Source organism: Micromonospora sp. WMMA1949 (genome assembly GCF_027460145.1).
Taxonomy (GTDB): domain Bacteria; phylum Actinomycetota; class Actinomycetes; order Mycobacteriales; family Micromonosporaceae; genus Micromonospora.
Map to the genome: position 1 here is coordinate 4,564,781 of NZ_JAPZBG010000001.1, position 57,671 is coordinate 4,622,451.

Here is a 57,671-nt window from a genome sequence, read left to right on the forward strand (position 1 = left end):
GGCGGCGGCCGCCCCGGCGCCCAGTTCGAGGATCCGCCGGCCGGCCACATCGCCGAGCAGCCGCGCGTCGGCCTCGCGCAGGCCCTCCGGGCACCAGACGAAGTCGGCGTCGCCGAGGAACGCGCCGTGCTCGGCCTGGTACGCGTCGGCGTCGGTGTCCCACCAGCCGCGGTTGGCCCGGCGGATCTCACCGGCGTCGACCCGTCGGCGGGTCACCCTGTCGTCGTCCACCCGTCCAAGCTAGGTCCGGCGGCCTCCGGCCGGACGGGTGGGGTGGCGGTTGGGACGGGTGTGACGGACGAGACAGCTGTGGCCCCTTACCGCGCAAAATCTCCGCTTTCGCAGCGGATGAGTTCGCACGGACCCGGGAGGGCTTGCACGCTGTGGTAATGCAGCGGGTAGGCTAGACGATGCGCTCGCGGATCGTGTGCCTCGGCAGGGAGCAGGTGCGCGGTCACCGGAGCCACTAATGATCTTCTCGCGTCGATCGTTCGGTGTGCCCGGCGACGAATCCGTTGGCGCGGAAGAGTCACTGCGACACCCATGCCCGCTGTGACAACCCATCCGACCGGAGCAACCGCCCACATGACGAGCAGCATCGAGGCCACCTCGAGCGCCAACAAGGTCACCCACGACGACCTCGGCTCTGAGGAAGCTTTCCTCGCCGCGATCGACGAGACCATCAAGTACTTCAACGACGGCGACATTGTCGAAGGCACCGTCGTCAAGGTCGATCGGGACGAGGTCCTGCTCGACATCGGCTACAAGACCGAGGGTGTCATCCCCTCTCGGGAGCTGTCGATCAAGCACGACGTGGACCCGGCCGAGGTCGTTTCGGTGGGCGACCACATCGAGGCCCTCGTCCTCCAGAAGGAGGACAAGGAGGGTCGGCTGATCCTCTCCAAGAAGCGGGCGCAGTACGAGCGGGCCTGGGGCACGATCGAGAAGATCAAGGACGAGGACGGCGTCGTCCGCGGCTCGGTCATCGAGGTCGTCAAGGGTGGTCTCATCCTCGACATCGGCCTGCGTGGCTTCCTGCCCGCGTCGCTCGTCGAGATGCGGCGCGTGCGTGACCTGCAGCCGTACGTCGGCCGCGAGCTCGAGGCCAAGATCATCGAGCTGGACAAGAACCGCAACAACGTGGTCCTGTCCCGCCGTGCCTGGCTGGAGCAGACGCAGTCCGAGGTGCGCACCGAGTTCCTCAACAAGCTCCAGAAGGGGCAGGTCCGCAAGGGCGTCGTCTCCTCGATCGTCAACTTCGGCGCGTTCGTCGACCTGGGCGGCGTGGACGGCCTCGTGCACGTCTCCGAGCTGTCCTGGAAGCACATCGACCACCCGTCCGAGGTCGTCGAGGTGGGCCAGGAGGTCGAGGTCGAGGTCCTGGACGTCGACCTGGACCGCGAGCGGGTCTCGCTGTCGCTGAAGGCGACGCAGGAGGACCCGTGGCGTCAGTTCGCCCGCACCCACGCGATCCAGCAGATCGTGCCGGGTAAGGTCACCAAGCTGGTTCCGTTCGGCGCGTTCGTCCGGGTGGACGACGGCATCGAGGGCCTGGTCCACATCTCCGAGCTGGCCGAGCGCCACGTGGAGATCCCGGAGCAGGTCGTGCAGGTCGGCTCCGAGGTCATGGTCAAGGTCATCGACATCGACCTGGAGCGCCGCCGGATCTCGCTGTCGCTCAAGCAGGCCAACGAGGGCTTCGTCGAGGGCGAGGAGCACTTCGACCCGACCCTCTACGGCATGGCCGCGACCTACGACGAGCAGGGCAACTACATCTACCCGGAGGGCTTCGACCCGGAGACGGGCGAGTGGCTCGAGGGCTACGACAAGCAGCGCGAGACCTGGGAGCAGCAGTACGCCGAGGCGCGTCAGCGCTGGGAGGCCCACACCAAGCAGGTGCAGACCTCCCGCGCCGCCGACGCCGAGGCCGCTGCCAACCCGGCTCCGCCCGCCACCAGCGGCACCACCACCTCGACCTCGGCCCCGAGCCGTCAGGCCGAGGAGCCGGCCGGCACGCTCGCGACCGACGAGGCGCTCGCCGCGCTGCGGGAGAAGCTCGCCGGCGGCAAGTGACCGGACGCTGACGCCCGTTCGTCCCACCGGACGAACCGGCGACTGCCTCTGACGACGGGCCCCGTCCCCGCGTTCCGCACCAGCGGAGCGCCGGGGGCGGGGCCCGCGTCGTGTGCCGGGGCGGTTTGGCATGCCGACACCGCATCCGGTTGACTGTCCGGGTGCTGAAGGTGGGGCTGACCGGCGGAATCGGATCGGGCAAGAGCGCGGTGGCGAGCCGGCTCGCCACGCTGGGCGCGGTGATCGTCGACTCGGACCGCATCGCCCGCGAGATCGTCGCGCCCGGCACCGACGGGCTGGCCGAGGTGGTCGCCGCCTTCTCCGACAGGGTCCTGGACGCCGACGGGGCGCTGGACCGGGCCGCCCTCGGCGCGCTGGTATTCGGCGACGAGGCCGCCCGCCGCACGCTCGAAGGGATCACCCATCCCCGGGTACGGGCGCGCAGCGCCGAACTGGTGGCCGCCGCTCCCGCCGACGCGATCGTCGTGAACGACGTACCGCTGCTGGTGGAGGTGGGACTCGCGCCGACGTACCACCTGGTGGTCGTGGTGCAGACGGCCGTGCCGATCCGGACGGCCCGGCTGACCCGCGACCGGGGGATGGCCCCGGCGGAGGCGCAGCGGCGCATCGCCGCGCAGGCCGACGACGCCACCCGCGGCGCGGCCGCCGACGTGCTGCTGAGCAACGACGGCACGCTGACCGAGTTGCACGCCGCGGTGGACGCCCTGTGGCGGGACCGCCTGCTGCCCTACGAGCGCAACGTCCGCGAGCACCGCGCCGTCCCGCCCGACCCGGTGGCGCTCGCCGGGCCGGACCCGACGTGGCCCGAGCAGTACGCCCGGCTCGCCGCCCGGATCCGCCACGCCGCCGGCGGTGACATCCGGGTCGACCACGTCGGCTCCACCGCCGTGCCCGGGCTCGCCGCGCCGGACGTGATCGACATCCAGGTGACGGTGTCCTCCCTGGACGAGGCGGACGGGCCGCTCGCGCAGCGGCTGGCCGAGGCGGGGTTCCCGCGTCTGCCGGGTGACTGGTGGGACGCGCCGCGACAGCCGGAACCGGTGCGCTGGGCCAAGCGGCTGCACGGCGGTGCGGACCCGGGGCGTCCGGTGCGCCTGCACCTGCGGGAGGCCGGTTCACCCGGCTGGCGGTACGCGCTGCTGATGCGCGACCACCTGCGTGCCGACCCGGCACGGCGGGCCGACTACCTCCAGGTGAAGCGGGAGTTGGCGGCCGCGGCGCCGGAGCACGCCGCGTGGGGCACGGTGACCGATCCGTGGTTCGACGAGGAGCACCTGCGCGCCGAGGAGTGGGCCGCGCAGACCGGCTGGCGCCCCTGAACGGGCCGTCCCGCCCGCGCCGGGTCCGGTTCAGCGGGCCGTCGACGCCGACGAGCCGCCGCCGCCCGCCGCGCCCGGGGTGAGGTCGAGCCGAATCCACACACCCGGCCCGGTCCGCAGTTCCAGCCGGTGCGGCAGGCCGCCCCGGTCCAGCCACCAGCGCCTGCCGCCCGGCACCTCGAACACGTCGACCGCCCGGTCGCCCAGCCGGTCCTCCCGGACCCGGACGGTGTCGCCGGCCGGTGCGCGCCGGGTTGTCCGCAGCGCCGCGTCGAGCAGCCGGTCCAGGTCGTCGCCGGGCGGGCGCGCGGGGGCCGCGAGCAGCGCTGCCGGCATCGGCGCCGGGGGTGTCGCGGGTCCGTCGGGGGAGCGCTGCACCTCGGCCACCCGTCCCGGCCGGGCCCACCGCAGGGTACGCCGGCCGCTGCCCTGCTCGATCACCGTGACGTACGCCGACGGCGTCGTCCCGTTCACCGTGCCGGTGGCCCGCAGGTTTGCCGACGGGGCGAGCGGAGCGTCCACCGCCACCGTCGCGCCGCGCAGTGCCCGGAGCCGGGCGGGCAGCGCGGCCAGCCGGGCGGTCTCGTCGTCGGTGAGCGCCCGGGGCTGCCCGGGCCGGCCGCCGAGGGCGTCCACCGGATGCACGGTGGGCCGGTCGGCGCGGGTCAGGTCGACGGTGACGGGGGTGCCGTCGGCCAGCCGACCGGTGAGCCGGTGCAGCCGGGCGTCCGCGTCCACCCACAGCGTCGGCGGCGGGTCACCGGGCGGTCCGAGGGGCGCCTGGAGCACGTCCACCGGGATGCCGCCGACCCGGTCGCCGCGCAGCCACCGCCCGTCGGTGGCGGGCCTGTCGACCCGGTCGGCGCCGAGCCCGATCAGCAGGTCGCGTACCGCGCCCAGGCCGTGCCCGCCGACCGGCTCCCGCATCCGCCAGCGGTCCGCCGGCGGCACCAGCGGGGGACGGGCGGGGGTGGGGAGCGCGCCGGGGTCGGGCCGCACCAGCAGCGCGGACGCGGTGGCCTGGACCAGGCCCCGGTCGGCGCTCGCGCCCGGGCCGCCGACGTCCAGGTAGACCAGGGGGCGCGCCCAGTCGACCCAGCCGACAAGTTCGGTACGGGCACCGCCGGCCCCGACGGTGACCCGGACGCCGGCGCGTACGTCGCGCAGGTTGGTGACCCGCAGCGCTGCCACCCGGTCGGCCTCGGCGGTGGTGAGCGGACGTGCGGTCCCGGTGTCGTCGGCCCGGTCGGGTACCCAGGCGAGAAGGGCGGCGACGAGCATGGCGGCGGAGAGCGCGGCCGCCGCCACGAGCGTGACGAGCGCGATGCGGCGCCGGTCCGGCCCGTCCGGCGGGTCGTCGGCGCCGTCCAGTTCCGGGTCGACTCCCGGCCGGGTGGTGAGTGTGGGGTGGCGGCCGCCGAGCGGGTCGGCCCGGCGGCGCCGGCCGGCCACCGCGGCGGGCCGGGTCGGTGTGCTGGTGCGGCCGCGGCGGTGGCCGCGTCCCGGCTCCCGGGGTACGGCCTGGTCGCCGTCGCCCCGGGCGGAGAGCCGGTGGGGGCGGCTCGCGCCGCGGCGGCGGCCCGGCTCGTCGGCGGGCGGGGGCGCGGCGGGGTCGGGCTCACGTCGCGGCCGGCGCTCGGGAGAGGTCCCCACGAGTGGAGAACGCGAGAGCGGGGTTTCGGTGACGAGCGGGCTCGGTGACGAGCAGGGGCGCTCGCGGCGGCCGGTCAGCGCTGCGCGCGACCACCGTCGGCGCGCACGCCGGTCGTCCCGGGTGCTGCGGCCCTGGCGCCGGGGGCGACCGGCCCCGCGAGGGGGCGATCACCGGCCCGGTCGGCCGCCGCGAGCGGCCTACGGTACGAGGGTAGACCGGTGAGATGAGCCACACAATGGGAATATCGAAGCCGATCAGGGACGGTCCGTGGTCGTGGCCGGAAGTGTCGGACCGCGGGCGTACGGTTGGTGTCATGGCGCTCGACATTCCCCGGCTCGACGGCCGCTTCCAGGTCGTCAGTGAGTTCCAGCCGGCCGGTGACCAGCCGGCTGCCATCGACGAGCTTGAGCGTCGCGTGCGGCGCGGCGACCGCAACACGGTGCTGCTCGGCGCGACCGGCACGGGCAAGAGCGCCACCACGGCGTGGCTGGTCGAGCGGCTCCAGCGGCCGACCCTGGTGCTCGCCCCCAACAAGACCCTCGCGGCCCAGCTGGCGAAGGAGTTCGGCGAGCTGCTGCCGCACAACGCGGTGGAATACTTCGTCTCCTACTACGACTACTACCAGCCCGAGGCGTACATCCCGCAGACCGACACCTACATCGAGAAGGACTCCTCGGTCAACGAGGAGGTCGAGCGGCTGCGCCACTCGGCCACCATGTCGCTGCTCACCCGGCGCGACGTCATCGTGGTCGCCACCGTCTCGGCGATCTACGGCCTGGGCACGCCGGAGGAATACCTCGACCGGGCCGTGCGGGTGAAGGTGGGGCAGGAGCTCGACCGCGACCAGCTGCTGCGGCGGCTGGTCGACATCCAGTACACCCGCAACGACATGGCCTTCCAGCGCGGCACCTTCCGGGTCCGCGGCGACACGCTGGAGATCATCCCGGCCTACGAGGAGCTGGCGGTCCGCATCGAGCTGTTCGGTGACGAGATCGAGAAGCTCTACTACCTCAACCCGCTGACCGGTGACGTGGTCCGCGAGGTCGACAGCCTGATGATCTTCCCGGCCACGCACTACGCCGCCGGCCCCGAGCGGATGGAGCGGGCGATCCGCGACATCGAGGCCGAGCTGGGCGAGCGACTGGCCGAGCTGGAACGGCAGGGCAAGCTGCTGGAGGCCCAGCGCCTGCGCATGCGCACCACCTACGACATCGAGATGATGCGCCAGGTGGGCTTCTGCTCCGGCATCGAGAACTACTCCATGCACATCGACGGCCGGCTGCCGGGCAGCCCGCCGCACTGCCTGCTCGACTACTTCCCCGACGACTTCCTCACCGTGGTCGACGAGTCGCACGTGACGATCCCGCAGATCGGCGGCATGTACGAGGGCGACGCCTCCCGCAAGCGGATGCTGGTCGACCACGGCTTCCGGCTGCCGAGTGCCGCCGACAACCGGCCGCTGCGCTTCGACGAGTTCCTGGAGCGGGTGGGCCAGATGGTCTACCTCTCCGCCACCCCCGGCCCGTGGGAGCTGGAGCAGGCCCAGGGCGAGTTCGTCGAGCAGGTGATCCGGCCCACCGGCCTGATCGACCCCGAGGTGGTTCTCAAGCCGACGAAGGGCCAGATCGACGATCTCATGCACGAGATCAAGCTGCGCACCGAGCGGGACGAGCGGGTGCTCGTCACCACGCTGACCAAGAAGATGGCCGAGGACCTCTCCGACTACCTGCTGGAGAACGGCATCCGGGTGCGCTACCTGCACTCCGAGGTCGACACGCTGCGCCGGGTCGAGCTGCTGCGCGAGCTGCGCAAGGGCGACTACGACGTGCTCGTCGGCATCAACCTGCTCCGGGAGGGTCTCGACCTGCCCGAGGTCTCCCTGGTGGCGATCCTCGACGCCGACAAGGAGGGCTTCCTGCGCAGCGGCCGGTCGCTGATCCAGACCATCGGCCGCGCGGCCCGGAACGTCTCCGGCCAGGTCCACATGTACGCCGACAAGATCACCCCGTCGATGGCGAGCGCCATCGACGAGACCAACAGGCGCCGGGCCAAGCAGATCGCGCACAACGAGGCCAACGGCATCAAGCCGGAGCCGCTGCGCAAGAAGATCCACGACATTCTCGACGACATCTACCGCGAGGCGGAGGACACCGAGAACAGCAACGTCGGCGGTGCCGTGCGGCAGTTGTCCCGGGGCAAGGCGCCGGTCAAGGAGACGCGGAGCCGCCGGGGTGCCGCCGCGACCCCGTCGCGCGAGGGGATGGCCCGGGCCGACCTGGCCAACCTCATCCAGGAGCTCAACGACCAGATGCTCGCCGCCGCGCGCGAGCTGCAGTTCGAGTTGGCCGCGCGGATCCGCGACGAGGTCGCCGACCTCAAGAAGGAGCTCCGCGGGATGGACGCTGCAGGGGTCCGGTGACCGGCGTGACGGCCGGGGTGGCGCGATGCTGACCGAGGCCGTCATCGCACGCCCCGACCCGCGGCTGCGTCAGTGGGTGGACCGCTACCTCGGATACCGCGAGGACGCGCCCGTCCCGCTGGTGCGCCGGGAGGTGGCGGGCGCGTTCGTGGTGCTGATCCTCGGCTGGGGCGACCCCATGGAGGTGACCGACCCACGCGCCCCCGGCCGGGGCGGGTGCGCCGGAAACGCCTTCCTGGCCGGTCCGTTCGACGGCTGGTGCGCCACCCGGACGGCCGGGACGGGCACCGGGGTGCAGGTGCTGCTGACCGCACCGGCGGCCCGCCGCCTGCTCGGGCTGCCGCTGGCCGAGCTGGCCAACCAGGCGGTGCCGCTCGACGCGGTGGCGGGCTGGCTGGCCCGGCTGCGCGACGAACTGGCCGGTGCGCCGGGCTGGCCGGAACGCTTCGCCCGGCTCGACGCCGCAGTGGCCGCACGGCTGGCGGCCACTGCGCCGGTGGACCCGCACCTGCTGGCCGCCTGGCGGCGCCTGGGCGGCAGCGGCGCGGCGGTCGGCGTGGCCGCGCTCGCCGGGGAACTGGGCTGGTCCCGCCGCCATCTGTCGGTCCGGTTCCGGCGGGAGTTCGGCCTGCCGCCCAAGACGGTCGCCCGGCTGCTGCGCTTCGAGCGGGCGTACGCGAGCCTGGGCCGGACGCTCCTCACCGCGGACGCCGCCGTGCCGGACGACGCCGGGTGGGCGGAGCGGGCCGCCCGGTGGGGCTACTACGACCAGTCGCACCTGATCCGGGAGTTCCGCGAGTTCGCCGGCGCCACCCCGGCAGCGCTGACCGCGCCCGGATCGCATTCGTCCAATCCGGCCTGACCGGCCCGGCGGCAGACTGGCTGTCATGCGAAGCATCTATCCGGTCCTGCGGTACCCCGACGTGCGAGCCGCCGCCGGTTTCCTCTGTTCCGCGTTCGGCTTCACCGTGCGCGAGGCCCACGAACTCCCGGACGGCACGATCGGCCACGCCGAGCTGGCGTACGGCGACGACCTGGTGATGCTCGGCCCGGGGCCGGCGCCCCGGTCCCGGCCCGCCGACGACGACTACCGCGTCTACGTGGCGATCGACGACGTCGACGCGCACCACGAGCGTGCCCGGGCAGCCGGCGCGGAGATCGTCCGGGCGCCGTTCGACACCGACTACGGCTCCCGTGACTACGCCGCCCGCGACCTCGCCGGGCTGGTCTGGTCGTTCGGTACCTACCGGCCCTGAGCGCGCCACCCGCCCGGTTGCGCTGTGTGGGCGAGGTATTGCCGAGCGTGACGGTGATGCGTACGCTCCCTCCCGGGAGGCGTGCATGCCGTTGTCAGCAAGTCCTGTGGTCCGGAGGGCGCGGCTCGGTGTGGAGCTGCGCCGGCTGCGTCGTCGCGAGTCGCTCACGTTGGAACAGGTCTGCGCCCGGCTCGGCTGGGCGTCCACGTCGAAGCTGTCCCGCATCGAGCTGGGGCAGAGCCGGCCCGACCTGGCCGACGTGCTCGACCTGCTCGACGTGTACGAGGTGCCGCCGCCGCAGCGCGACGAGCTGATCGTCATCGCCCGCGACGCCGCCACCGGCCGGGGCTGGTCGAAGGCGCTCGGCGAGATGGGGGAACGCCAGCGGGCGTACGCCGAGCTGGAGGCGGGCGCGGAGCGCATCGTGGAATACCAGTGCGTACTCGTGCCCGGCCTGCTCCAGACCCCGGCGTACGCCCGGTTGCGCGTGTCGGCCGGTGCGGCGCTGACGGGGGAGGTGAACGTGGACGCCGACGTACGCGCCCGGGTGGCGCGTCAGGAGCTGCTGATCCGGCCGGACCCGCCGCACTACACCGCACTTGTCGACGAGCGCGTCTGCGACCCGGACGGCCTGCCGGGGGACGTGTGGCGCGACCAGATGCGGCATCTGCTCGCCCTCGCCGAGCGGCCGCGCGTCAGCGTCCGGGTGCTGCCGTCAGCGGTGTCGAGCGGTGACGGACCGCACCCGCTGGCGCCGTTCTCCTACTACGCCTATCCCGACCCCGAGGACCCGCGCACCGTCCTGGTGGAGACACTCACCACCGACCTGCGGCTGGTCGCCGAGGCGGATGTGACCCACTACGAGCGGATCATCGAGCGGCTGCTGGCGGCGGCGCTGCCGCCGGACGCGTCCGCCGAACTGGTGGCCCGGCGGCTCGGCGCGGCGCCGGTGCCCCGGCCGCGCGGTCCGCACGAGTCGGAGTGAGGCACGGAGGCCGCCGTCGGTCGGGCGCGGCCACCGGGCCCGGCGCCCCCGACGCCCGACGGGACCGGTGGCCGCGCAGCGCGCAGGCTACGACGGGGGTACGACAGTTCAGGCCGGAACGTCGATGAAGTGCTCGACCAGCGGCGGGCCGGCGAAGTGCGGGCCGATCAGCCCGCGCCACTGCGCGAAGCGCTCGGTCTGGCGGAAGTTCACGTCGTGTGCCTCGACCGAGTCCCACTCGACGAGCAGCACGAAGCGGCTGGGCGACTCCACGCCCCGGGTCATCCGCACGGAGCGGCAGCCTTCGGCCCCGGCGAGGATCGGCCGCGCCTGTGCGTAGGCGGCGGTGAACTCGTCCTCGTGTCCGGGCGTCACATCGATGAGCGCAACCTCAAGAACCATGCTGGCAGCCTGCCATGCCGACCCACCGCCGGTACGTCCCGGGGCAGGCGCTCGACCCGATAGAGCTAGCCTCCTAGGACGCACTGCGGGACGTGAGCCGCGGCACGTCGGGAGATCAACCGAGAGCCCGGAGATGCGCCTCCTGGGTGTGATGGTGAACAATGGCGCCCGAGGAGGGGAGTATTCCCCCGCGACGGAGTCGTCAGCACGGAAGAGCGCCGGCACCCCCGGTGGCTCGACCCGGCTCCGCCGGTCGGAACCCGGCACCCGGTTTCCGGCGGAAGAGACCTCCGACAGTCACCCCTGTCAGCGTCGACGCACCCCGGCACCCTGTCCGGCGTACGGTGTGCACCGACGCAGCGTGTCTGCCGGAGGATGGATTTGAACGTGTCCGCATGGGTGTGGGCGGTAACGCTGATCGCGATGACCGCGATCCTGCTCGCCGACCTGTTCATCATCGGCCGGCGGCCGCACGAGCCGAGCGTCCGCGAGTCCAGCCTGTGGGTGGGCTTCTACGTCGGCCTGGCGCTGATCTTCGGCGTGGTGCTCTGGCTGACCGCCGGTGGCCGCGTCGCAGGCGAGTTCTACACCGGCTGGCTCACCGAGTACAGCCTCTCGGTGGACAACCTCTTCGTCTTTGTGATCATCATGGCCCGGTTCGGGGTGCCCCGGCAGTACCAGCAGAAGGTGCTGCTCGTCGGCATCATCCTGGCGCTGGTCATGCGGGGTGGCTTCATCGCGGCCGGCGCGGCGCTGATCTCCCAGTTCTCCTGGGTGTTCTACATCTTCGGCGCGTTCCTCATCTACACCGCGGTGAACCTGGCCCGGCAGGGCGAGCCGGACGAGGACGAGTTCAGCGAGAACCTGCTGATCCGGTGGAGCCGCAAGGCGCTGCCGCTGTCCCGGGACTACGACGGCGCGCGGATGACCACCCACGAGCACGGGCGGCGCCTGTTCACCCCGATGCTGGTCGTGATGATCGCGATCGGCACCACCGACCTGATCTTCGCGCTGGACTCCATCCCGGCGATCTTCGGCATCACCCAGGAGCCGTACCTGGTCTTCACCGCCAACGTGTTCGCGCTGATGGGCCTGCGGCAGCTCTACTTCCTGCTCGGCGGCCTGCTGGACCGGCTCATCTACCTCAGCTACGGCCTCGCCGTGGTGCTCGGCTTCATCGGCGTGAAGCTGGTGCTGGAGGCGCTGGCCGAGAACAACCTGCCGTTCATCAACGGCGGCGAGCACGTGGGCTGGGCCCCGCACATCCCGATCTGGCTCTCGCTCACCGTCATCCTCGGCACCCTGGCCGTGGCGACGGCGGCGAGCCTGGCGAAGTCCTCGCGGGACCGGCGCCGGGAACTGGCCCAGGCCCGCCGCTGACCCACCCGTACCGTCGTGGCGCCTCCGTGCCGGGGGCGCCCCGACGCGTGTCAGGGGGTCAGACGCGGTGAGCGCCGACGAGGGTGGCGGTCCGGTCGGCCGGCAGCTCCTCCTCGACCACGCGGCGGGTCAGGTAGCAGGCGTGCAGCATCCGGCGCCGGCCGCCGCGCGGCTCGGCCGACACGATCCCGACGTGGTGGATGCGCCGGCCGGGCCGGGCGAAGAAGTAGAGGTCGCCGGGGCGTTCGGCGTCCAACGGCACCCGCGAGGTCGCCGCCGCCTGGTCGTCGGCGTCGCGGGGGAGCGTGATCCCGTACCGCCGCCAGGCCAGGTGCACCAGCCCGGAGCAGTCGATGCCGTCGGTGGACATGCCGCCCCAGACGTAGACCAGGTCGCGCAGCCGCTCGGCGACCGCGAGCACCTTCTCGGCCTCCGGGCGTTCGGCGGGCAGCGGCACCAGGTCGCTCTCCGGGGCCCAGAGCGGGTCGGCCCGTCCGGGTACGCGCACCGGTCGCGTGCCGTCCACCGGCGGCCCGGCCGGGGTGAGGCGGGTGCCGAGGACCACGCCGGTGAGGGCCGCGTCGCCGTCCGGCTCGGTGCGCAACGCGGTGTGCGCGACGTCGACGGTCAGCGGACCGTCGGCCGCCGTCCCGGAAGCGGTCGGCGCGGAGGCGGTCGGCCCGGAGGCGGCCCGCCCGGAAGCAGCCGGCCCGGGGACAGCCGGCCCGGAAGCGGCCGGTCCGAAGGCTGCCCGATCGCTTCCGGTCGCACCGGCACCGGAGTGACCGGCACCGGCCGGAGCGATGCCGGCCGGAGTGGTGCCGGCCGGAGTGGTGCCGGCCGACGTGGTGCCGGCGGGGACGATGCGAGCCGGATCGGCGTCGGAGGTGTCGGCCAGGTGGGCGGCTCGCAGCCAGCCCGGGTAGCCGTCGGCACCCAGCTTCGCCGCCGGCTGGCCCAGGGCCACCACGCGCACCCAGCCGTCGGGCCGGGTCTCGGTGACACGCACCGGCTCGCCGAGCAGCAGCTGGGTCAGGACGCAGTCACCGACGAGCTGGTCGCGGTCCATGCCGGCGACCCAGGCGGCGACGTTGGGGGAGCCGGCGAGGGCGGGGCAGTCGACCGGGCGTACCGCCTCGGGCGCGGTCCAGAGGGTCGCCACCGGTACCCGTACGACGGCCCGGCGGCCGGGCTGAGGCGCCACGCGTACCCCTCTCTGCGGTGGTCGTCGGGGCGACCATATGAAAGATTCTGACGTTGCTCAAGCAGTTGTCTGAATTTTAGCTTCACTCAGCCCGGTGACGCCCAGGCCCGGCGCGTCCGGCAGCAGCACGCTCGCGTCCTCGTACCGGATGCCGCCGGCGACCGGCGACCAGGCCAGCCACCAGGCGGCGTCGAGGTCCGACACGGCAGTGGTGCCGCAGGCGGCGACCAGGCTGGCCGCGGCGCCGACGCCCACCGGTCCCTCCATCATCGAGCCGACGATGGTGCCCATGCCGTGCGCGGCGGCCAGGTCCAGCAGCGTGCGGGCCGGCTGCAGGCCGCCGCACTTGGCCAGCTTCACGTTGACCATGTCGGCGGCCCGCCGCCGGATCACCTCGACCAGGTCGCGTACGTCGAAGACGGACTCGTCGGCCAGGATCGGCACGTCCACCCGGTCACTGACCCAGGCCAGCCCGTCCAGGTCGCGACGGTGCACCGGCTGCTCGACCAGCTCCACGTCGAGCCCCGCGTCCTCGATCGCGCGGATCACCCGGACCGCCTCCCGGGGCGTCCAGCCCTGGTTGGCGTCCAGCCGGATCCGCACGTTCGGGCCGACCGCGGCCCGCACCGCGCGGACCCGGTCCAGGTCGCCGCGGGCGTCGGTGCCGACCTTGAGCTTGAGCACGGTGAACCCCTCGGCGCCGCGTCGCGCCGCCGTCGCGGCCAGGTCGACCGCGTCGCCGGCGGCCAGCGTGACGTCCGTCGGCACGCGCAGCGCCGTGCCACCGAGCAGACGCACCAGGGGTACGCCGAGCCGCCGCGCGGCCAGGTCGTGCAGCGCCACGTCGACCGCCGCCTTCGCCGACTCGTTGCCCATGACGGCCCGGCGCACCAGCGCGCCGGCCGCCTGGAGGTCGTCGGCGTCGCGGCCGATCAGCAGGGGCGCGAGCAGTTCGCGTACGCACGCCTCGGCGCCCGCCACCGACGCGCCGGTCACCTGCCAGACCTGCGGCGCCTCCCCGAAGCCGGACCGGCCGTCGCCGTCGATCACCTCCACGAGCAGGGTGTCCACGGTGGTGGTACGGCGCAGCGCGGTGACGAACGGGGTGTGTAAGGGGGCCGAGAGCCGGTGGGTGCGTACCGCGGCGATCGTCATGTGGGGCACCCTATAGCCAACTGGCGGCGAGCAGGGGAGGGCCGATGGCCGGACGGGACTGGGAGCTGGTGGGCGCGCCGAACGCGCGCGACCTGGGTGGATTGCCGACGACCGATGGGCGGCGGGTACGCGCGGGGCGGCTCATCCGCACGCCCGCGCTGGGCCGCCTCACCGACGAGGACCTGCCGGTGCTGGGCAAGCTCGGCCCGGCGTGCGTGGTGGACCTGCGCGACGTCCACGAGCAGGCGGTGGCCCCGCCGGACCGGCTGGTGGGCGAGCCCCGCACCGTGCACCTGCCGGTCTACGACGCGGCACACCCGGTGTTCACGTACGTCTCGGCGGTGCTGCAGGGCCACGACCTGAACGCGTACGCGGCGCTGGCCCGCGAGGGCATGCCGGGGGCGATGACGGCGATCTACCGCTGGTTCGTCACCGGTGAGTCGGCGCGGGCCGGGTTCGGCGCGGCGGTGCGGCTCGCCGCCGAGGGCGCGAACCTGCCGCTGCTGTTCCACTGCTCGGCCGGCAAGGACCGCACCGGCTGGCTGTCGGTGGTGCTGCTGACCGCGCTGGGGGTGGAGGAGGAGGCGATCCGCGCCGACTACCTGGTGCACAACGAGCTGACCGAGAGCCTGCGCGAGGTGCTGCTGTCGGCGATGATCGAGCGTCGGCCGGACCTGGATCCGGCGGTGGCCCGGCCGTTGCTGGAGGTGCGCCCGGAATACCTGGACGCCGCCTACGACGAGGTGCGCCGCGCGCACGGCTCGTTCGACGCGTACCTGCGCGACGGTCTGGGGGTAACCGACGCGGACCGCGCGGCGCTGCGCGAGCGGCTGCTGGAGTAGCCGGCCGCGGCCGTGCGCGGGCGGCTGCTGGAGTAGCCGGGTCAGCCGGCCAGGTCGTGCCGCGCAGCCCAGACCCGCTCGGAGACGTGCGCGATCAGCCGGCAGGCGTCGTCGGAGACCTCGTCGCCGTCCGCGCCGCCGTCGGCCAGGTCGGTGGTGGTGCAGACGACGATCGTGTACGGCGGCGCGTCGTCCGGGAACACCACGCCCGCGCCGTGGCGCACGCCTCGCACCCAGCCGTTCTTGTGCGCGATGCGGGTGCCGTCTGGCAGCCCGGCGGCCAGGTCCTCGCGGTGTTCCTGGGCGACGAGCACGTCGAGCATGGCGGCGCAGCCGGACGGCGAGGCGAGCGGGCCGGGCCGGGTCGCGCCGAGCGCCAGCTCACCGAGCAGGGCGGCCAGGTCGGCGGCGGTGACCAGGTTGTCGACGCCGGAGTCGCGGGCGGCGAAGTCCTCGATGCCGCGGCCGGTGACGCTGTGCCGGGCACCGGCGAGCGCCCACGCCTGCGCCACGGCGGGCAGCCCCACCTTGCTGATGCAGATGTTCGTGGCCAGGTTGCTGGACCGGATGATCATCCGCTCGGCGAGCCAGCGCAGCGGCGCCTCACCGCCGACGCGGTCCCAGACCGCCTCGTCGTTGTCGTAGTTCCGGGCGTTGGCGAACCGGGGTGCACCGGGCAGCGCGGAGTCGAACGAGTTGCGCACCGGCACCGGCGCGTCCAGGTCGAGCCGGCCGGCCTCGGCGGCCCGGAACAGCGCCACCAGCACCGCCAGCTTCATGGTGCTCGCCGCGTAGTGGGTGGCGTCGGCCCGCCGCGTCCACGTGGGTCGCGCGCCGGGCCGGCCCACGTACGCGGAGACGGTGCCGGGCACCTTGTCCAGGTGCGCGTCGAGCTCCTCCCAGGTCATGGGGGCACCGTAGCCGATCTGCGGGGCAGCGGCGGGCCCGGTGCGGGGCTAACGTGCGGAGATGACGACCCCGTTGTACGACGACATCGCCGACTGGTACGAGGAGTACGCCAGCGAGACCTCGTCGGTCTACATGGACCGGGTCCGGTCGGTGCTGGCCGACCTGCTCGGTGACGGCCCGGGTCGCTGCCTGGACCTGTGCTGCGGCACCGGGGCGCACGCGGCCGAACTGCACCGTCTCGGGTGGACACCGGTGGGGGTGGACCTGTCCGGCGGGCAGCTGCGCCACGCCCGCGCCCGGCTGCCGGTGGCCCGGGCCGACGCGACAGCGTTGCCGCTGGCCACCGGCGCCGTACCGGCGGTGGTCTGCGTGCTCGCGCACACCGACATGCCGGACTACCCGGCGGCCGTCGCCGAGGCGGCGCGGGTGCTGGCACCCGGCGGGCGGCTGGTGCACGTCGGCGTGCACCCGTGTTTCGTGGGTGCGTTCGCCGACCGGTCCGAGCCGGAGCGGATCGTGATCGACGGCGGGTACGCCTCGCGGGAGCGCACGGTCCGCTCGTGGAACTCGGTAGGCGTCCGGGCCCGGGTGGGCGCCTGGCACCTGCCCCTGGCCGGTTTGCTGAACGCCGTGACGGCCGCCGGCCTGCGGCTGACCCGGGTGGTCGAGTCCGGCTCCGGTCCTGTCCCCGACGTGCTGGCCCTGGAGGCCACGAAGCCCCACTGACCCCGCCGCCGTGACTTCGTCCCGCGCCCGTTCCCGCGGCACCGGCCCATGTTGCGTCTCGCGTCCGTGGCGCGGTGCGGGAACCGTGACGCCGTCCCGCGTCCGGTCGCGCGGTGGCCGGCCCGTGGCGCGTCTCGCCGTCTCGCATCCGTCGCGCAGCCGTGCACCCGTCGCGTCGTCTCGCGCGCCCGTCACCGCGCTCATCCGTCGGCGGAGAGGTTCCGCTGCCGCCCTGCCCTCGCAGTAGCCCGGCGACCCACTTCCGCCCCTTCACCTCGCTCCTGCCTTGCCCCCAACCAGCCGCCCTCGTCGCCGTCCGATCCCAAGCAACGGGATCCGCGTCCGCAGAACGAGACACGCGGAAGATCTTGGAAGGAATGCGCCCCTATGGGGGCCATTTCGTACCAAGATCTCCCGCTCACCCCGTCGATCATGAGGTTGGCGGCGGACTTGATCTCCAGAACTGCCGCCAACTTCATGATCGACCGGCGACCGGCGACCGGCGACCGGCGACCGGCGACCGGCGACCGGCGACCGGCGACCGGGGAGCGGGGAGCGGGGGGCGGTGGAAAGGGGGAGCCCGGTCCGCCGAGGGGCGGGCCGGGCTCCGGGTGGGGCTCGTGAGCGGGCGGTGCGTCAGCCGGCGTGCTTGCGGCGGGCGGCCATCCGGCCGCGCTGGGTCTGGTCCAGCACCACCTTGCGGATGCGCACCGCGGCCGGGGTGACCTCGACGCACTCGTCCTCGCGGCAGAACTCGAGCGCCTGCTCCAGCGACAGCTTGCGCGGCGGGATCAGCTTCTCGGTCTCGTCGGCGGTCGACGAGCGCATGTTGGTGAGCTTCTTCTCCTTGGTGATGTTGACGTCCATGTCGTCGGAGCGGGAGTTCTCACCGACGATCATGCCCTCGTACACCTCGGTGCCCGGCTCGACGAAGAGCTGGCCACGCTCCTGGAGGTTGGTCATCGCGAACGCGGTGACCGACCCGGACCGGTCGGCGACCAGCGACCCGTTGTTGCGGGTGCGCAGCTCGCCGAACCACGGCTCGTACGACTCGAAGACGTGGTGCAGGATGCCGGTGCCGCGGGTCTCGGTGAGGAACTCGGTCCGGAAGCCGATCAGGCCGCGCGCCGGGACCAGCCACTCCATCCGGATCCAGCCGGTGCCGTGGTTGACCAGCTGCTCCATCCGGCCCTTGCGGGTGGCCAGGAGCTGGGTGATCGCGCCCAGGTACTCCTCCGGGGCGTCGATGGTCAGCCGCTCGACCGGCTCGCAGGTCTTGCCGTCGATCTCCCGGGTGACGACCTGCGGCTTGCCGACGGTCAGCTCGAAGGACTCGCGGCGCATCTGCTCGACCAGGATCGCCAGGGCCAGCTCGCCACGGCCCTGCACCTCCCAGGCGTCCGGCCGCTCGGTGGGCAGCACCCGCAGCGACACGTTGCCGACCAGTTCCTTGTCGAGCCGGTCCTTGACCATCCGGGCGGTGACCTTGGCGCCCTTGACCCGGCCGACGAGCGGCGAGGTGTTGGTGCCGATGGTCATCGAGATGGCCGGCTCGTCCACGGTGATCAGCGGCAGCGGCACCGGGTTCTCGGCGTCGGCGAGCGTCTCACCGATCATGATCTCCGGGATGCCGGCGACGGCGATGATGTCGCCCGGCCCGGCGGACTCGGCCGGCTTGCGCTCCAGGCCCTCGGTCATCAGCAGCTCGGAGATGCGTACCCGCTGGGTGCTGCCGTCGGTGCGGCACCAGGCCACGGTCTGGCCCTTGCTGATCGTGCCCTGGCGGACCCGGCACAGCGCGAGCCGGCCCAGGAACGGGGAGGCGTCGAGGTTGGTGACGTGCGCCTGCAGCGGCGCGCCCTCGTCGTAGGCGGGCGCGGGGATGGTGTCCAGCAGCGTGCGGAACAGCGGCTCCAGGTTGCTGCTGTCGTCCGGGACGGCGCCGTCGGCGGGTTGGGTCAGCGAGGCGATGCCGTCGCGGGCGCAGGCGTAGACGATCGGGAAGTCGATCTGCTCCTCGTCGGCGTCCAGGTCGAGGAACAGCTCGTACGTGTCGTCCACGACCTCCTTGATCCGGGCGTCCGGACGGTCCACCTTGTTGATCACCAGAATGATCGGCAGCCGCGCGCGCAGCGCCTTACGGAGCACGAACCGGGTCTGCGGCAGGGGGCCCTCGCTGGCGTCGACCAGCAGCACCACACCGTCGACCATGGTCAGGCCGCGTTCGACCTCGCCGCCGAAGTCGGCGTGACCGGGGGTGTCGATGATGTTGATGGTGACCGGTTCCGAGCCGTCCGCCGGCAGGTACCGCACGCCGGTGTTCTTGGCGAGGATGGTGATGCCCTTCTCGCGCTCGAGGTCCATCGAGTCCATGACCCGCTCGGTGTTCTCACCGCGGGCGCCGTAGGCGCCGGCCTGCCGCAACATGGCGTCGACCAGGGTCGTCTTGCCGTGGTCGACGTGGGCGATGATGGCGACGTTGCGGAGGTCGGTGCGTAGCTGCATACCCTCCATACTCCTGTCTACGGTTGCCGGGGCACGCCTCGGGGTCACCCCGAGACAACCCGGATCTGCGTCGAAAGTGCTGTGCCGACCGTTCCAGCGACTGGCATGCTGACACCCGTGCGGGGTGTCCGATGCCTGACCTGCTGAGCTGGCTGCAGGAGCTGCCGCCCCTGCTGATCTACCTGGCCGCCGCGGCGATCGTCGCGGCGGAGACCGCGGTGATCGTCGGGCTGCTGATGCCCGGCGAGGCGACCCTGCTTCTGGTCGGCTTCCTAGCGTACGCGGGCACGCTGCGCCTCGCGCCCGTGCTGGTGGCCATGACCGCCGCCGCCGTGATCGGAGACACACTCGCGTGGCGGGCCGGCCGCCGGTACGGCCCCCGGCTGCGCGCCTCGGGAGTCGGCGCCCGGATCGGCGCGCACCGGTGGCGGCGGGCCGACTCGCTGCTGGAGCGCCTCGGTGGCCGGGGCGTGCTCGCGGCCCGCTGGATCGCGTTCGCCCGCACGCTGGCGCCCCGGCTGGCCGGGTCGGCGGGGATGCCGTACCGGCGGTTCGCGCCGTGGAACCTGGCCGGGGTGGCGAGCTGGGTCGGCGCCTCGGTGCTGGCCGGATACCTGGCCGGTGAGTCGTACGAGCGGGTGTCGAAGCTGCTCGGCCGGGCCACCGGTGCGGTGCTGGCCCTGCTGCTGTGCCTGCTCGCCGTGGTGCTCGCCGGCCGCTGGCTGGGGCGCAACCCGGACCCGGTACGCGCACTGGCGGCGCGGGCCGCCGCGTTGCCGCCGCTGCGCTGGGTGCGGGCCCGGTACGGCGTGCTGTTCTTCCTGGTCGCCATGCGGGTCGGCCCGGCCTGGACGCTGCTGATCAACCTGGCGCTGGGGCTGGCGCTGCTGTTCGTCGCCGGGCTGGCCGTGGCGGTCCTGCTGGAGGCGGTCGTCGCGCACAGCGGGCTCGGGGTCCTCGACGGGCTGGTCGCCGACTGGTTCGCCGCCCGGCGTACCCCCGGGGTGGTCGACACGGCGCTGCTGGCGGTGTCGGTGCTGCGCGGCTGGGTGCTGATCGCCGCGGTCGCCCTGGTCGCCGCGGTGGTGGCGCGGCGGGCTCGGGCGTGGCGGGCGGACCCGCTCGGAGTGCTGGGCACTGCCGGCGCCGCCGTACCGCTGGTGTTGCTCGTCGTCGTCGCGGACCTGACCGGTCCGGGCGGCCCGGACCGCCCCGGTGACCTGTTCCCGACACAGAACGCGGTGGTGACCGCGAGCTTCGGCACGCTGGCCTGGCTGCTGTCGCGGGGTGCCCGCTGGCCGGTGGGCGCGGCGGTGTGGACGGCCGCGTCGGCGGGGGTGGTCACGGTCACCGGCGCGCGGCTCTATCTGGGCTTCAGCACGGCGAGCGGCACCGTCACGGCGGTTCTGCTGGGCCTGGCCTGGACGACCGTCTTCGTGGTGGCGTGGGCGACCCGGAACCGCCTGGCCGAGCGGGACGAGCGTCCGGCGGGCGTGGACCGGGAGGAGCGGACCGCGTACGCGGAGCCGGACGACGGTCCGGCCGACGCGGTGGCGGGGGAGCCGCCGCCCCGGCCCCGGGGCCGCCGGTCCGCGTTTCGGGTACCCCGCGGACCTGTCGATCCTTGCTAGGGTGCGCCGACGAGGACTACGGGGAGGTCCGATGCGGCGAGGACTCGGCCGGTGGGCCGTGACAGTGGTGGCGTTGCTCGCGGCAGGCACGCTGACGGCGTGCGGCGACGAGGAACGGCCGGTGCGAGAGGTCGCTGTGGAACTGCCCACGGCGGCGTCGGCGGACCAGCCGCAGGAGGCGCCCGCCGACGCGCCGAGCGAGGAGCCACCGGCGGTTGCGGCGATGGGTGGACGGCCCAGCCCGAGCGCGTCGGCGAAACCGAAGCCGCGGGCGAAGCCGTCCCGCACGTCGACGGCGCCGCTGGCCCGGCCGAAGCCGCCGACCGAGACCCAGGTGCCACCGGCGCCACCGAAGCCGGCCGACGACGGCTGCAAGCCGAGCTACCGGGGCACCAAGGCCAGCCAGAGCCAGGTGAAGGCGGCGCTCGCCGACGCCGCGGCGCGTACCTACTGGCCGACCTCGGCGCCGGACATCCGCATCCCGTCGGCGCTGCTGAAGGCCACCGCCTGGCAGGAGAGCGGGTGGCAGTCCAACATCATCGCCTGTGACGGCGGGGTCGGGCTGATGCAGGTCATGCCGGCCACGGCGGACTGGATGAACCAGCGGTTCGGCCAGTCGTACGACATCGACGCCTACCGGGACAACGCCTACCTGGGCGGCACCTACCTGGCCTGGCTGACCAAGTACATCGGCGACATGTACTTCGAGTCCGACTACCGGCTCGACGCCTCACTGTGCACCAGCGAGCTGAACTCCTGCCTGCTCAACGCCGTGATCGCGGCCTACAACTACGGGCACGGCGCGGTGGCGCGGGAGGATCAGCCGCTGACCATCCCCAACCCGCAGTACGTGCGCAACGTGCGGGCGCTGATGACCGAGTGCGAGTGCCTGAGCTTCTGAGCGAACCGACGAACGGGCGGACGGACGAACGGGCGGGGGCCGGCGCGTACGCGCCGGCCCCCGCCCGTCTGGTCAGTCCCGCGCGGCGACCGGCTCGGCCGGCGTCGCGGCGGGCGCGTCGGCGTCCCGCTTGATCCGTCCGGGCCACCAGAACCGGTCGCCGAGCAGGAACGCCAGCGCCGGCACCAGCACCGTACGCACCAGCAGCGTGTCCAGCAGCACACCGATGCAGACGATGATGCCGATCTGGGTCAGCGTGATCAGCGGCAGCACGCCGAGCACCGCGAACACCGCGGCCAGCAGGATGCCGGCGCTGGTGATCACGCCGCCGGTGACCCGCAGCGCCGACAGCATCCCGTCGCGGGTGCCGGTGCGCCGGGCGTCCTCCCGGGCCCGGGTGACCAGGAAGATGTTGTAGTCGACGCCGAGCGCCACCAGGAAGACGAACGCGAGCAGCAGCACCCCGCTGTCCAGCGCCGGGAAGTCCAGCACGTGGTCGAAGAGCAGCCAGGCCGCGCCGAGGCTGGCGAAGAACGAGGCGATCACTGTGAGCACCAGCAGCAGCGGCGCCAGGAGCCCGCGCAGCAGCAGCACCAGCACCGCGCCGACCAGCAGCAGGATGAGCGGCAGGATCAGCTTGAGGTCCTTGGTGTTGGCCTCGGCCGAGTCGTACGTCGCGGCGACCGAACCACCGACCAGGGCGCCGTCGGGGGCGTCCGCGCCGTCCACGGCGGGCGGGGCGGAGTCCGGTACGGCGGCCACGGCGTCGCGCAGCGCCACCACGGCCCGGTCGGAGGCGGCGCTGCCCGGCTCGGCGGTGAGCACCACGTCGATCTGGGCGACCCGGTCCCCGGCGGCGCCGGGGCGGGCCGAGGCGACCCCGTCGACGCCGCTCGCCGCGGCCAGGACCGCCTGCGCGGCCTGCGGGGTGGTGAGCACCGCGACCGGCTGGGTGCTGCCGGCCGGGAACGCCCGGGCGAGCGTCTCGGCTCCGGCGACGGCCTCGGGCTTCTCGCTGAACTGCTCGGTCTCGGACAGCCCGGTGCGGATGCCGAGGCCGCCGAGGGCGAGGCCGGCGAGCAGCAGGACGGCGAGCGCGGCGACCGGCAGCGGCCGGCGGACCACCAGCTCGCCGAGGCGGCCCCAGATCCGGCCCTCGCGGGCGGCGCTGCCGACGCGGGGGATGAACGGCCAGAACAGACCCCGGCCGAACAGCAGCAGGGCGGCAGGGAGCACGAACAGCGCGGAGAGCATGGCGAGGATCACACCGGTGGCGCAGGCGATGGCGAGCGCCCGGTTGGTCTCCTGCTCGGACAGCAGCAGCGTGAGCACACCGAGGACGACGGTGCTGCCGCTGGCCAGGATCGGCTCGGCGGTACGGCGCAGCGCGCGCCGCATGGCGGCGAACCGGTCCTCCTCGCGGCGCAGTTCCTCCCGATAGCGGGCGATGAGCAGCAGCGCGTAGTTGGTGGCGGCGCCGAACACCAGCACGCTGGCGATGCCCGTGACCTGCCCGCTGGGCAGGTAGATGCCGAAGGCGGGGACGAGGGACTCCACCACGCGCAGCGTGATCTGCTCGGTGGCGCCCACGACCAGCAGCGGTACGAGCCACAGGAACGGGCTGCGGTAGGTGACCAGCAGCAGCACCGCCACCACGGCGGCGGTGACCAGCAGCAGCGTGGTGTCCGCGCCCTGGAACACCTTGCCCAGGTCGGCGGTGAACGCGGGCCCGCCGGTGACCTCGACGGTCAGCTCACCGGGCAGGTCACCGACCGCCTCGCGGAGCTTCTCCACCTCGTCGACCACCGCCGACGGGCCGCCCTCGGTGGACAGCGGCACCGCGACCAGCGCCACCGTGCCGTCCGGGGAGACCTGGGCGGGGGAGACCCGTCCGCCCGCGGCGAGCGAGCTCAACTCGCCGCCGAGGCCGTCGAGGACGCCTCGGTCGGCTCCGCTCAGCGGGGCCTGGTCGGCGCGGCTGACCACCACCAGGGCGGTCTGGGCGTCCTTGGAGGGCAACTGGTCCTGCAGTCGCTCGACCTGCGTCGACTGCCATTCCACGGACAGGCCGGTGCCGGAGACGGGCTCGGGATTGTCCGGCTTCGGTAGCCCGAAGGCGACCACGCCGACGACGAGCGCGGCGGCCAGGGTGAGCCAGGCGGCCAGCCGGCCCCGGACGACGCGGGTGAACAGAGACATCTGATGCCCTCACATGTTGGTCGCGGGGGATTCTCTTTGAACGAGTATCTTGATGAGCGAGATTATCCGGGGTGGTTCTATGCTGCAACCGGAACTGTTCGACAGGGGGTGGCGGCAAGCGGTGGCGGCGCACAGGATGTATCGGCGACGCGACGACCCGCGCGGGCGCATGGTCGCCGACATCACAAACGACCTGCGCCGTTACTCGGTCGACGCCCAGCACATCGGGCACGCGTTCGCCGGGCTGCACGGCCTGAACGCCACCGACCTGTACGCGCTGATCGCGGTCATGGAGGCCGAGCTGGTGGGCGACCCGATCACCCCCGGCCGGCTCGGTGAGGCGCTCAACCTCTCCTCCGGCTCGGTGACGGCGCTGGTCGACCGGCTGGAGCGCGGCGGGCACATCCGGCGCGACCGGGACACCGCCGACCGTCGCAAGATCCTCCTGCACTACGCCGACCGCGGCGCGACGCTGGCGCAGAGCTTCTTCGGGCCGCTGGGCCGCCGTACCGACGAGGTGATGGACCGCTTCAGCGACGACGAGCTGGCCGTGGTGCACCGGTTCATGGCCGAGATGGTGCACTCCATGCGCACCCACCGGGACGAGATCCGCGCCGCGCCCCGCCGTGGCGCCGCCTCCGGAGACGCCTGATCGTGCGGCTGGTCACCCGGGCCGCCGCCGCGGTGCTGCGACTGCCCGCCGCCCGGACCGGGCGGGTCGCGGTCACCCGGGACATCCCGGTCCGGGTACGCGACGGCGTGACGCTGCGCACCGACCACTACGCGCCCGGCCCGGCCGCCGCGCCGTGCGTGCTGATCCGCACCCCGTACGGGCGGGGCGGGCCGATCCGGCTGCTCGGCCGCCTGATCGCCGAGCGGGGCTTCCACGTGGTGATCCAGTCGTGCCGCGGCACGTTCGGCTCGGGCGGCGAGTTCGCGCCGCTGGTGCACGAGCGCGACGACGGCCTGGACACGCTGGACTGGCTGCGCCGCCAGCGGTGGTGGACCGGCGCCTTCGGCATGTTCGGCGCCAGCTACCAGGGCTTCGTGCAGTGGGCGCTCGCCGCCGAGGCGGGCGACGAGCTGCGCGCGATGGTCGCCGTGGTGACCGCGTCGGCCACCCGGGACTCCACGTACGCGGGGGAGTCGTTCGCGCTGGACACGGTGCTCACCTGGGCCGAGCTGCTCGAGGCGCAGACGGTGCCCTGGCTGGCCCGGCAGTGGGAACTCAAGCGCGGCCAGCCCCGGCTCGCCCGGGCGCTGGCGCACCTGCCGCTGGCCGAGGCCGACCGGGTCGCCACCGGCGTCACCGTGCCGTTCTTCCAGGAGTGGCTGCGGCACCACACCCCCGACGCCGACTACTGGCGTACCCGGGTCTTCGGTGACCGGATCACCGAGGTCCGCGCGCCGGTGGCCATGGTCAGCGGCTGGCAGGACATCTTCCTGCCGGCCCAGCTCGACGACCATGCCCGCCTGCGGGCCGCCGGGGCGCATACCCGCCTGGTCGTCGGGCCGTGGACGCACGGCAGCCCCGGGCTGCTCCTGGCCTCGCTGCGGGAAGGGCTGGACTGGCTCGACACCCACCTGGCCGGACGGCCCGGCCCGGAACGCGCGCCGGTGCGGGTGCACGTCGGCGGCGCCGGCGGCGGCTGGCGCGACCTGCCGGACTGGCCGCCACCGGCCACGCCCACCCGGTGGCACCTGCGATCCGGCGGCGGACTGGCCGCGCAACCGCAGGAGCACGGCGCGCCGGACCGGATCTGGTACGACCCGGCCGACCCCACCCCGTCGCTCGGTGGCCCGCTGCTGGTGGCTCAGCGGGCCGGCGCGGTGGACAACCGGCCGGTCGAGGCCCGCCCGGACGTGCTGACGTACACCAGCGAGCGGTTGCGGGAGCCGGTCGAGGTGGCCGGGCCGGTACGCGCCGAGATCCACCTGCGCAGCGAACTGTCGTACCTGGACGTGTTCGTGCGTCTGTGCGACGTGGACCGGCGCGGGCGCTCCTGGAACGTCTGCGACGGCCTGGTCCGCGTCGAGCCCGGGCGGTTCCCGCGCGATCCGTCCGGAGTGGTCACCGTGCCGGTGACGCTCTGGCCGACGGCGTACCGCTTCGCGCCGGGCCACCGCCTGCGGGTGCAGGTCTCCGGTGGCGCCCACCCGCGTTACGCGCGCAACCCCGGCACCGGCGAGCCACTCGGCACGGCTGTGACCCTCCGTGCTGGCTGGCGGGAGATCCTCCACGATCGCGAGCATCCCTCGGCACTGGTGCTGCCGCTCGTGCCGGCACCGTCCACAGCGGGCTGATAGTTCAAAAAACCGTCCCTGAGCTGGGCACTTCTGCCTAACCGTGGTTAAGCTCGGAGCAAGTGCCCGGTGCCGTGCAGTTATCCGGCGGGGCGCGTCCGCGGATCGCACGTCATCACGCGGTGTGATTGTCGTGCCCTCGCCGGTCATCGATCGGAAGGGGACCTGCCATGACGTCGGCCCCGGCGAACCTGCTGGCCGTCCGCAACCTGTTACTCACCTACCTCAACGTCGACAAGAAGGCCGTACGCGCCGACGACCTGGAGCCGGCGGAGGTCGGCATCGTCGGCGACGTCAACCACCGCGGCGGCTACCACTGCGGCTCCGACCGGGTCGTCACGAACGACTACTCCGTGGTGGAGTCCAACCGGGACCGGTCCGGGCTCACGCTGTACGCGTCGGCGCTGGACGTCGGCACGTTCTCCGTCCGCTCCGGCGGCGGCACGCACAACCTGCGGACGTTCTCCACCTGGATGGTGGCGCAGTGCGTGGCGAACGCGGCCGACACCCGGGACATCAGGGAGATCATCTACTCCCCGGACGGGCGGACCGTACGCCGCTGGGACCGGCTGGGGCGGCGTACCGGCGGGGACAGCAGCCACCTGTTCCACACCCACTTCAGCTTCTTCCGCGACTCCACGAAGGCGGGGCGGGACCAGACCCCGCTGTTCCGCCGCTACCTGACCGCGATCGGGATGATCGCCATCGCGAAACCGGAGGACGACATGGAACAGACCGACAAGCTCATCCGGGACACCGGCTCGAAGAACCGCACAGTGGGCGATGCCCTGGCCGACCTGCAGAACCTGCGCAACTGGCTGATCTCGCCGGTCAACACCACGGGACTCGTGAACCCGCCGATGGCGAACTCGCCGTTGCAGCAGATGCTGGCGATGCTGCGCGCCTGGCCGGCGCTGGTGGCGCAGGTGAACGAGCTGTCCGGCAAGGACTTCACCGACGAGGAACAGATCGTCTCCGGGGTGCTGGCCGGGCTGCCGCCGGAGAAGATCGCCGAGGCCATCCCGCCGCAGATCGCCAGGGACGTGGCCGACGAACTGTCCCGGCGGCTGACCGCCTGACCGCCCGGCGCCGCGACCACGGGTCGCGGCGCCGTGGTCCGGCCAATTCCGCAACAGCTGTTGCGCAACATCTCTTGCGAATGCCAGACTCGCCGCATGGAACCCACCGTCCGGCAGGTCACCGACTCGCGGGTGCTCGCCGCGCTCGCCCACCCCCTGCGCCGCCGGCTCATGGACGTGCTCAAGGTGTACGGCCCGTGCACCGTCGGCATGCTCGCCGAACGCACCGACCAGGCGCCCGCGAACGTGAGCCACCATCTCAAGGTGCTGGCCGCCGCCGACCTGCTGGTCGAGGCGCCCGAGCTGGCCCGCGACCGCCGGGAACGCTGGTGGCGGCTGCGCGACCGCGGGGTGCGCTGGTCCAACAGCGACTTCGACGACGACCCGACGGCCCGGGTCGTGGCCGACGCTGCCAGCTCGCTCAACCTGGAACGGCACGCCGAACTGGTCCGCGCCTGGCACTCGGCACCCGACGACGCGCACGCCGCGTGGGGGGAGGGGCCGTTCAGCACCGACAAGTGGCTGCACCTGACCCCCGACGAGCTGGCCGAACTCAGCCGCGAGGTGATCGCGCTGTTCGCCCGGTGGGCCGACCGGCCGATCCCCGACGACGGGCAGCGCCGCGAGCCGGTCTTCGTGTTCGCCCACGGCGTCCCGGGCCGGCCGTGACCGCCCACACCGTTGCGGCGACGGCAGCGCGCGCCTTACCGGGGTGCCCGTCGTGACCGCCCCCGCGTCTACGGCCGGGCCGGTCGCCCCGCCGCGCGGCGGGCTGTTCCGGCACCGCGACTTCCGGCTGCTCTGGACCGGCCACACGGTGAGCGCAGTGGGCAGCAACATGACCACTGTGGCGCTGCCCCTGGTCGCGGTCGCGGTGCTCGACGCCACCACGTTCCAGGTGGCGGTGCTCACCGCCGCGGCGTGGCTGCCCTGGCTGCTCGCCGGCCTGCCGGTCGGGGCGTGGGTCGACCGGGTTCGCCGCCGGCCCGTGATGATCGCCGCCGACCTCGCCGCCGCGGCGCTGTTCGCCAGCGTGCCGCTGGCCGCCCTGGCCGGGCTGCTCACCGTCGGGCATCTGCTGATGGTGACGCTCGGCGCCGGTCTGGCCCGGGTCTTCTTCGAAACCGCCGACCAGGTCTACCTGCCCACGCTGCTGCGTCCGGAGCAGGTGCCCGAGGCCAACGCCCGGCTGCACGCCACCCAGACCGCGAGCTACCTCGTCGGGCCCGGACTGGCCGGTCTCGTCGCCCAGCTCGTCGGCGCGGTGACCGCGGTGGCGCTGGACGCGCTGACCTTCCTGCTGTCCGCGCTCTGCCTGCGCCGGATCAGCGCGGTCGAGGCCCGCCCGCACCGTCCGGACGGGACGACGTCGCTGCGCCGCGAGGTCGCCGCCGGATTGCGGTTCGTCGTCCGCGACCCGTACCTGCGGGTGCTGACGGTCTTCGGGGCGGCGAGCAACATCGGGCTCATCGGCTACCAGGCGGTGCTCGTGGTGTTCCTGGTCCGCTCGGCCGAGCTGCCCGCCGGGCTGGTCGGCCTCCTGATCGGACTCGCCAGCCTCGGCGGTGTGATCGGCGCCGCGCTCGCCGCGCGCCTGGCCCGCCGGCTCGGCAGTGCCCGTACGCTGCTCGTCGCCGGCGCCCTCACCGGGCCGCCCGCACTGCTCATCCCGCTGGCCGGGCCCGGCGCGCGGACGGCGTGGCTGGTGCTCGGCGGCGTGCTGGTGAGCCTCGGCGTCGCGATCGGCAACGTGGTGAAGGGCAGCTTCCGGCAGACGTACACGCCACATCGGCTGCTCGGCCGCGTCACGGTGAGCATGCACCTGCTCAACTACGGCACGATCCCGCTGGCCGCGCTGCTCGCCGGCGCGCTGGGCGCGGCGTGGGGTCCGGGCGGCGCGATCCGGGTGATGACCGCCTGGCTGGCGCTGACCCCGCTGATCCTGCTGGCCGGGCCACTACGGAAACGGCGCGACCTGCCGGCCGCGCCGTCCTGATGATGCACTGCGGCGGCGGTCGGACTCCGACCGCCGCCACCGGCACGCGTTACATCGGACGAACGTTGTCCGCCTGCGGGCCCTTCTGCCCCTGGGTCACCTCGAACTCGACCTTCTGGCCCTCGTTCAGCTCGCGGTAGCCACTGCTCTGGATGGCCGAGTAGTGGACGAACACGTCCGGGCCTCCGCCGTCCTGCTCGATGAAGCCGAAGCCCTTTTCCGAGTTGAACCACTTGACCGTGCCGGTTGCCATGCGTCTCTCCCTGTTCCAATGCGGGCGAACACCGGCTCCGCGGCCGGTGATCGCCCTGTACCACCCCGACAGTAACCGTCCGCGCCGGAATTCGCTGCCGGAAGCGCGCGGCGCGCCCGTGAATACGTGCGCGACGGGAAAAGACCCCGCCGTCGCGCGGCGCACGGCATGCTTGCCCCGATGAGCAGGCAGACGGCTCTGGCCGACCTGGAGCAGGAGATCGCGGCGCCCGGCGCGGGCCCGGACCGCCTGCGCCTGGTCGGTACGCCGTTCGTGCCGGAGGTGCGCCTGCACCTGGCCGAGGACGCCATCCTGTGGTGGGCCCGGATGGAGGCCGCCGCCGGGCGGTCGCTGCCGCCGCCGTACTGGGCGTCGGTCTGGGCCGGTGGGCAGGCGCTCGCCCGGCACCTGCTGGACCATCCCGAGCTGGCCGCCGGGCGGCGGGTGCTCGACCTGGGCGCCGGATCGGGGCTGGTGGCCATCGCCGCCGCGCTCGCCGGGGCCGACCAGGTGGTCGCCAACGACATCGACCCGTACGCGGTGGCGGCGGTCACCCTGAACGCCCGGGCCAACCGGGTCCGGGTGGCCGCCGACGGCGCCGACCTGCTCGACGGGGTGGCGGGCGCCGACCTGCTGGTGGCCGGGGACGCGCTCTACGACGCGGGCCTGGCCGCCCGGGTCCTGCCCTACCTGCGGCGCTGCGCCGACCACGGCGTCGAGGTGCTGGTCGGTGACCCGGACCGGGGCCACCTGCCACCGGACGGGCTGGAACTGGTGGCGAGCTATCCGGTGCCGACCACGGAACCCTCCGTCGACTCGCCGGTGCGCCGGGTGCAGGTGCTCCGGCCCCGCTGACCCTAGGGGTCTCCCGGGCGCGTGTCGGGGACCACTGGGGGATCATGCCCGATGTGCCGGGGTGCCGGCGCGGCATAGCGTGCAGCTCATGAACGAACTCATGGCCGCCGCCGGTGAGCTGCCCACCACCCTGCTGATGGGGCTGCTGGGCGTGGTGATGCTCGCCGACGCCGTACCCCTGATCGGGGTGCTGGTGCCCGGCGACGCCGCGGTCCTGGCCGCGGTCGGCGCGGGTCGCCCGGCCGGAGGCGCGCTCACCGTCGCGGCGGTGGTCGCCGGCTGCCTGGCCGGCTGGTCACTGAGCTTCTTCGCCGGCCGGCGCTGGGGCGGGCAGCTGCGCGACAGCCGGGTGGGCGGCTGGATCGGCGAGTCCCGCTGGGTCGCCGCCGAGACGCTGCTGCACCGCGGCGGCGGGCGGATCGTGCTGGTGGCGCCGTTCCTGCCGGTGTTCAACGCGTTGCTGCCGCTCGCGGCGGGCGGGCTGCGGATGTCGTACCGGCGGTTCCTGGCCTGCGCGGCGGCCGGGGCCACCGCGTGGGCCGCGCTCTACGTGGCGCTGGGGCTCGCCGCGCGGGCGCTGACCGGCCTGCTGCCCGGGGCGTTCGATCCGACGGTGCTGACCATGGCGGTGGGGCTGTTGCTGGCCGGACCGGTGCTGCTCGCCACCCGGCGCCGGCTGCGGGCGGTCACCGGCTGACCGCGCCCGGCCCGGCCGTCACGGGGGAGGCCGGACCGGGCGTGCTCACCAGCCGCGGGCGCGCCACTGCGGCAGCGCGGGCCGCTCGGCGCCGATGGTGCTGTCCTTGCCGTGGCCCGGGTAGAACCAGGTGTCGTCCGGCAACTGGTCGAAGAGCTTGGCCTCGACGTCGTCGATGAGCCGGCCGAAGCGCTCCGGGTCCTGGTCGGTGTTGCCGACTCCACCCGGGAAGAGCGAGTCGCCGGTGAACAGGTGCGGGGTACCGGCCGGGTCGCGGTAGAGCAGCGCGATCGAACCCGGCGTGTGCCCGCGCAGGTGGATGACCTCCAGCGCGCAGTCGCCGACCGGCACCGTGTCGCCGTCGGCGAGCCGCTCGGCGGAGATGGGCAGCCCCGCGGCGTCGTCGGCGTGCACCAGCGCGCGCGCCCCGGTCTTGGCCACCACCTCCTCCAGCGCGACCCAGTGGTCCATGTGCTGGTGCGTGGTCACCACGGCGGCCAGCCCGCCGTCGCCGACCAGCTCCAGCAGGCGCGGCGCCTCGTTCGCGGCGTCGATCAGCACCTGCTCGCCGGTGGCGTGGCAGCGCAGCAGATAGGCGTTGTTGTCCATCGGGCCGACCGACAGCTTGGTGACGGTGAGCCGGTCGAGCTCGCGCACGGCCGGCGGACCGCCGGGCGTGACGTGTCCGGTGTAGGTCATGACGATGTTCAGATCCATTCCGGTGGGTTCGGCAGGGGGCCGTCGGGTTCGACGGTGAGCAGTTCGCCCGCGCCCCGGCCGGTCAGCCAGGCGGCGAGTTCCGGCGCGGGGCCGGTGACCGTGGGCGCCCCCTCGGGGTCACCCACGACGAGTTCGGACGCCGCGCCGTCGAAACGCAGCACCATGGCCGGGGCGGCCGGGTTGCCGGCCAGCCCGGTCACCACCTCGTGCAGCAGCCGCTGGGCGAACGCCTCCGGCCAGTCCGCGGGCCGGTAACCGGCCGCCAGGTCGACGTGGTGCACCTCGACCTCGCGCAGCCGGCCCCAGACCAGCATCGCCGCCGGCCACGGGCCGCGCCGGGTCTGCACCGTGGCGCCCCAGGCGTCCACCGGCATCGCCGCGACCGCCGCGTCGAAGCGCTGGCCGCTGCGGCGTACGTCGTCCAGCAGGTCGGCGGGACCGCGGTCGGCGCCGGCCTCGATGTCGTCGGCGCGGGCCTGCGCCGAGGCGTACATCGGGATCTCCTCGCCGGTGCGCGCCGAGGTGAGGAGGTTGACGAACCCGTCGGCGTTGCGGGCCAGGTGGGTGAGCACATGCGCGCGGGACCAGCCCGGCAGCAGGGAGGGCGCCGCGACGTCCGCCGCGGTCAGGCCGGACACGGTACGCACCAGCCGGTCGTTCGCCTCGGCCAGCGCGCCGGTCAGCAGCAGGGGGTCGGCGGTCATCTCGTACTCACGCGTCCGACCCTAGCGGGCCGGACCTTGCCGTGCCCGCGGGGAAATCGCTTTCGGCGCGTCGGCGCGCCACCTACCGTCGGGGCCGACGAGGTCGGGCCGCGCGGTCCACCTCGTCGCGAACGCGGCACCGGGAGTCGGAGGGGAGGTGGTGTGCATGCCGGTCGCAGCGCGTGTGTTCCGCCGTACCTCCCCTCGACACCGATGAGGACACCATGACTCTCGATCTGACCGCCCTCGGCTGGGACGCCGGCTGGGCGGCCCACCTCGACCGGCGCGCCGGCCACCGTCACGGGCGCGTCGCCCGGGTGGACCGGGGCGTCTGCACCGTGCTGTGCCCGCAGGGGCCGGTGCGGGCCAGCCTCGGCGGCGGCGTGCTTTCCGCCGCCGCCCGTGACCTGACCGCGTTGCCCTGCGCGGGTGACTGGGTGCTGCTGTCCACCTGGCCGGACGGCCCGGTCACGGTGGAGGCGGTGCTGCCGCGGCGGACCGCCCTGGTGCGGCGTACCGCCGGCAAGGACGCCAGCGGCCAGGTGCTGGCCGCCAACCTCGACGCCGCCGCGGTGGTCGAGCCGGTGCACCCGGAACCGGACGCCGCGCGGATCGAGCGGCTGCTGTCCCTGGTGCACGAATCCGGGGCGGAGCCGCTCGTCGTGCTCACCAAGGCCGACCTCGCCGCCGACCCGGAAGCGGTGGCCCGGCAGCTGACCGACCTCGCGCCGGGGGTGCCGGTGCTGCCGGTCAGCGCCGAGCGGGGCACCGGCCTGGCGCCGCTGCGCCGCCACGTCGCCCCGGGGCGCACGCTCGGCCTGCTCGGCCCCTCCGGGGCCGGCAAGTCGAGCCTGGTCAACGCGCTCGCCGGGGCCGACGTGATGCGTACCCAGGCGATCCGCCGGGTCGACGGCAAGGGCCGGCACACCACCACCTGGCGGTCGCTGGTGCCGCTGCCGGGTGGGGGAGCGGTGCTGGACACCCCCGGCGTACGGGCGGTCGGCCTGCTCGACGGCGCGGCCGGCCTGGACCGGGCGTTCGCCGACATCACCGAGCTGGCCGCCGGCTGCCGGTACGGCGACTGCGCCCACGACGCCGAGCCGGGCTGCGCGGTGCGGGCCGCGCTGGACGACGGCGAGCTGCCGGTGCGCCGCTGGGAGAGCTGGCGGCGGCTCCAGCGGGAGATCGAGTACGAGAGCGGTCGCCGCGCGGCCCGGCTGGCGGCCGAACGGCGGGGTGGCCGGCGGGGCGGGAGGCGACGGACCGGACGTCCGGCGACCCCGCCCGCCCCCGGGGGATTCTGAACCGGCCCGGGCCGGTCGGGCCGACCTGCGTGGTTCGCGCCCGACCGGCCTGAGCTGGGGGAATGTTCGCGCGACGGAAGTTGTCATACGTCGGGGCTAGAGTTGCCGAGGCGTCTTTTCTGCGCCCCGACAACCTGTGAAAACCACCCAGACCCGGCGTCTGGTGCACAGATCCGCCTCATATCTTTCTTCCGGGAGCACACGCACCGTGGCCGACCGACTGATCATCCGTGGCGCGCGCGAGCACAACCTGCGTGACGTCAGTCTCGACCTGCCCCGGGACGCCCTGATCGTCTTCACCGGGCTCTCCGGTTCGGGCAAGTCGAGCCTGGCGTTCGACACCATCTTCGCCGAGGGGCAGCGCCGCTACGTCGAGTCGCTGTCGTCGTACGCCCGGCAGTTCCTCGGTCAAATGGACAAGCCCGACGTCGACTTCATCGAGGGCCTCAGTCCCGCCGTCTCCATCGACCAGAAGTCCACCTCGCGCAACCCGCGCTCCACCGTCGGCACCATCACCGAGGTCTACGACTACCTCCGTCTGCTGTTCGCCCGTATCGGCGAGCCGCACTGCCCGATCTGCGGCGAGCGGATCTCCAAGCAGAGCCCGCAGCAGATCGTCGACCGCGTCCTGGCCATGGCCGAGGGCACCCGGTTCATGGTGCTCGCGCCGGTGGTGCGCGGCCGCAAGGGCGAGTACGTCGACCTGTTCGCCGAACTCCAGGCCAAGGGCTACGCCCGGGCCCGGGTCGACGGCGTGGTGCACCCGCTGACCGAGCCGCCGAAGCTCAAGAAGCAGGAGAAGCACACCATCGAGGTGGTGATCGACCGGCTCAGCGTCAAGCCGAGCGCCAAGCAGCGGCTGACCGACTCGGTCGAGGCCGCGCTCGGGCTGTCCGGCGGTCTGGTGCTGCTCGACTTCGTCGACCTGCCGGAGGACGACCCGGCCCGGGAGCGCCGCTACTCCGAGCACCTGGCCTGCCCGAACGACCACCCCCTCGCCATCGAGGACCTCGAACCCCGGGTCTTCTCCTTCAACGCCCCCTACGGCGCCTGCCCGGAGTGCACCGGCCTCGGCACCAAGAAGGAGGTGGACCCGGAGTTGGTCATCCCCGACCCGGAGCGCACGCTGCGCGAGGGCGCGATCCAGCCCTGGGCCACCGGGCACAACCTCGAATACTTCCTGCGGCTGCTGGAGGCGCTCGGCGAGGCCGAGCACTTCGACATCGACACGCCGTGGCGGGCGCTGCCGTCGCGGGCGCAGAAGACGATCCTGCACGGCTCCGACGACCAGGTGCACGTGCGCTACCGCAACAAGTACGGCCGCGAGCGCTCCTACTACACCGGCTTCGAGGGCGTGGTGCAGTGGATCGAGCGCCGGCACACCGACACCGAGTCGGAGTGGTCCCGGGACAAGTACGAGGGCTACATGCGGGACGTGCCCTGCGCGGCCTGTGGCGGCACCCGGCTCAAGCCGGAGGTGCTCGCGGTCACCCTGGCCGGCAAGAGCATCGCCGAGGTCTGCAACCTCTCCGTCGGCGAGGCGGCCGACCTGCTCGCCGGCATCGAGCTGACCGACCGGCAGAAGATGATCGCCGAGCGGGTCCTCAAGGAGATCAACGCCCGGCTGAAGTTCCTGCTCGACGTCGGCCTGGACTACCTCTCGCTGGACCGCCCGGCCGGCACGCTCTCCGGCGGCGAGGCCCAGCGCATCCGGCTCGCCACCCAGATCGGCTCCGGTCTGGTCGGCGTGCTCTACGTGCTCGACGAGCCGTCGATCGGCCTGCACCAGCGTGACAACCACCGGCTCATCGAGACGCTGCTGCGGCTGCGCGGGCTGGGCAACACGCTGATCGTGGTGGAGCACGACGAGGACACCATCCGGGTGGCGGACTGGATCGTCGACATCGGCCCGGGCGCGGGCGAGCACGGCGGCAAGATCGTGCACAGCGGCTCGGTGCCGGCGCTGCTCGACAACACCGAGTCGGTCACCGGGGCGTACCTGGCCGGGCGCAGGTCCATCCCGACGCCCGCCACCCGCCGGCCGCAGACCCCGGGCCGGGAGCTGGTGGTGCAGGGCGCGCGCGAGCACAACCTGCGCAACCTCACCGTGAGCTTCCCGCTCGGCCAGCTCATCGCCGTCACCGGTGTCAGCGGCTCGGGCAAGTCGACGCTGGTGAACGACATCCTCTACGCCGTGCTGGCCAACCAGATCAACGGCGCCCGGCTGGTGCCCGGCCGGCACACCCGCATCACCGGCCTGGAGAACGTGGACAAGGTCGTCGGCGTGGACCAGTCGCCGATCGGGCGGACGCCGCGCTCCAACCCCGCCACGTACACCGGCGTCTGGGACCACATCCGCAAGCTGTTCGCCGAGACCACCGAGGCCAAGGTCCGGGGGTACGGCCCGGGCCGGTTCTCGTTCAACGTCAAGGGCGGCCGCTGCGAGGCGTGCTCCGGTGACGGCACCATCAAGATCGAGATGAACTTCCTGCCGGACGTCTACGTCCCCTGCGAGGTGTGCAAGGGCGCGCGCTACAACCGCGAGACGCTCGAGGTGCACTACAAGGGCAAGACGGTCGCCGAGGTGCTGGACATGCCGATCGAGGAGGCGGCCGAGTTCTTCTCCGCCATCCCGGCCATCCACCGGCACCTCCGGACGCTCGTCGACGTCGGTCTCGGCTACGTCCGCCTCGGCCAGCCCGCGCCGACGCTGTCCGGCGGCGAGGCGCAGCGCGTCAAGCTCGCCTCCGAACTGCAGAAGCGCTCCACCGGCCGCACCGTCTACGTGCTCGACGAGCCCACCACCGGCCTGCACTTCGAGGACATCCGCAAGCTGCTGATGGTGCTGGAGGGCCTGGTCGACAAGGGCAACACGGTCATCACCATCGAGCACAACCTCGACGTGATCAAGACCGCCGACTGGCTCATCGACATGGGCCCCGAGGGCGGCCACCGGGGCGGCACCGTGCTCGCCACGGGCACGCCGGAGGAGGTCGCCGAGGTGCCGGAGAGCCACACCGGGCAGTTCCTGCGGCCGATCCTCAAGCTCGACGGCGAGGCCAAGGGCGCCAAGGCGGCCACCACCCGGGCGGCAAAGGCCAACGGCAGCGCCAAGTCGCGGACCCGCAAGGTTCCCGCCGGGGCGCGCTGACCCATCCGGTACGCGTTTTCGCAGGCCGGGCCGTCGGTGCCCGGTCTGTGACGCGCCAGTATGAACCGTGCCCCACGCTGGTGCGTGTTTCCGCAGTAAGCCAAGAGAAAGGCCGGATATGAGTGATGATCAGGCGTTGACCCGACCGGTCACCCAGAGCCGCCGTACCCTGCTCGCCGGGGCCGGAGCGCTCGGCGCGGCCGTGGTGCTCGCGGGCTGCGGCAGCGACGACGACGCGTCCCCGGGGGCGGCCCCGACCAGCGGCGGCCCGCCCGGCGCCACCGCGACCGGCGACGCCGGCGGCGGCGACCGGGACGGCAGCAGCGCGCTGGCGCGCACCTCGGACATCCCGGTCGGCGGCGGTGCCGTCTTCGCCAGCCAGGGCGTGGTGATCACCCAGCCCGAGGCCGGCCAGTTCAAGGCGTTCGACCCGATCTGCACGCACCAGCGCTGCCCGGTGTCGAACGTCGACGGCGGCACGATCAACTGCACCTGCCACAACAGCCGGTTCTCGATCGTCGACGGCTCGGTGAAGGGTGGCCCGGCCACCAAGCCGCTCGCGGCGAAGGAGATCAAGGTCGACGGCGACCAGATCAAGCTGGCCTGACCCGTTCCGCGCCCCCGCCGGCACGTCGTCGGCGGGGGCGCGGCGACGGTCGCGTGTCAGGGGTGCGGACTAGGGCGTGTCCTGCCGATCATGTAGTGGTTGATCGTTGACGATGTGCCGGTGGTGCGTCGTGGTGAGTTGACCGATGAGGCGTGGGCGGTGATCGCGCCGCTGCTACCGGAACCTGGTGGGGCGCGGGGGCGGTGGCGGGATCACCGTCAGGTCATCAACGGGATCTTGTGGAAGCTGCGTACGGGTGCGCCGTGGCGTGACCTGCCGGAACGCTTCGGGCCGTGGAAGACCTGCCACGAACGGCTGCGCCGCTGGACCGCTGATGGGACATGGGATCGGGTCCTGGCCGCGGCGCAGGTGCATGACGACGGCACGCCGGTGCAGTGGACGATCAGCATCGACTCGTCGATCGTGCGGGCGCACCAGCATGCCGCTGGCGCCCGCAAAAAGGGGGCTCCCCGGCAAGTGCGGCGACGCCTGGTGCGCAGGATGGCGAGGCCATCGGCCGGTCCCGCGGCGGGTTGAGCACGAAGATTCACCTCGCGGTCGACGGACGCGGACGGCCGCTGTCGATCCTGCTCACCCCCGGCCAAGCCGGCGACAACCCGCAGCTGTTGGCGCTGCTGGACGCGATCCGCGTCAACGAGCCCGGGCCGGGTCGGCCCCGCAAGCGACCGGAGGTGCTGATCGCGGACAAGGGCTATGCACATGACTCGACCCGGCGAGCCCTGCGACAACGCGGGATCCGGCACGTCATCCCGGAACGCAGCGACCAGGTCGCTCGCCGGGCCGCCAAGGGCAGCCACGGCGGGCGACCACCGGCCTTCGACAAGGCGATCTACAAGAAGCGCAACGTCGTGGAACGCTGCTTCAACCGGCTCAAGCAGTGGCGTGACCTAGCAACTCGATACGCCAAACGCGCATCCCTCTACCGAGCCGGCCTCGTCCTGATCGCTGCCGTCATCTGGCTCCCATGATCGACAGGACACGCCCTAGGCTTGACACCGTGGCTGACCCCTCGACCTACCGTCCCGCGCCCGGCACCATCCCGGAGTCGCCAGGGGTCTACCGCTTCCGCGACGGCACCGGCCGGGTGATCTACGTCGGCAAGGCGCGCAACCTGCGCAGCCGGCTCAACTCCTACTTCGCCGACCCGGTCGGCCTGCACCAGCGCACCCGGCAGATGGTGTTCACCGCCGAGTCGGTCGACTGGATCACCGTCGCCACCGAGGTCGAGGCGCTCCAGCAGGAATACACCTGGATCAAGCAGTACGACCCCCGGTTCAACGTCCGCTACCGCGACGACAAGTCCTACCCCTACCTCGCGGTCACGCTCGACGAGGAATACCCCCGGTTGCAGGTGATGCGCGGGGTGAAGCGCAAGGGCGTGCGCTACTTCGGGCCGTACTCCCACGCCTGGGCGATCCGCGAGACGCTCGACCTGCTGCTGCGCGTCTTCCCGGCGCGGACCTGCTCGTCCGGGGTGTTCAAGCGGGCCGGGCAGGTCGGCCGGCCCTGCCTGCTGGGCTACATCGGCAAGTGCTCCGCGCCGTGCGTCGGCAGCGTCACCGCCGACCAGCACCGGGAGATCGTCGACGGCTTCTGCGACTTCATGGCCGGCCGCACCGACACCATGGTCCGGCGGCTGGAGAAAGAGATGCTCGACGCCAGCGAGCAGCTGGAGTTCGAGCGGGCCGCCCGGCTGCGCGACGACGTCGCGGCGCTGCGCCGGGCGATGGAGAAGCAGACGGTGGTGCTCGGCGACGGCACCGACGCCGACGTGGTCGCCTTCGCCGACGACCCGCTCGAAGCCGCCGTGCAGGTGTTCCACGTCCGCGGCGGCCGGGTGCGCGGTCAGCGCGGCTGGGTGGTGGAGAAGACCGAGGAGCTGACCACCGGCGACCTCGTGCACCACTTCTGCACCCAGGTGTACGGCGGCGAGCAGGGCGAGGCCGACGTGCCCCGCGAACTGCTCGTCCCCGAGCTGCCGGGCGACGCCGAGGCGCTCGCCGACTGGCTCACCGCCCGCCGGGGCAGCCGGGTGTCGCTGCGGGTGCCGCAGCGCGGCGACAAGCGGTCGCTGCTGGAGACCGTCGAGCGCAACGCCAAGGACGCGCTGGCCCGGCACAAGCTCAAGCGGGCCGGTGACCTGACCACCCGCAGTCAGGCGCTCGACGAGATCGCCGAGGCGCTCGGCATGAACACCTCGCCGCTGCGCATCGAGTGCTTCGACGTGTCCCAGATCCAGGGCACCGACGTGGTCGCCAGCATGGTCGTGTTCGAGGACGGGCTGCCCCGCAAGAGCGAGTACCGCCGGTTCATCGTGCGCGGCGCCACCGACGACCTGTCGGCCATGTCCGAGGTGCTGCGGCGGCGGTTCGCCCGCTACCTCGACGCCCGCGCCGAAACCGGCGAGCTGGGCGAGGAGACCGCCTCCGACCCCGACCGCCCCGGCATCGACCCGACCACGGGGCGACCGCGCAAGTTCGCGTACCCGCCGCAGCTCGTGGTGGTCGACGGCGGCCCGCCCCAGGTCGCCGCCGCCGCGAAGGCGCTCGCCGAGCTGGGCATCGACGACGTGGCGCTGTGCGGGCTGGCCAAGCGGCTGGAGGAGGTCTGGCTGCCCGACGACGAGTTCCCGGTGATCCTGCCGCGCACCTCCGAGGCGCTCTACCTGCTGCAGCGGGTCCGCGACGAGGCGCACCGCTTCGCCATCACGTTCCACCGGCAGCGGCGTTCCAAGCGCATGACCGAATCCGCGCTGGACAACGTCCCCGGCCTCGGTGAGGTACGCCGCAAGGCGCTGCTGCGGCACTTCGGCTCGTTGAAGCGGCTGGCGTCCGCCACGGTGGAGGAGATCACCGAGGTGCCCGGGGTGGGCAGGCGTACGGCCGAGGCGATCCTGGCCGCGCTGGACGGCTCCACCACCACCGAAGCCGCCCCCCGTTCCTGACCCTTCTCCTGCTCGCGCCTGCTCGCGCCTGCTCGCGCCTGCCGTCGTGGGCCCCGGCCGCTGTCCGGCGTGCGTCAACAAACGCCCGGTGTCCGGTCCGCCGGCCCCCCACCGCCGTCGCGTGCCGTGGGTGGAACGCCATGGGTGCCTCGGGCTGCTTTTGGCACCCATGCCGCTCCAGTCGCCGTCGCCAGGTGCCTCGGGTGGAACGCCATGGGTGTCTTCGCCCGCCTTTGACACCTACGCCGTTCCAGCCACGCCTCTTCCCGATAGGCGAAACCGCCATCCCGTCCCCTGATCTTGCAGTTGGTGCCCAACAAGTGCCCGCTTTGCGAGGCTTGTCGCGCACCAAACTGCAAGATCGGCCGTGCGCGTGCACCGCGCGAAGGCGCCGCCCAGCGCGCCCTGGGACCGATGTCCGGTTTGCCGGCGTGGCGCGTTGTGGTCGGCGCCATGCTCACGGCGGAATCCGGGGTGGGGCGCAGGCGTTGTACATGGCTGACCGCCCAGGCACCAGAGCCGAGCGCTCAACCCGGTCCGCCCGGCGCCACAGGTCAGGTCACGGGAATCGCCCCGGCCCGGCCGTCGTTACATCCCCCGACGACGAGCACCCCCGCCGCTGGGAAGGACCCCGGCCCGGTGGTCGTTACATCCCCGAGCCGCGCAGAGCAGGCCCCTCCGGGTCGCCCGCGCGCCAGCCCGTCCGACGGGCACCCCTCAAGACTTTCCCCCTTCGCGGCACCCCCTGCCGCGTATCCCCCACTTCAGGGAGGCAACCATCATGGCTACCACTCTGCTGCGCAAGACCGTTCTGACCGCTGCCGGTGTCGTCGCCACCGCTGGTGGCATCGCCGGCCCCGCCATCGCCGCCCACGCCGCCCCCACCACCGGCACCACGAGCGTGGTCGCCGACCGTAAGAGCGGTCCTGGCGAGCGGGAGCTGGACGTGCGCTACGAAGCCCAGCCCAACTTCTACTTCTGCGGCCCCGCCGCCGCCCGCAACGCGCTGAGCGTGCAGGGCAAGAACATCGACGTGCACGCCATGGCCAAGGAGATGGGCACCACCGAGGCCGGCACCAACTCCATCAACGACATCACCCCCGTGCTGAACAAGGAGACCGGCGCGAAGGACGCCTACAAGTCGGTCGAGATCAGCACCCCCAAGGCCGACGACAAGCAGACCGACAAGCTTCGCGCCGACGTGGTCAAGACCGTCGACGCCGGCCGGGCCGTGGTCGCCAACATCGCCGGCACCGCCACCGACACCGACGGCACCACCCACTCCTTCGAAGGCGGCCACTACATCAGCGTCATCGGCTACCGCGACGACGGCCACACCGTCACCATCGCCGACAGCGCCGACCCGAACACCGCCACCTACCGCATGAGCATCGACAACCTCGCCGACTGGATCGCCACCCGCGGCTACAGCACCAGCTGACCAACCGCACCACCCCGCCGCGCCCACGAGTGCAGAGCAAGAACAAGACGCACGCGGAAGGGCCCGACCCCCACCACGGGGGCCGGGCCCTTCTCGCGTGCGTCAGGACTCGGCGAGGACGGCCAGGATCGCCTCGCCGTACTTGGCGAGCTTGTTCTCACCGACCCCGTTGACCCGGGACAACTCGGCCAGCGAGACGGGTGGCTCGGCGGCGATTTGCCGCAGCGTCGCGTCGTGGAAGATGACGTACGCCGGGACGCCCTGCTCCTTGGCGGTGGCCGCGCGCCACGCGCGGAGCCGCTCGAAGACGGGCGCGGCGGCGGGGGACAGGTCGGCGACCACCGTGGCGGCGCCCCGGGGTTTGGCGGACCGGCCGCCCGCCGGACGTTCCGGCTCCTTGCGCAGGGTGACAGTGCGGCGGCGGCCGAGCACGTCCGCGCTCGCGTCGGTCAGCGCCAGCGTGCCGTAGTCGCCCTCGACGGCGAGCAGCCCTTCGGCGAGCAGTTGCCGCACCACGCCCCGCCACTCGGCCTCGCGCAGGTCGGTGCCGATGCCGAAGGTGCTCAGCGCGTCGTGGCCGTACTGGTCGATCTTGTCGGTGTGCTTGCCGAGCAGGATGTCGATGCTGTGCCCGGCGCCGAACCGCTGGTTGCGTTCGCGGTCGAGCCGGTAGACGGTGGACAGCAGCTTCTGCGCGGCGACGGTGCCGTCCCAGGACTCCGGCGGGTCGAGGCAGGTGTCGCAGTTGCCGCAGTCGGCCACCTCGGTCTCGCCGAAGTATTCGAGCAGCTGGGCGCGGCGGCAGCGGACCGTCTCGCAGAGCGCCAGCATCGCGTCCAGGTGGGCGGCGAGGTTGCGCCGGTGCGCCAGGTCGCCCTCCGACGTCTCGATCATCTTGCGTTGCTGCACCACGTCCTGGAGCCCGTACGCCAGCCAGGCCGTGGACGGCAGCCCGTCGCGCCCGGCGCGGCCGGTCTCCTGGTAGTAGCCCTCCACCGACTTCGGCAGGTCCAGGTGGGCGACGAAGCGTACGTCGGGCTTGTCGATGCCCATGCCGAACGCGATGGTGGCGACCATGACCAGGCCGTCCTCGCGCAGGAACCGCTGCTGGTTGGCGGCGCGGGTCGAGGCGTCCAGCCCGGCGTGGTACGGCAGCGCGGGGATGCCGTTGGCGACCAGGAACTCGGCGGTCTTCTCCACCGAGGCCCGGGACAGGCAGTAGACGATCCCGGCGTCGCCGGGGTGCTCGTCGCGCAGCAGGCTCAGCAGCTGGCGGCGCGGCTCCCGCTTGGGCACTATGCGGTACTGGATGTTGGGCCGGTCGAAGCTGGCCACGAAGTGCCGGGCCTCGGTGAGCCGCAGCCGGGTGGCGATCTCGGTGCGGGTCGCCCGGGTCGCGGTGGCGGTCAGCGCGATCCGCGGTACGTCCGGCCAGCGCTCGTGCAGCATCGACAGGTTGAGGTAGTCGGGGCGGAAGTCGTGGCCCCACTGGGAGACGCAGTGCGCCTCGTCGATCGCGAACAGCGCGATCCGCCCGCGTTCCAGCAGGCCGAGCGTGGACCGCACGGCGAGCCCTTCCGGGGCGAGGTAGAGCAGGTCCAGCTCACCGGCGAGGTAGGCCGCCTCGACCCGGCGCCGCTGCGCCGGATCCTGGGTCGAGTTGAGGAACCCGGCCCGGACGCCGACCGCGGTGAGGGCGTCGACCTGGTCCTGCATGAGCGCGATCAGCGGCGACACGACCACCGCCACACCGTCGCGGACCAGCGCGGGGATCTGATAGCACAGCGACTTGCCGCCACCGGTGGGCATGAGCACCAGCGCGTCGCCGCCGGCCACCACGTGCTCGACGACCTCCTGCTGGAAGCCGCGGAAGGCGTCGTACCCGAAGACCCGCCGCAACACGTCGAGCGCATTGCCGGTCGGTGGGGAGCCGGCCGGTGGGGAGGTGGCCGATGGGGAGGTGGTCCGCTCGTCGGTGGGGGAGACCATCCGCGCAGTCTACGAGCGTCCCCCGACAGCGCCCGCCTCGGCGAGCCGTCCCGAGGGCGGCGAACTGTTCCGGTCGTCACCCCGTGGAATCCCGAGCCGGGTCGCAGCCGTTAGAGTCGCTGATTGACCATGCGCGGCCGACCGGCCGCGGCGCCACGGCTGGGGGTAGCGGGTGAGCGAGGCGCGTACAGCGGGTGACCTGGGGCCGACCGAGGGGGAGACGGCGCCGGCCGAGTCGGACACCTCCCTGGTGGTGGTGACCGGCCTGTCCGGCGGCGGTCGCAGCACCGTGGCCCGGGCGCTGGAGAACGTCGGCTACTACGTGGTCGACAACCTGCCGCAGGCGTTGCTGCTGGACATGGCCGAGCTGGCGTTCAAGGCCGGCGGCGCGGCCCGGCGTACGGCGATGGTGCTGGACGTGCGCTCCCGCGCGTTCTCCACCGACCTGGCCGGGGCGATCCGGGAGCTGCGCGAGCGCGGCTTCTCCCCCCGGGTGGTCTTCGTCGACGCCGACGACGAGGTGCTGATCCGCCGGTTCGAGAGCGTGCGCCGCTCGCACCCGTTGCAGGGCGACGGGCGGCTGGCCGACGGCATCGCGGTCGAGCGGACCCTGCTGGAGGAGGCCCGCGAGCAGGCCGACGTGATCATCGACACCAGCCACCTGAACGTGAACCAGCTGCGCCGCCGGGTCGAGGAGCTGTTCGGTGGTGAGGACGCCCGCCGGCTGCGGATCACCGTGATCTCGTTCGGCTTCAAGTACGGCCTGCCGCCGGATGCCGACTTCGTGATGGACGCGCGCTTCCTGCCGAACCCGTACTGGGTGCCGGAGCTGCGTGAGCACACCGGCCGGGAGGAGGCGGTCAGCGCGTACGTGCTGGGCCAGGAGGGCGCCGACGCGTTCGTGGCCGGCTACGCCGACCTGGTCAACGCCACCACCGCCGGGTTCGAGCGGGAGGGCAAGCGCTACCTGACCGTGGCGGTCGGCTGCACCGGCGGCAAGCACCGCAGTGTGGCCATCGCCGAGGAGCTGGCGTCCCGGCTGCGCCACTCCGGCATCGCCGCCAACGCCCAGCACCGGGACCTGGGGCGGGAGTGACCCCGACCAGGGTGGTCGCCTTCGGCGGCGGGCACGGGCTCTCGGCGTCGCTGCGGGCGCTGCGTCACTGCGTACCCGAACTGGACCTGGACATCACCGCGGTGGTCACCGTCGGTGACGACGGCGGCTCCAGCGGCCGGTTGCGCGCCGAGCGCGGCGGCCTGCCGCCGGGCGACCTGCGTCAGGCGCTCGTCGCCCTGGCCGGTGACCACCCGGCCACCCGGCGCAGCGCGGCGTTGTTCCAGCACCGCTTCGCCGCCGCCGTGCCGCCGGCGCCGACGATCGCCGCGCCGGTCCCGGTCGCGGTGGGCGACTCGCTGGCCGGTCACGCGGTCGGCAACCTGCTGCTGCACGGGCTCACCGAGCTGCTCGGCGATCCGGTGGCCGCGCTCGACCACGCCGGGGCGATGCTCGGCGCGGTGGGACGGGTGCTGCCGATGTCCCGCCAGCCGGTCGGCATCGAGGCCCGGGTCCGCGGCGCCGACCCGGAGCATCCGGACGAGGTGTCCACGGTGCGCGGCCAGCATCAGGTCGCGGTCACCCCGGGCACCGTCGAGTCGCTGCGGCTCAACCCGTCCGCGCCGGCCGCGTGCGCCGAGGCGGTGACGGCGGTACGCGCGGCGGACTGGCTGATCTTCGGGCCCGGCAGCTGGTACACCAGCGTGCTGCCGCACCTGCTGGTGCCGGGGCTGGCCGACGCGATCGTGTCCAGCCCGGCGCGGCGGCTGGTGACACTCAACCTGGTGGCCGAGAAGGAGACCTCAGGGCTCTCCCTGCCCGACCATCTGGACACCCTGCGGCGCTATCTGCCCGAGCTGAAGGTGGACCGGGTGCTCGCCGACTCCACGGCGGTGGGTGATCCCGCGGCGGTCGAACGTGCGGCAGAATCGCTTGGTGCCCGGCTGGTCCTCGCTCCCGTCGCCGTCCTGGACGGCACGCCCCGTCATGACCCAGCCGCCCTGGGCGCCGCGCTGGTGCCTGTCCTGCGCGCCGATCGTTAGACACGTACGTAAACACCGGCGACACGCCGGAACCGGTCCGTGAGGGGGCGCACTATGGCGATGACGGCTGCGGTCAAGGACGAGCTGAGTCGGGTCGACGTGCCCAAGCCCTGCTGTCGCCGGGCGGAGATGGCCGCCCTGCTGCGTTTCGCCGGCGGCCTGCACATCGTGTCGGGCCGCGTCGTGGTCGAGGCGGAGCTGGACACCGGCGCGGTGGCCCGCCGGCTGCGGCGGGAGATCGCCGAGGTCTACGGCTACCCGAGCGAGATCCACGTGCTCGCCTCCGGCGGCCTGCGCAAGGGCAGCCACTTCATCGTGCGGGTGGTCAAGGACGGCGAGGCGCTCGCCCGGCAGACCGGCCTGCTCGACGTGCGGGGCCGCCCGGTGCGCGGCCTGCCGCCGCACGTGGTGGCCGCGAACGTCTGCTGTGCCGTGTCGGCCTGGCGGGGCGCGTTCATGGCGCACGGCTCGCTGACCGAGCCGGGCCGTTCGAGCGCCCTGGAGATCACCTGCCCCGGCCCGGAGTCGGCGCTGGCGCTGGTCGGCGCCGCCCGCCGGATCGGCATCACCGCCAAGAACCGCGAGGTGCGCGGCGTGGACCGGGTGGTGGTCAAGGACGGTGACGCAATCGCCGCGCTGCTCACCCGCATCGGCGCGCACTCCAGCGTGCTGGCCTGGGAGGAGCGGAGGGTACGCCGGGAGGTGCGCGCCACCGCCAACCGGCTGGCCAACTTCGACGACGCCAACCTGCGCCGCTCCGCGCGTGCCGCGGTGGCCGCCGCCGCCCGGGTGACCCGCGCGCTGGAGATCCTCGCCGACGACGCCCCGAACCACCTGACCTCGGCCGGGCGGCTGCGGCTGGAGCACCGTCAGGCCTCGCTGGAGGAGCTGGGCGCGCTCGCCGAGCCGCCGCTGACCAAGGACGCCATCGCCGGCCGCATCCGCCGGCTGCTCGCGCTGGCCGACAAGCGTGCCCGTGACCTGGGCATCCCGGATACGGAAGCGGCAGTCACGCCGGACATGCTCGTGGTCTGATAGGACTCGGGCGGCAGCGCACCGCGAGCGGGATCACCACCCGCCGCAGCGCGACGCCGCGCGCTCGGATATGGTCGCTGCGTACGGCAAGGGGGCCGGAACAGGCGCTCCTCGCCGTGCTCACCGCCTCGGGCGGTCAGGTCTCCGGGACCGCGGCGGGGTGGCCGAGATGACATGTCGACGGCCGGCTCCAACGGTCGGCGCACACACCTCCGCCGGCCCCGGTCTGGCGCCGGCGGACCAGAACGCGAGGAGATGGGACCTGTGACCATCCGGGTTGGCATCAACGGCTTCGGCCGGATCGGCCGCAACTTCTTCCGGGCAGTGCTGGCGTCCGGCGCTGACATCGAGGTCGTGGCGGTCAACGACCTGACCGACAACGCGACGCTCGCCCACCTTGTCAAGTACGACAGCATCCTGGGCCGCCTCCCGCACGAGGTGAAGGCCACCGCCGACGAGATCACCGTGGGCGGCAAGACCATCAAGGCGTACGCCGAGAAGGACCCGGCCAAGCTGCCGTGGGGCGAGGTCGGCGCCGACGTCGTCATCGAGTCCACCGGCTTCTTCACCGACGGCACCAAGGCCAAGGCGCACCTCGACGGCGGGGCCAAGAAGGTCATCATCTCCGCGCCGGCGAAGAACGAGGACGTCACCGTGGTCATGGGCGTCAACCAGGACCAGTACGACCCGGCCAAGCACAGCATCATCTCGAACGCCTCCTGCACCACCAACTGCCTCGCGCCGATGGCGAAGGTCCTGCAGGACACGTTCGGCATCAAGCAGGGTCTGATGACCACCATCCACGCGTACACGCAGGACCAGAACCTGCAGGACGCGCCGCACAAGGACCTGCGCCGGGCCCGGGCCGCCGCGCTCAACATCGTGCCGACCTCGACCGGCGCCGCGAAGGCCATCGGCCTGGTGCTGCCGGAGCTCAAGGGCAAGCTGGACGGCTACGCGCTGCGCGTGCCGATCCCGACCGGCTCGGCCACCGACCTGACCGTCGAGGTCGGCCGGGAGACCACTGTGGACGAGGTGAACGCCGCGCTCAAGGCCGCCGCCGAGGGCCCGCTGCGGGGCATCCTCACCTACAACGAGGACCCGATCGTCTCCGCCGACATCGTGACCGACCCGGCGTCGTGCATCTTCGACGCGCCGCTGACCAAGGTGATCGGCAACCAGGTCAAGGTCGTCGGCTGGTACGACAACGAGTGGGGCTACTCGAACCGCCTCGTCGACCTGGTCAAGCTGGTGGGTCAGTCGCTGTGACGATCCGTAACCTCGACGACCTGCTCGCCGAGGGGGTGTCGGGTCGGCGCGTGCTGGTGCGCGCCGACCTGAACGTCCCGCTCGACAAGCAGACCGGGGAGATCACTGACGACGGCCGGATCCGGGCCGTCCTGCCGACGCTGAGCGCGCTGGTGCAGGCCGGCGCGAAGGTGGTCGTCTGCTCGCACCTGGGCCGCCCGAAGGGCGCGCCGGACCCGCAGTTCAGCCTCCGCCCGGTCGCCGGGCGGCTCGGTGAGCTGCTCGGCGCCCCGGTGCACTTCGCCGAGGACACCGTCGGCGACTCGGCGCGGGCATGCGTGGCCGACCTGGCCGACGGGCAGGTCGCGCTGCTGGAGAACCTGCGGTTCAACAAGGGCGAGACCAGCAAGGACGACGCGGAGCGGGGCGCGTTCGCCGACCAGCTCGCCGCGCTCGGTGACGCCTACGTGGACGACGCGTTCGGCGCGGTGCACCGCAAGCACGCCAGCGTGCACGACGTACCGGCCCGGCTGCCGCACTACGCGGGCCGGCTGGTGCTGCGCGAGGTCGAGGTGCTCAGCCGCCTCACCGGCTCCCCGGAGCGGCCGTACGTGGTGGTGCTGGGCGGCTCGAAGGTCTCCGACAAGCTCGCCGTGATCGAGGCGCTGCTGCCGACCGTGGACCGGCTGCTCATCGGCGGCGGGATGTGCTTCACCTTCCTCAAGGCCCAGGGCCACGAGGTGGGCACGTCGCTGCTGGAGAAGGACATGGTCGAGACCTGCCGCAACCTGATGGAGCGCGCGCCGGGCAAGATCATGCTCCCGGTCGACGTGGTGGCCGCCGACGCGTTCGCGCCTGATGCCGCGCACGACACCGTGCCGGCCGACGGCATCCCCAGCCACCGGCTGGGCCTGGACATCGGCCCGGAGACGGTGGCCGGTTTCGCCGCCGCGCTGTCGCAGGCGAAGACCGTCTTCTGGAACGGCCCGATGGGCGTGTTCGAGATGGCGGCGTTCGCCAACGGCACCCGGGGCGTGGCCGAGGCGATCACCAAGGCCGACGCGTTCAGCGTGGTCGGCGGCGGCGACTCGGCCGCGGCGGTGCGCGCGCTGGGCCTCGACGAGTCCTCGTTCGGGCACATCTCCACCGGTGGTGGCGCCTCCCTGGAATACCTGGAGGGCAAGACCCTCCCCGGCATCGCGGCCCTGGAGAACTGAATGGCGAGCACGACCCGCCGGCCGCTGATGGCCGGCAACTGGAAGATGAACCTGAACCACCTCGAGGCCAACCTGCTGGTGCAGAAGCTGGCCGCGAGCCTGAACGAGAAGCAGCTCACCGACGTCGAGTGCGTGGTGCTGCCGCCCTTCACCGACCTGCGTACCGTGCAGACCGCCGTGGACGGCGACAAGCTGCTGATCGGCTACGGCGCGCAGGACCTGTCTCCGCACCCGTCCGGCGCGTACACCGGTGACATCGCCGGGCCGATGCTGGCCAAGCTGGGCTGCGGGTACGTGGTGGTCGGCCACTCCGAGCGGCGGCAGTACCACAACGAGGACGACGCGCTCGTCAACGCGAAGGTGGCGGCGGCGCTGGCGAACGGGCTCACCCCGATCCTCTGCATCGGCGAGGGCCTGGAGGTCCGGGAGCAGTCGGGTCAGGTGCGGCACTGCTGCGACCAGCTCGACGGCGCGCTGAAGGGGCTCACCGCCGAGCAGGTCACCAAGGTCGTCGTGGCGTACGAGCCGGTCTGGGCGATCGGCACCGGCAAGACGGCGACCCCGGAGGACGCCCAGGAGGTCTGCGGCGCGGTGCGCAAGCGCATCGCCGAGACCTACGACGAGGGCACCGCCGCGCAGGTCCGGATCCTGTACGGCGGGTCGGTCAAGGCGTCGAACGTCGCCGCGATCATGGCGCAGCCGGACGTGGACGGGGCCCTGGTCGGGGGCGCCAGCCTGGACGCGGACGAGTTCGCGCAGATCTGCCGGTTCCCGGAGCACATCGCTCGCTGATCGCTCGCTATCCTTGACGCTGCCCGTCCACCGGTCGGTGCCGCCGTGCCCGACAGGTCCGGGCAGTGATCGCAACGAGAGGACTGACCCCCGCCATGCCGATCTGGTTCGCCTACACGATGATCACGTTGCTGGTCATCACCAGCGTGCTGCTCGTCCTGCTGATCCTCCTGCACCGCGGCAAGGGCGGCGGGTTGTCGAGCATGTTCGGCGGCGGCGTCAGCTCCAGCCTGGCCGGTTCGTCGGTGGCCGAGAAGAACCTCGACCGCTACACCGTTCTGGTGGGAATCGTCTGGTTCGCCTGCATCGTCGGGCTCGGACTCTGGCTGCGGCTGCAGATGGCCAGCGGCACCTGAGTCGGCGCTGAGAAGCGTACAATCTGCGCGCGGTCCGTCACGGACCGCGCGCAGTTTTGTTTCTCCGCGCGTCGCCCGTCGCCTGCCCCCTCCGGCGGCGGTCCCCTCCGACGACAGGGAGCGAGCAACCGTGCCCAGCAACAACGTCATCCGCGGCACCCGGGTCGGGTCCGCCCCCGAGCGGTTCGACCAGCGGGTGGAGCCCGCGCCGCGCCGCCCGGTCGTCTACTGGTGCCGCCACGGGCACCGGGTCGAGTTCCTGATCGCCGCCGAGGCGGAGACGCCGGCGGCCTGGGAGTGCCCCCGCTGCGGCGAGCCCGCCGGCCCCGACCCGGGCGCCCCGCCGGACCGCGAGCGCGCCGAGCCGTACAAGACCCATCTCGCGTACGTGCAGGAGCGGCGCACGCCGGAGGAGGGGGAGGCGCTGCTGGCCGAGGCCCTCGACGCGCTGCGCCGACGTCGTGGCCGCGCCTGAGCCGAGGCGTTAAGAAGGGGCCCCTTCTCTACCGGAGACGTTAAGAAGGGGCCCTTCCTTACACCTCAGCGGAGGCTGCGCAGGCGCGGCGGCACGTTCGCCGCCGCGGCCCGGTCGAGCAGCCAGAGGGTACGGGAGACGCCCCGCACCCCGGCGGCCGGCACCTGCACCGGCCCGGCCCCGGCCAGCGCCATGCCCACCGCCCGGGCCTTGTCCGCCCCGGCGGCGATCAGCCAGACCTCCTCGGCCGTGTTGATCGTCGGCAGGGTCAGCGTGGTCCGCGCCGGCGGCGGCTTCGGGCTGCCCCGCACCGCGCTGACCGGCCGGTTGTCGTGGTGCACCGGGTGCTCCGGGAACACCGACGCCACGTGCCCGTCCTCACCGACGCCGAGCATCAGCACGTCGAAGTGCGGCACGATCGCGTTACCGGGCCGGGCGGCGGCGGCCAGCTCCCGGGCGTACCCGGCGGCGGCCGCCTCCGGGTCGTCACCGGCGGCGCCGTCGGAGGCCGGCATCGGGTGGATCCGGGCCGGGTCCAGCGGCACCGTGTCCAGCAGCGCCGCCCGCGCCTGCGTCTCGTTGCGCTCCGGGTCACCGGCGGGCAGGAACCGCTCGTCACCCCACCACACGTCGACCCGGGACCAGTCGACGGCGTCCCGGGCGGGCAGCTGCCCGACCGCCCGGTACACCGCCGCGGCGATCCGCCCGCCGGTCAGCACCACCGACGCCTGGCCGCGCTCGGCCTGCGCGTCGAGCAGCTTCACCACCAACCGGGCCGCCACCGCCTGCGCCAGCAGGTCGGGGTCGGCGTGTACGGCGACACTCGCCTCAGTCATCCGTCGAGCCCTCGTGTTCCGACCGCCCACCGGCGGTCACCTGTGCCTCCGACCGCCCGGTCCGGGCGGTCACTCGTTCGCGGTCGCGCCCGCGTGCGCGGTCACGCCGGCCTCGGCCCGCTGGGCGGTCGCCGGATCCTTCCACACGTGCACCCGCTGGGCCGGACGCTGGTCGAGCCCGGTGATCCCGGCGGTGGCGCCGAGCGCCTCCGCGTACACCTGGTCGGCGTCGAGGCGGCGCAGCTCCTCGGCCAGTTCGTCGCCGAGCGGCCGGCGTACCAGCGGCAGCATGCGGTCCTCCTGCCCGGTACGCCGGAACACCGCGACGCTGTCGTCCCGGGTGAGCGTCAGCTCGTCGCCGTTGGCGCAGCGCAGCTGCACCTGGCGCATCCGCGGGAACTCGTCGGTGGCGGTCAGGACCGGGTCGATGCCGAGCCGGGCGGTGAGCCACCCGCGCATCAGCGCCGCCGTCGGGTCCGACGGGGGCGCCACCACGCTCGCCTCGGTGACCCGGGCCTGGGTGGTGTCGAACGCGCCTGCCACGAGCGTGCGCCACGGCGTGATCCGGGTCCACGCCAGGTCGGTGTCGCCGGGGGCGTAGTCGTGGGCCCGCTGCCGCAGCGCGGCGATCGGGTCGGCCGCCTGCGCCGAGTCGGTGATCCGCCGGTCCGCGACCACGCCGAGGAAGTCGGTGGAGATCTCCTGCGGCGGCTCGCCGTGCCACCAGGTCACCACCGGTACGTCCGGCACCAGCAGCGGCATCACGACGGATTCGGCGTGCAGGGCGAGCCGCCCGTACATCCGGGTCACGACCGCCTCGCACGGGCCGAGCCGGCCGCCCACGACGATCTCCGCGTCCAGCCGGTTGCGGTCCCGTTCCACGTCGGAGCGGACCACCACGAGCAGACGGCACGGATGCGCCGCCGCGGCGATGGTGGCCGCGGCCTCGGCCTCGCGTACCCGCTTCTCGTCCACCACCACGATCAGCGTGAGCGCCATGCCACTGGCCACCCCGCCCGCGCTGCGCCGTTCCGCGGCCAGCGCCTTCACCACCTCGTTGCCGGTGGTGTCCCACAGCCCGATCAATGGAGCCTCCTGGTTCGCTCGCAGTGCTCGCTCACGCTCTCCGCCAAGCCCGGCCCTCGCGGGCCAGCATCTCGTCGGCGGCCCGGGGCCCCCACTCACCGGCCCGGTACGGCTCCGGGGTCGTGCCCTCCCAGGCGTGCTCCAGCGGGTCGACGACCTGCCAGCTCTGCTCCACCTCGGCGGCGTCCGGGAACAGCGTCCGGTCGCCGATCAGCACGTCCAGCACCAGCCGCTCGTACGCCTCGGGGCTGGACTCGGTGAACGCCTCGCCGTACTGGAAGTCCATCGCGATGTCGCGGACCTCCATCGTGGTGCCCGGCACCTTGGAGCCGAACTTCAGCACCACGCCCTCGTCCGGCTGCACCCGGATGACCAGCTGGTTGGGGCCGAGGGACTCCATGTCGGCGGCGTTGAACGGCAGGTGCGGCGCCTTCTTGAACATGATGGCGACCTCGGTGACCCGCCGGGGCAGCCGCTTGCCGGCCCGGATGTAGAACGGCACCCCGGCCCAGCGGCGGTTCTGGATGCCCAGCTTCACCGCCACGTACGTCTCGGTGGTGGAGCCCTCCGGGACGCCCTCCTCCTCGAGGTAGCCCTTGGCGCGTTCGCCGCCCACCCAGCCGGGCAGGTACTGGCCGCGCACGGTGTCCTCGGAGACGTCGTGCGGCACGGTGATCGCCTTGAGCACCTTGAGCTTCTCGGCCCGGATCTCGTCGGCGTCGAAGCTCGTCGGCTCCTCCATCGCGACCAGGGCGAGCAGCTGGAGCAGGTGGTTCTGGAGCACGTCGCGGGCGGTGCCGACGGAGTCGTAGAAGGCCGCGCGGGTGCCGATGCCGACGTCCTCGGCCATGGTGATCTGCACCGAGTCGACGTACTTGGAGTTCCACAGCGGCTCGAACAGGTTGTTGGCGAAGCGCAGCGCCAGGATGTTCTGGACCGTCTCCTTGCCCAGGTAGTGGTCGATCCGGAACACGTCCTGGCGGGTGAACACGTCGTCGACGAGGTCGTTGAGGGCCTTGGCCGAGGGCAGGTCGTTGCCGAACGGCTTCTCCACGACCACCCGCCGCCAGCCGCCGGACTTGGCGTTGTCCGCCATGCCGGTGCGGGCGAGCTGCTTGAGCACCACCGGGAAGGCCGCCGGGGGGATGGAGAAGTAGAAGGCCGCGTTGCCGGCGATGCCGTGCGAGTCGCGCAGCTCGTCGAGCGTGGCGGCGAGCTGGTCGAACGCCGCGTCGTCGTCGAACGAGCCGCCGACGAACTTGATGTTGCCGGCGAGCCGGGCCCACACCTCCTCCCGCCACGGGGTGCGGGCGTGCTTCTTGGCCGCGTCGTGCGCCACCGACTCGAAGTCGCCGTCGCCCCAGTCCCGGCGGGCGAAGCCCAGGACCACGAAGCCGGGCGGCAGGAGCCCCCGGTTGGCCAGGTCGTAGACCGCCGGCAGCAGCTTCTTGCGGGCCAGGTCACCGGTCACCCCGAAGATCACCAGGGCACACGGCTCGGGGATCCGGGGCAGCCGCCGGTCCTGCGGATCGCGCAGCGGGTTCACCGGGCCACCTCCTCCTGCGTCTCGGTCCGCTGATTCCAGGTCATTGATCGTCACGTGCGTGTCCGTCCGGCCGTTTCCAGGAGCTGGGCGACACCCGCCGCCCGCTCGGTCAGGTGCAGGCGCAGCACCCGGTGCTCCCAGCCGGCCAGGGCCCGCCGGTCGCCGGCGGCCTGGGCCGCCTGGAGCTGCGCGAAGGTGTACGGACGACCGGGCACGTCCAGATCATCGGTGACCGCACCGGTGATCTGGAGATGCCGGCCGTACGGGTCGGTGTGCTCCGGCCGGCGCGGTCCCCAGCCGAAGGTGACCGGCCGTCCGGCGGCCCGGGCCAGCAGCGGGCGCAGCCCGGTGACCGCCGCGTCGGCGTGCCGGTCGAGGTACGCGGTCACCACGAGGTGCTCCCGTTCGCCCAGCCCGTCGAGCAGCCAGCGCAGCGCGCCGGTCAGGTCGGCCGGTGCGCCGCTCGGGGCGTACACCTCGATCGCGTCCCGGACCGACGACGGCGGCCCGGCGTCGGGCTCGACGTCGACGTCGACCTCGATGGCGGCGGGTGCCGCGAACGGGTCGGCCCGCAGCGTCACCGCGGCGGCCGCGGCGGCGTAGGTCCAGGTCAGCAGGTGCGCGCCGAGCGGACCGTTCACCGCGATGTCGGCGGCCACACCCGGTCCGACGCCGGCGCCGAGGGCGCCGCCGAGACCGACCGTGAGCACGCCCGGCCCGGTGGCACCGGGGGAGCCGGGGGACTCCGCGACCACCGGCAGGAGCCGTCCGCCGGTCGCGTCGGCCAGCAGTGCGCCGGCCCACCGGCCCAGACCGTCGAGGCCGGTGCCGTCGGGAACGAGCGCGACCGTGTCCCGTCCGGCGCCGGGCGCCGCGCCCAGGGCCGCGCCGAGCGCCAGGGCCGGGTTGTCCCGGTCCCGGTCGAGCGCGCCGGTGAGCGCCTCCGCCTCGTCCAGCACCTCGGCCACCGGCGCGCCGGCCAGCGCCGCCGGGACCAGGCCGGACGCGGTGAGCGCGGCCCACGGCCCGGCCACGCCCGGTTCGGCCGGGATCACCACCGCGCCCAGCTCGTCGGCGCGCGCCGCCGGCTCGGAACCGGGTTCGGTGACCACCACGACGTGCCGGGCGGCATCGGGCCCCTCGTCCGCCCACGCCTGCCGGTAGGCCCGCAGGTGGGCGTCCGTGGTCCGGTCCAGGCCGCGCCGGGCGGCGAGCACCAGGAGGGTACGCGCCGGAGCGCCGGCGGCGAGCGCCGCCCGCACCGGCCCCGGATCGGCGGTGTCGAGCACCGTCACCCGGCGGCCCAGGCACTCGGCGACGACCTCGGCGGCGAGCGTGTCGCCGGGGTCGCCGGCCAGCACCACGTGGTCCAGGTCGTCCAGCTCGGCGGCCAGTTCGGCGAGCTGGGGGAGCAGCTCCCGGCTGTGCCGGTGGGCGTGCAGCCAGCCCAGGCGGGCGAGGGCCGCCGCCTCGGCGCCGGGCCCCCAGAGGGCCGGGTCGGCGGCGGCGAGCCGGGCCGGGACGTCGTGGGAGACGAGCGCGGCGCGTGCGGACGCGCCGAGGGCGTCCGCGCCGCGCACGGCCAGCCCGGCGGCCATGTCCGCCCGCCCGGCCAGCAGGTCACTCACGGCGCCACCTCGGCTTCCACACAGCGCTCCCTCACCGCTTCCACGGTACGGCGCGACGCGTCCCGGGGCCGGGCCCCGGGACGCGTCGGACGCCGTCGGTCACGCGTTGCCGCCGGCCTGCTGGGCCGCCTGCGCGTTGCCCTCGGCGGCCCGGTGCGGGCTGCCCGAGCCCTTGGCCGCCTCGGCGAGGGACTTCTTGACCCCCTCCAGCAGCTCCACCCAGCTCGCCTCGAACTTCTCCACGCCCTCGCGCTCCAGCGTGGCGATCACGTCGGACAGATCCACGCCCACCGACTGGAGGTCGGCGAAGACCTGACGCGCGTCGTCGTACGCGACGGTGACTGTGTCCGCCTTCGTCTCGCCGTGCTCGGCGTAGGCGTGGATGACCGGCTCCGGCATGGTGTTGACGGTGCCGGGCGCGATCAGCTCCTCGACGTAGATGACGTCCCGGTAGTCCGGGTTCTTCGTCGAGGTGGAGGCCCACAGTGGGCGCTGCGGGTGGGCGCCCGCGTCGGCCAGCTTCTGCCAGCGCGCCGAGGAGAACACCTCGCCGTAGCGCTCGTACGCCAGCCGGGCGTTGGCGACGGCGGCCTTGCCGCGCAGCGCCTTGGCCTGGTCCGAGCCGATCTTCTCCAGCCGCTTGTCCACCTCGGTGTCGACCCGGGAGACGAAGAACGAGGCGACGGAGCCGATCTTCGACAGGTCGTGCCCGTTCTCCTTCGCCTGCTCCAGGCCGGCCAGGAAGGCGTCCATCACCTGCGAGTACCGGTCCAGCCCGAAGATCAGCGTGACGTTGACGCTGATCCCCTCGGCCAGCGTCGCGGTGATCGCGGGCAGGCCCTCCTCGGTGGCCGGGATCTTGATGAACAGGTTCGGCCGGTCGACCAGCCACCACAGCGCCTTGGCCTCGGCGACGGTCTTCGCCGCGTCGTGCGCCGAGCGCGGGTCCACCTCGATCGACACCCGCCCGTCCACGCCGCCGCTGACGTCGTACGACGGGCGCATCACGTCGCAGGCCCACCGCACGTCGTACGTGGTGAGCATGCGGACCGCCTCCTCGACGTCCACGCCGCGTACGGCGAGGTCACGAAGCTGCCAGTCGTACTCGTCGGCGTCGCTCAGCGCCTTGGCGAAGATCGTCGGGTTGGTGGTCACCCCTGCCACGTGGCTCTGCCGGCGCAGCTTGTCCAGCCCGCCGGAGCTCAGCCGTACCCGGGAAAGGTCGTCGAGCCAGATCGCCACCCCGGCGCCCTGGAGCTCCTTCAGCCTGTCCGTCATGACGCCCACGCTCCCCTCAGTTGCCGGTCGTGAAACCGGTGATGTCGCCCACCCGGGTCAGCGCCGCGTGCGCGGCGGCCACGATCCGGTCGGGGGTGAACCCGAACTGCTCGAAGAGCACGGTGTGCGGCGCGCTGGCGCCGTAGTGCTCGATGCTCACGCACTCGCCGCTGTCGCCGACGATCGCCCGCCACGACATCGCGATGCCCGCCTCCACGCTCACCCGTGCCTTTACCCCGCGCGGCAGCACCGACTCCCGGTACGCCTCGTCCTGGGCGAAGAACCACTCCTGGCAGGGCATGGAGACGACCCGGGTGGGGGTGCCGTCGGCCTCCAGCCGCTCCCGCGCGGTGAGGCAGAGCTGCACCTCGGAGCCGGTGCCGATGATGATCACCTGCGGCTTGCCGTTGGACGCCTCGGCCAGCACGTAC

50 protein-coding genes and 1 pseudogene (2 of these 51 running past the window's edge) are annotated in these 57,671 nt (G+C 73.2%); 33 read left to right on the plus strand and 18 right to left on the minus strand.

From position 1 onward, the window contains the following. Positions 1-231: the 5' end (the start) of a class I SAM-dependent methyltransferase gene (locus O7607_RS21645; RefSeq protein WP_269704978.1), read on the minus strand. The gene continues 573 nt to the left of window position 1, outside the view; only the first 231 of its 804 coding nucleotides appear in the window; it begins with the start codon at positions 229-231; its stop codon lies off the left edge, out of view. Positions 232-543: 312 nt separating this feature from the next. Between O7607_RS21645 and rpsA the strand changes: the two genes are divergently transcribed. Beyond that, a complete protein-coding gene (gene rpsA, locus O7607_RS21650; RefSeq protein WP_051611429.1) occupies positions 544-2,073 on the plus strand; it encodes a 30S ribosomal protein S1 in 1,530 nt (509 codons plus the stop codon). A 161-nt stretch (positions 2,074-2,234) separates the two neighbouring features. Continuing rightward, positions 2,235-3,413, plus strand: coding sequence for a dephospho-CoA kinase (coaE, locus tag O7607_RS21655; RefSeq protein ID WP_269704979.1), 1,179 nt, complete (start codon positions 2,235-2,237; stop codon positions 3,411-3,413). 30 nt (positions 3,414-3,443) lie between these two features. Here the strand turns inward: coaE and O7607_RS21660 are convergent, their stop codons facing one another. Next, complete coding sequence (locus tag O7607_RS21660) at positions 3,444-5,066, minus strand: hypothetical protein (RefSeq protein ID WP_269704980.1); 1,623 nt, start codon at positions 5,064-5,066, stop codon at positions 3,444-3,446. A gap of 314 nt (positions 5,067-5,380) precedes the next feature. Here O7607_RS21660 and uvrB point away from each other — a divergent pair, with 314 nt between their 5' ends. The 4 genes from uvrB (at position 5,381) to O7607_RS21680 (ending at position 9,727) form a co-directional block, all read left to right on the plus strand. After that, positions 5,381-7,486, plus strand: coding sequence for an excinuclease ABC subunit UvrB (gene uvrB, locus O7607_RS21665; protein WP_269704981.1), 2,106 nt, complete (start codon positions 5,381-5,383; stop codon positions 7,484-7,486). A 25-nt stretch (positions 7,487-7,511) separates the two neighbouring features. After that, positions 7,512-8,348 carry a helix-turn-helix domain-containing protein gene (locus tag O7607_RS21670; RefSeq protein ID WP_269704982.1) on the plus strand — a complete coding sequence of 279 codons (837 nt, stop codon included), beginning with the start codon at positions 7,512-7,514 and terminating at the stop codon, positions 8,346-8,348. A gap of 25 nt (positions 8,349-8,373) precedes the next feature. Next, complete coding sequence (locus tag O7607_RS21675; protein WP_269704984.1) at positions 8,374-8,742, plus strand: VOC family protein; 369 nt, start codon at positions 8,374-8,376, stop codon at positions 8,740-8,742. A gap of 85 nt (positions 8,743-8,827) precedes the next feature. Then, the gene (locus O7607_RS21680; protein WP_269704986.1) at positions 8,828-9,727 is read left to right on the plus strand and encodes a DUF5753 domain-containing protein; all 900 of its coding nucleotides are present in this window, start codon (positions 8,828-8,830) and stop codon (positions 9,725-9,727) included. 108 nt (positions 9,728-9,835) lie between these two features. On the opposite strand, the gene O7607_RS21685 is transcribed toward O7607_RS21680, so the two are convergent. Continuing rightward, positions 9,836-10,129, minus strand: coding sequence for an antibiotic biosynthesis monooxygenase family protein (locus tag O7607_RS21685; protein ID WP_269704988.1), 294 nt, complete (start codon positions 10,127-10,129; stop codon positions 9,836-9,838). A 381-nt stretch (positions 10,130-10,510) separates the two neighbouring features. On the opposite strand from O7607_RS21685, the gene O7607_RS21690 reads away from it, so the two are divergent. Then, positions 10,511-11,509, plus strand: coding sequence for a TerC family protein (locus tag O7607_RS21690; RefSeq protein WP_269707054.1), 999 nt, complete (start codon positions 10,511-10,513; stop codon positions 11,507-11,509). A 58-nt stretch (positions 11,510-11,567) separates the two neighbouring features. Here the strand turns inward: O7607_RS21690 and O7607_RS21695 are convergent, their stop codons facing one another. Both O7607_RS21695 and O7607_RS21700 read right to left on the minus strand, forming a co-directional pair. Beyond that, complete coding sequence (locus tag O7607_RS21695) at positions 11,568-12,713, minus strand: C40 family peptidase (RefSeq protein WP_269704989.1); 1,146 nt, start codon at positions 12,711-12,713, stop codon at positions 11,568-11,570. Between the two features lie 57 nt (positions 12,714-12,770). Beyond that, positions 12,771-13,868, minus strand: coding sequence for a mandelate racemase/muconate lactonizing enzyme family protein (locus O7607_RS21700; RefSeq protein ID WP_269704991.1), 1,098 nt, complete (start codon positions 13,866-13,868; stop codon positions 12,771-12,773). 44 nt (positions 13,869-13,912) lie between these two features. Between O7607_RS21700 and O7607_RS21705 the strand changes: the two genes are divergently transcribed. Next, positions 13,913-14,710 carry a tyrosine-protein phosphatase gene (locus O7607_RS21705; RefSeq protein ID WP_269704992.1) on the plus strand — a complete coding sequence of 266 codons (798 nt, stop codon included), beginning with the start codon at positions 13,913-13,915 and terminating at the stop codon, positions 14,708-14,710. A gap of 41 nt (positions 14,711-14,751) precedes the next feature. Here the strand turns inward: O7607_RS21705 and O7607_RS21710 are convergent, their stop codons facing one another. Then, the gene (locus O7607_RS21710) at positions 14,752-15,618 is read right to left on the minus strand and encodes a serine hydrolase (RefSeq protein WP_269704994.1); all 867 of its coding nucleotides are present in this window, start codon (positions 15,616-15,618) and stop codon (positions 14,752-14,754) included. A 61-nt stretch (positions 15,619-15,679) separates the two neighbouring features. Here O7607_RS21710 and O7607_RS21715 point away from each other — a divergent pair, with 61 nt between their 5' ends. Beyond that, positions 15,680-16,345, plus strand: a complete 666-nt coding sequence (locus O7607_RS21715) for a class I SAM-dependent methyltransferase (RefSeq protein ID WP_269704996.1) — start codon at positions 15,680-15,682, stop codon at positions 16,343-16,345. A gap of 636 nt (positions 16,346-16,981) precedes the next feature. Here O7607_RS21715 and typA read toward each other — a convergent pair. After that, on the minus strand, positions 16,982-18,850 hold the full coding sequence (gene typA / locus O7607_RS21720) for a translational GTPase TypA (protein ID WP_174535428.1): 1,869 nt from the start codon (positions 18,848-18,850) through the stop codon (positions 16,982-16,984). 131 nt (positions 18,851-18,981) lie between these two features. On the opposite strand from typA, the gene O7607_RS21725 reads away from it, so the two are divergent. Next, positions 18,982-20,481, plus strand: a complete 1,500-nt coding sequence (locus tag O7607_RS21725; RefSeq protein WP_269704998.1) for a DedA family protein — start codon at positions 18,982-18,984, stop codon at positions 20,479-20,481. Positions 20,482-20,512: 31 nt separating this feature from the next. Then, the gene (locus O7607_RS21730; RefSeq protein WP_269705000.1) at positions 20,513-21,382 is read left to right on the plus strand and encodes a lytic transglycosylase domain-containing protein; all 870 of its coding nucleotides are present in this window, start codon (positions 20,513-20,515) and stop codon (positions 21,380-21,382) included. Positions 21,383-21,454: 72 nt separating this feature from the next. On the opposite strand, the gene O7607_RS21735 is transcribed toward O7607_RS21730, so the two are convergent. After that, positions 21,455-23,581 (minus strand): MMPL family transporter, encoded by a 2,127-nt coding sequence (locus tag O7607_RS21735; protein ID WP_269705002.1) that lies wholly within the window; start codon positions 23,579-23,581, stop codon positions 21,455-21,457. A 136-nt stretch (positions 23,582-23,717) separates the two neighbouring features. Between O7607_RS21735 and O7607_RS21740 the strand changes: the two genes are divergently transcribed. The 5 genes from O7607_RS21740 to O7607_RS21760 all read left to right on the plus strand — a co-directional run bounded on the left by O7607_RS21740 (position 23,718) and on the right by O7607_RS21760 (position 28,960). Further along, positions 23,718-24,233 carry a MarR family winged helix-turn-helix transcriptional regulator gene (locus tag O7607_RS21740; RefSeq protein ID WP_269707055.1) on the plus strand — a complete coding sequence of 172 codons (516 nt, stop codon included), beginning with the start codon at positions 23,718-23,720 and terminating at the stop codon, positions 24,231-24,233. 2 nt (positions 24,234-24,235) lie between these two features. Next, the gene (locus O7607_RS21745; RefSeq protein ID WP_442929497.1) at positions 24,236-25,885 is read left to right on the plus strand and encodes a CocE/NonD family hydrolase; all 1,650 of its coding nucleotides are present in this window, start codon (positions 24,236-24,238) and stop codon (positions 25,883-25,885) included. A 170-nt stretch (positions 25,886-26,055) separates the two neighbouring features. Beyond that, positions 26,056-26,964 (plus strand): hypothetical protein, encoded by a 909-nt coding sequence (locus O7607_RS21750; RefSeq protein WP_269705003.1) that lies wholly within the window; start codon positions 26,056-26,058, stop codon positions 26,962-26,964. A gap of 96 nt (positions 26,965-27,060) precedes the next feature. Next, complete coding sequence (locus O7607_RS21755; protein WP_269705004.1) at positions 27,061-27,633, plus strand: ArsR/SmtB family transcription factor; 573 nt, start codon at positions 27,061-27,063, stop codon at positions 27,631-27,633. Positions 27,634-27,685: 52 nt separating this feature from the next. Beyond that, the gene (locus tag O7607_RS21760) at positions 27,686-28,960 is read left to right on the plus strand and encodes an MFS transporter (RefSeq protein ID WP_269705005.1); all 1,275 of its coding nucleotides are present in this window, start codon (positions 27,686-27,688) and stop codon (positions 28,958-28,960) included. Between the two features lie 49 nt (positions 28,961-29,009). Here the strand turns inward: O7607_RS21760 and O7607_RS21765 are convergent, their stop codons facing one another. Then, positions 29,010-29,213 (minus strand): cold-shock protein, encoded by a 204-nt coding sequence (locus O7607_RS21765; protein ID WP_013287480.1) that lies wholly within the window; start codon positions 29,211-29,213, stop codon positions 29,010-29,012. Between the two features lie 180 nt (positions 29,214-29,393). On the opposite strand from O7607_RS21765, the gene O7607_RS21770 reads away from it, so the two are divergent. Together O7607_RS21770 and O7607_RS21775 are read left to right on the plus strand one after the other, a co-directional pair. Continuing rightward, positions 29,394-30,068, plus strand: coding sequence for a class I SAM-dependent methyltransferase (locus tag O7607_RS21770; protein WP_269705006.1), 675 nt, complete (start codon positions 29,394-29,396; stop codon positions 30,066-30,068). Positions 30,069-30,156: 88 nt separating this feature from the next. Next, positions 30,157-30,765, plus strand: a complete 609-nt coding sequence (locus tag O7607_RS21775; protein WP_269705007.1) for a DedA family protein — start codon at positions 30,157-30,159, stop codon at positions 30,763-30,765. Between the two features lie 45 nt (positions 30,766-30,810). On the opposite strand, the gene O7607_RS21780 is transcribed toward O7607_RS21775, so the two are convergent. Then, the gene (locus O7607_RS21780; protein ID WP_269705008.1) at positions 30,811-31,464 is read right to left on the minus strand and encodes an MBL fold metallo-hydrolase; all 654 of its coding nucleotides are present in this window, start codon (positions 31,462-31,464) and stop codon (positions 30,811-30,813) included. An 8-nt stretch (positions 31,465-31,472) separates the two neighbouring features. Next, the gene (locus O7607_RS21785) at positions 31,473-32,189 is read right to left on the minus strand and encodes a maleylpyruvate isomerase family mycothiol-dependent enzyme (RefSeq protein WP_269705010.1); all 717 of its coding nucleotides are present in this window, start codon (positions 32,187-32,189) and stop codon (positions 31,473-31,475) included. Between the two features lie 224 nt (positions 32,190-32,413). Between O7607_RS21785 and rsgA the strand changes: the two genes are divergently transcribed. From rsgA to O7607_RS21815, 7 genes and pseudogenes are all read left to right on the plus strand, one after another. After that, positions 32,414-33,493: a ribosome small subunit-dependent GTPase A gene (gene rsgA, locus O7607_RS21790; protein ID WP_269705012.1), complete on the plus strand. Its 1,080-nt coding sequence runs from the start codon at positions 32,414-32,416 to the stop codon at positions 33,491-33,493. A 208-nt stretch (positions 33,494-33,701) separates the two neighbouring features. Continuing rightward, positions 33,702-36,644, plus strand: coding sequence for an excinuclease ABC subunit UvrA (gene uvrA / locus O7607_RS21795; protein ID WP_269705013.1), 2,943 nt, complete (start codon positions 33,702-33,704; stop codon positions 36,642-36,644). A gap of 118 nt (positions 36,645-36,762) precedes the next feature. Then, positions 36,763-37,251 (plus strand): Rieske (2Fe-2S) protein, encoded by a 489-nt coding sequence (locus O7607_RS21800; protein WP_269705015.1) that lies wholly within the window; start codon positions 36,763-36,765, stop codon positions 37,249-37,251. Positions 37,252-37,410: 159 nt separating this feature from the next. Beyond that, a pseudogene (locus O7607_RS30595) lies at positions 37,411-37,632 on the plus strand (transposase); the annotation flags it as partial. A 14-nt stretch (positions 37,633-37,646) separates the two neighbouring features. After that, a complete protein-coding gene (locus tag O7607_RS21805; RefSeq protein WP_442929436.1) occupies positions 37,647-38,240 on the plus strand; it encodes an IS5 family transposase in 594 nt (197 codons plus the stop codon). 29 nt (positions 38,241-38,269) lie between these two features. After that, the gene (uvrC, locus tag O7607_RS21810) at positions 38,270-40,216 is read left to right on the plus strand and encodes an excinuclease ABC subunit UvrC (protein WP_269705017.1); all 1,947 of its coding nucleotides are present in this window, start codon (positions 38,270-38,272) and stop codon (positions 40,214-40,216) included. A gap of 781 nt (positions 40,217-40,997) precedes the next feature. Beyond that, positions 40,998-41,657, plus strand: a complete 660-nt coding sequence (locus O7607_RS21815; RefSeq protein ID WP_269705018.1) for a C39 family peptidase — start codon at positions 40,998-41,000, stop codon at positions 41,655-41,657. 102 nt (positions 41,658-41,759) lie between these two features. On the opposite strand, the gene recQ is transcribed toward O7607_RS21815, so the two are convergent. Beyond that, positions 41,760-43,646, minus strand: a complete 1,887-nt coding sequence (recQ, locus tag O7607_RS21820) for a DNA helicase RecQ (protein WP_269705020.1) — start codon at positions 43,644-43,646, stop codon at positions 41,760-41,762. A 199-nt stretch (positions 43,647-43,845) separates the two neighbouring features. On the opposite strand from recQ, the gene rapZ reads away from it, so the two are divergent. From rapZ to O7607_RS21860, 8 genes are all read left to right on the plus strand, one after another. Next, positions 43,846-44,742, plus strand: coding sequence for an RNase adapter RapZ (gene rapZ / locus O7607_RS21825; RefSeq protein WP_442929536.1), 897 nt, complete (start codon positions 43,846-43,848; stop codon positions 44,740-44,742). Then, the gene (locus O7607_RS21830) at positions 44,739-45,743 is read left to right on the plus strand and encodes a gluconeogenesis factor YvcK family protein (protein ID WP_120568917.1); all 1,005 of its coding nucleotides are present in this window, start codon (positions 44,739-44,741) and stop codon (positions 45,741-45,743) included. Before rapZ ends, O7607_RS21830 begins: the two co-directional genes overlap by 4 nt. Before the next feature lie 54 nt (positions 45,744-45,797). Then, on the plus strand, positions 45,798-46,778 hold the full coding sequence (whiA, locus tag O7607_RS21835) for a DNA-binding protein WhiA (protein ID WP_018788213.1): 981 nt from the start codon (positions 45,798-45,800) through the stop codon (positions 46,776-46,778). 264 nt (positions 46,779-47,042) lie between these two features. Further along, positions 47,043-48,047 carry a type I glyceraldehyde-3-phosphate dehydrogenase gene (gene gap / locus O7607_RS21840; RefSeq protein WP_269705023.1) on the plus strand — a complete coding sequence of 335 codons (1,005 nt, stop codon included), beginning with the start codon at positions 47,043-47,045 and terminating at the stop codon, positions 48,045-48,047. Continuing rightward, positions 48,044-49,243, plus strand: coding sequence for a phosphoglycerate kinase (locus O7607_RS21845; RefSeq protein ID WP_269705025.1), 1,200 nt, complete (start codon positions 48,044-48,046; stop codon positions 49,241-49,243). The genes gap and O7607_RS21845 overlap by 4 nt, the downstream gene beginning before the upstream one ends. Then, positions 49,244-50,035 carry a triose-phosphate isomerase gene (gene tpiA / locus O7607_RS21850; RefSeq protein ID WP_269705031.1) on the plus strand — a complete coding sequence of 264 codons (792 nt, stop codon included), beginning with the start codon at positions 49,244-49,246 and terminating at the stop codon, positions 50,033-50,035. Between the two features lie 95 nt (positions 50,036-50,130). After that, the gene (gene secG / locus O7607_RS21855; RefSeq protein ID WP_018788217.1) at positions 50,131-50,391 is read left to right on the plus strand and encodes a preprotein translocase subunit SecG; all 261 of its coding nucleotides are present in this window, start codon (positions 50,131-50,133) and stop codon (positions 50,389-50,391) included. Positions 50,392-50,521: 130 nt separating this feature from the next. Next, complete coding sequence (locus O7607_RS21860) at positions 50,522-50,866, plus strand: RNA polymerase-binding protein RbpA (protein WP_269705032.1); 345 nt, start codon at positions 50,522-50,524, stop codon at positions 50,864-50,866. A gap of 65 nt (positions 50,867-50,931) precedes the next feature. Here O7607_RS21860 and pgl read toward each other — a convergent pair whose 3' ends face one another. The 6 genes from pgl to tkt form a co-directional block, all read right to left on the minus strand. After that, complete coding sequence (gene pgl, locus O7607_RS21865) at positions 50,932-51,702, minus strand: 6-phosphogluconolactonase (RefSeq protein WP_269705033.1); 771 nt, start codon at positions 51,700-51,702, stop codon at positions 50,932-50,934. Between the two features lie 69 nt (positions 51,703-51,771). Then, a complete protein-coding gene (locus O7607_RS21870) occupies positions 51,772-52,788 on the minus strand; it encodes a glucose-6-phosphate dehydrogenase assembly protein OpcA (protein ID WP_269705034.1) in 1,017 nt (338 codons plus the stop codon). A 31-nt stretch (positions 52,789-52,819) separates the two neighbouring features. Further along, positions 52,820-54,334, minus strand: coding sequence for a glucose-6-phosphate dehydrogenase (gene zwf / locus O7607_RS21875; RefSeq protein ID WP_269705036.1), 1,515 nt, complete (start codon positions 54,332-54,334; stop codon positions 52,820-52,822). A gap of 50 nt (positions 54,335-54,384) precedes the next feature. Next, entirely contained in the window at positions 54,385-55,962 is a 1,578-nt protein-coding gene (locus O7607_RS21880; RefSeq protein WP_269705037.1) for a glucose-6-phosphate isomerase, read from the minus strand. A 99-nt stretch (positions 55,963-56,061) separates the two neighbouring features. After that, the gene (tal, locus tag O7607_RS21885; protein WP_269705039.1) at positions 56,062-57,240 is read right to left on the minus strand and encodes a transaldolase; all 1,179 of its coding nucleotides are present in this window, start codon (positions 57,238-57,240) and stop codon (positions 56,062-56,064) included. Between the two features lie 16 nt (positions 57,241-57,256). After that, positions 57,257-57,671: the end of a transketolase gene (gene tkt, locus O7607_RS21890; RefSeq protein WP_269705040.1), read on the minus strand. It continues 1,724 nt past the right edge of the window; 415 of the gene's 2,139 nt are visible here — the last part of the coding sequence; its start codon lies beyond the right edge, outside the window — the gene reads right to left on this strand; its stop codon occupies positions 57,257-57,259.

Coding starts and splice junctions, on each gene's coding strand:
- O7607_RS21755 (WP_269705004.1), top strand. CDS start 27,061: ATGGAACCCACCGTCCGGCAGGTCACCGACTCGCGGGTGCTCGCCGCG.
- O7607_RS21765 (WP_013287480.1), bottom strand. CDS start 29,213: ATGGCAACCGGCACGGTCAAGTGGTTCAACTCGGAAAAGGGCTTCGGC.
- tpiA (WP_269705031.1), top strand. CDS start 49,244: ATGGCGAGCACGACCCGCCGGCCGCTGATGGCCGGCAACTGGAAGATG.
- O7607_RS21675 (WP_269704984.1), top strand. CDS start 8,374: ATGCGAAGCATCTATCCGGTCCTGCGGTACCCCGACGTGCGAGCCGCC.
- O7607_RS21715 (WP_269704996.1), top strand. CDS start 15,680: ATGACGACCCCGTTGTACGACGACATCGCCGACTGGTACGAGGAGTAC.
- O7607_RS21770 (WP_269705006.1), top strand. CDS start 29,394: ATGAGCAGGCAGACGGCTCTGGCCGACCTGGAGCAGGAGATCGCGGCG.
- typA (WP_174535428.1), bottom strand. CDS start 18,850: ATGCAGCTACGCACCGACCTCCGCAACGTCGCCATCATCGCCCACGTC.
- O7607_RS21740 (WP_269707055.1), top strand. CDS start 23,718: ATGTATCGGCGACGCGACGACCCGCGCGGGCGCATGGTCGCCGACATC.
- O7607_RS21800 (WP_269705015.1), top strand. CDS start 36,763: ATGAGTGATGATCAGGCGTTGACCCGACCGGTCACCCAGAGCCGCCGT.
- O7607_RS21780 (WP_269705008.1), bottom strand. CDS start 31,464: ATGACCTACACCGGACACGTCACGCCCGGCGGTCCGCCGGCCGTGCGC.
- O7607_RS21785 (WP_269705010.1), bottom strand. CDS start 32,189: ATGACCGCCGACCCCCTGCTGCTGACCGGCGCGCTGGCCGAGGCGAAC.
- rsgA (WP_269705012.1), top strand. CDS start 32,414: ATGACTCTCGATCTGACCGCCCTCGGCTGGGACGCCGGCTGGGCGGCC.
- tal (WP_269705039.1), bottom strand. CDS start 57,240: ATGACGGACAGGCTGAAGGAGCTCCAGGGCGCCGGGGTGGCGATCTGG.
- O7607_RS21685 (WP_269704988.1), bottom strand. CDS start 10,129: ATGGTTCTTGAGGTTGCGCTCATCGATGTGACGCCCGGACACGAGGAC.
- O7607_RS21705 (WP_269704992.1), top strand. CDS start 13,913: ATGGCCGGACGGGACTGGGAGCTGGTGGGCGCGCCGAACGCGCGCGAC.
- O7607_RS21735 (WP_269705002.1), bottom strand. CDS start 23,581: ATGTCTCTGTTCACCCGCGTCGTCCGGGGCCGGCTGGCCGCCTGGCTC.
- O7607_RS21710 (WP_269704994.1), bottom strand. CDS start 15,618: ATGACCTGGGAGGAGCTCGACGCGCACCTGGACAAGGTGCCCGGCACC.
- O7607_RS21775 (WP_269705007.1), top strand. CDS start 30,157: ATGAACGAACTCATGGCCGCCGCCGGTGAGCTGCCCACCACCCTGCTG.
- recQ (WP_269705020.1), bottom strand. CDS start 43,646: ATGGTCTCCCCCACCGACGAGCGGACCACCTCCCCATCGGCCACCTCC.
- O7607_RS21750 (WP_269705003.1), top strand. CDS start 26,056: ATGACGTCGGCCCCGGCGAACCTGCTGGCCGTCCGCAACCTGTTACTC.
- O7607_RS21670 (WP_269704982.1), top strand. CDS start 7,512: ATGCTGACCGAGGCCGTCATCGCACGCCCCGACCCGCGGCTGCGTCAG.
- O7607_RS21700 (WP_269704991.1), bottom strand. CDS start 13,868: ATGACGATCGCCGCGGTACGCACCCACCGGCTCTCGGCCCCCTTACAC.
- O7607_RS21815 (WP_269705018.1), top strand. CDS start 40,998: ATGGCTACCACTCTGCTGCGCAAGACCGTTCTGACCGCTGCCGGTGTC.
- whiA (WP_018788213.1), top strand. CDS start 45,798: ATGGCGATGACGGCTGCGGTCAAGGACGAGCTGAGTCGGGTCGACGTG.
- pgl (WP_269705033.1), bottom strand. CDS start 51,702: ATGACTGAGGCGAGTGTCGCCGTACACGCCGACCCCGACCTGCTGGCG.
- uvrB (WP_269704981.1), top strand. CDS start 5,381: ATGGCGCTCGACATTCCCCGGCTCGACGGCCGCTTCCAGGTCGTCAGT.
- O7607_RS21725 (WP_269704998.1), top strand. CDS start 18,982: ATGCCTGACCTGCTGAGCTGGCTGCAGGAGCTGCCGCCCCTGCTGATC.
- rpsA (WP_051611429.1), top strand. CDS start 544: ATGCCCGCTGTGACAACCCATCCGACCGGAGCAACCGCCCACATGACG.
- O7607_RS21680 (WP_269704986.1), top strand. CDS start 8,828: ATGCCGTTGTCAGCAAGTCCTGTGGTCCGGAGGGCGCGGCTCGGTGTG.
- O7607_RS21730 (WP_269705000.1), top strand. CDS start 20,513: ATGCGGCGAGGACTCGGCCGGTGGGCCGTGACAGTGGTGGCGTTGCTC.
- secG (WP_018788217.1), top strand. CDS start 50,131: ATGCCGATCTGGTTCGCCTACACGATGATCACGTTGCTGGTCATCACC.